The following is a 56468-nucleotide window of genomic DNA, read 5'->3' on the forward strand; positions in this document are numbered from 1 at the left end:
GCTGCGAGGTGACCTACCACGGCAGCCCGCCCGAGGCCGGCGAGACACTGCGGTACGAGATCCACATCGACCGGCACGCCGAACACGACGGTGTGCGCCTGTTCTTCTTCCACTACGACTGCTACGTCGGCGAAGAGCTCCGGCTGAGCGTCCGCGACGGTCAGGCAGGCTTCTTCACCAAGGCCGAACTCGACGACACGGACGGCGTCCGCTGGAGCCCCGCCGTCAGCCCACCGGCCCCGGACCTCCCGTACGACGCCCCGGCAGCATCCTGCGCACGGTCGTCCTTCACCGCCGAACAGGTACGGGCCTTCGCGACCGGCCGGCCGGCGGACTGCTTCGGCCCTGACTGGGACGTCACCAGATCACACGTGCGCTCACCCCGTCCGGACGAGGGCCGTCTGATGCTCCTGCGCGAGGTCACCGCCTTTGACCCGGCCGGAGGGCCGTGGGGTCGCGGGTACCTCCGTGCGGAAACACCCGTCTCACCGGACGACTGGTTCTTCGAGGGGCACTTCACGAACGACCCCTGCATGCCGGGCACCCTCATGCTCCAAGCCGGTCTGCAGGCAATGGCGTTCCACCTGGCGGCGCTGGGCTTCACCGTCGCCAGGGACGGCTGGCGCTTCGAGCCGGTCACCGGGCGCGCCTGCACCGCCCGATGCCGTGGACAGGCCACCCCCGCGAGCCGCAGGATCGTGTACGAGGTGTTCGTGCGCGGTGTATCGGCCGGTCCCGAACCGACGCTCTACGCCGACATCCTGGGCACCGTCGACGGGGTCAAGGCCTTCCACGGCGAGGACATCGCCCTCCGGCTCGTTCCGGACTGGCCCCTCTCGTACTGGGGGCAGCTCGGCGGACACAGGGAGCAGACCAGCGGAACCCCGGTGCCACTGGCGTCACTCGGAGGGCTCGTCGGCCATCGCGAACGCGGCGCTGAAGCGACCACAGGGGTGGAAGGGACCACCGGCGTTGAAGGGACCACCGGCGCGGAGGTGACGTCGGACGGGCGGCCCGTCTTCGACTACGCGTCCCTGTTGGCATGCGCGTGGGGCAGGCCGAGCGCGGCGTTCGGCCCCGGGGCGCAGATCTTCGACGGCACACGCAGGATCGCACGGCTGCCCGGCCCGCCCTATCACTTCATGACCCGCATCGCCTCCGTGGACGGTCCGCCGAACGGTATGCGGCAGGGCAGCCGGGTGGCCGCCGAGTACGACGTACCCGACGAGGTCTGGTACTTCGAGCAGAACGCCGAACACGTCATGCCGTTTGCCGTACTCATGGAGACCGCCCTGCAGCCCTGCGGGTGGCTGGCGGCCTACGTGGGATGTCCGCTGACCGCCGACACCGATCTGCTCTTCCGTAACCTCGACGGGAAGGGCACGGTCACCGGGGAGATCACACCGGCGACCCGGACCGTCAGGACCGAGGCGGAGCTGACCTCGATCTCGCGGACCGGCGGGATGATCATCCTGTCCTTCGCGATCCGGTGTCTCGCGGACGGCGAGGAGGTCTTCACCCTGTCCACGGTGTTCGGATTCTTCCCTCCGTCGGCCTTCGACCACCAGGCCGGGCTGCCCGTCCCGGAGAGCGCCCGCGCCGCACTGGACGCGCCGTGTGCGCGTACGGTCGATCTCACGGCGAGGCCCGCCCGTTACTTCGCAGGCCCGGCCGCACTGCCCGGTCCGATGCTGCTGATGATCGACCGGGTCACGGGCTACTGGCCCGAAGGGGGAAGCGCGGGGCTGGGCCGGCTGCGGTCGGAGAAGGACGTCGACGCGGGGGAGTGGTTCTTCAGGGCCCACTTCTTCCAGGACCCGGTCCAGCCGGGCTCACTCGGCATCGAGGCCATGTGCCAACTGCTCCGGTTCTACCTGATCGAGCGGGGACTCACCGGCAGCATCCCCCAGCCCCGCTTCGAGCCCGTCCTGTCCGGCCAGGAGGTGGCATGGAAGTACCGGGGGCAGATCACCCCCGCCAACCGGCTCATCAGGATCGACCTGGAGATCCTGGAGGTCGGCCAGGACGCCCGCGGGCCTTACGCGCTGGCCGAGGCGAGGCTCTGGGGAGATGACATCTGTCTGTACCACGCCCGCGGAATCGGTGTCCGCGCAGTGCCCCGGGACGACGGCCCGTCGGATGTGACGGACAGGACGCTCGATCCGGCCGTCGAGCGCTGGACGAGCGACCACCGGCCGACCTGGACGGTGCCCGCGCTGCCGATGATGTCGGTGGTCGACCAACTCGCCCAGGCGGCAGTCGACCGGACGGGCCGTCAAGTGGTGTCCGTACGCGACGTTCAGCTCCGGCGCTGGATCCCCGTCGCCACACCGGTCCGGTTCCGGACAGAGGTGGTGACCACGGAAGCGGGCCTGGACGTTGCGCTGCTGATGTGGCGTGAGGCGGCGAGGGCGGAGCTGTCCCGCTACGAGGAAGTGGCCCGTGGCACCGTGCTGGTGGGAGACCGGCCGGAGCGCCGCCCTGAGCGTTTCGCCCCGCTGCCGGACGCCGTGGCCCAGCCCGATCCGTACGCCGCGGCCGAGTTGTTCCACGGCCCTGCGTTCCAGTATCTGACGTCGCTGGCCATCGGGGCGGCCGGGTCCTCCGCGGTCGCCGACATCGCCCGTGGCTCGGTGCCCAGGGGATGTCTCCACCAGGGAGTCATGGACGCCCTCATCCAGGCGATCCCGTCGGCCGGCCTGTGGCGGTGGTCCCCGCGGATCGGTGAGGGCATGGTCGGCTATCCGCTCCGGGTGGACCGGCTGGAGCTGTTCGAAGCGCTGCCGGACAGCGGTGAGGTGGAGATCGAGGCCCGGTTCGGCGGGCTCCTCCCCGACGAGACGGGCCTGCGCCCCAGGTCCGTGATCGACATCCAGCTGTGTCTGGAGGGACGGGTCGCCGTCGAACTACGTCTGACCAACATCCTGTTGTCCGTCGGCCCACTGACGGGTGCCACGCTCGTCGAACGCCGTGATTTCCTGACCCTCCGCCAACCCACACCAGGGGTGGGGCTGTGCCGTTACGCCGACGGCACGACCGAGCTCCATGCCGACGAGATCGACCAGATGGACTGGCTCAGAGGCACGGTCGCACACGCCATGGGCCTCCCGCCCGGCTCCAGAGGCAGGGACCACCTGGAGGCGATCGCCGTCAAGGACCACGTCGGGCGACAGGCCGGCGTACATCCGCACACCGTGCGGCCGAGCGAGGATCTGCGGTCCGCCCGCACCGCCTCAGGACAGGTCCACCGCGTCCTGGTCGTCCGGAGCGGGGACCGGGTCACCGTCCGCTCGGCGGAGGAGTGGTGACCGGGAGCGAGGGGGAGAGGCTGGCGTCGATCCCGGCCGGTGAACTACGTTGTGGGGCGATGACGACCGGGACGGCATCGCGCCACGCACAGATTGATGACCCGGCACTCCTTTGAGTGCCGTACGGGCCGACGGCGGCCCGCTGCCGGTCGCGCGGCCTGGTGCCGCCGCGCGGGCTCCGCCTCCACTCGTGTTGATCACAGCTCGTCATATCGACCACGACTGGAGACCCATGCCCACCACGACGCTGCAGATTCCCACCACGGACGGCACGTCCGACGCGTTCGCCGCATTCCCCGACCAGGGCGGGCAGCACCCAGGGGTGCTGATGTACCCGGACGGCTTCGGTATCCGGCCGGTGCTGCGGGAGATGGCCGTCGAACTGGCCGCGCACGGGTACTACGTGCTCGTCCCCAACCCCTTCTACCGGAACGGCCCGACACCGGTGATCGAAGTCCCCGAGTACATCGGGGAAGAGGCCCGGCCCGCGGTCATGTCCCAGCTGATGCCCCTGATCCATGCGCACACCACCGAACGCATCCTGAGTGACGCCGATGCCTACCTCGGCTTCCTCGCCGACCGGCCCGAGGTCGCCGCAGGACCCGTCGGGGTGACCGGATACTGCATCGGCGGTCTCCTGGCGATGCGCACGGCCGTGGCCCACCCGGGCCAGGTGGCCGCCGTCGCCACATTCCACGGTCCCGTGGGCGCCGAAGGGCCCGAGGACCTGCGCCGCCTCTTCTCCGGGCTCACCGCCCAGGTCCACCTGGGCCACGCCGCGAGCGACATCACCCCCGAGGCACTCGGCGAGATCAACGAGGCCCTGGACGCGGCGGGCGTCGACCACACGTCCGAGATCTATCCGGGCAGCGTCCACGGCTTCACGATGTCCGACACCGATGTCTTCGACCCCGCCGCACTCCAGCACCACTGGGACCGCCTGCTGCCCCTGCTGGACCGCGCCCTTGGGCCTGTCTGACCATTCCCGTCCATGACCGCAGCTTCGCCGGATTGCGGACCACCCAGAGACGGGTGACACGGCCGTCGGCGATCTCGAACGAGGCCACGCTCATGACGGTGCCGGCGTGCCGGGCCACCAGGCCCGGTGCGCCGTTCACCGAGCGCTCCAGCAGTTCGAGCGTCGCAGCCCGCTCGGCGATGGCGACCATGTAGTGGGCGATCCCCGCACCCCCCTCGACCGGGTGCAGGGCGGTGCCGACGACCCCGCCACCGTCGGCGGTCATCACGGCGGCCGGGTCGAGGAGGCCGACGAGCGCCACGATGTCCTTCGCCTCCCAGGCCTCCTTGACCCGGCGCACCGTGTCGGCCTGACGGGCCTGCCCGGACTCATTCACCAGGGGCCGGGCGTCGCGTACCCGCCGGCGGGCGGATGCCGCGAGCTGTTTGGAGGCGGCGGCGGTCCGGCCGAGGACGCCGGCGATCTCGGCGAAGGGATAGCGGAAGACGTCGTGCAGGACGAATGCCACCCGCTCGGCAGGCGTCATCGACTCCAGGACGACGAGGAAGGCCATGGTCACCGACTCGTCCAGGACCATCTGGTCGGCGGGGTCGATCCCCGGGCCGTGCGGCCACTCGGCGTGGTCGGGCAGCGGGTCAGGCAGCCAGGCGCCGACGTAGCGTTCGCGCCGGGCCCGCGCCGAGCCGAGCACATCGAGGCAGATGCGGCCGATCACCGTCGTCAGCCAGGCACCCGGGGACACGATCTCGGCCCGCCGATCAGGCGGCAGCGCGTACCAGCGCGCGTAGGCCTCCTGCACGGCGTCCTCGGACTCCGCCAGCGATCCGAGCAACCGGTAGGCCACATTGATCAGTTGGCGCCGCTCACCGGCGGGCTCATCGGTGTTCGTCCCAGCAGCCCCCATGCTCCCGGCCCGTCCCCTCGCCTTACCTTTCGCAGGCCCGCGTCGTCGGACCGGTGAGACCTTACCGATCCACTGTCCTCCGGCTGATGCCCAGGGCGGAAAAGGGGACCGTGGCATGGCGACGACCCAGGTGACGACAGAGCGCCGCATCTCGTTTCTGCGGACCGCGATCGCGCTGCAGACGCTGACCATCTTCCTGCAGGCGATCTCCGCGGGACTGCTGCTGACCGCGTCCTACGGAGAGACGCTGCACAGCGTCGGAGCCCGCGTGATGTACGGCGCGTCGATGCTCTACGTGCTCGCCGCGGTGCTGGCGTGGAAACCGGGCGGCGGCCCGGCCGGCCCGATCCGGCACGCCTCCGGCTTCCTGGCCCTGGCCTCGGTACAGGTCGTGCTCGGTATCGCGCACATACCGTCGGTCCATCTCCCGCTGGGCGTCCTGATGTTCGGACTGAGTCTGCTGGCGCTCGCACGGCGCTGAAGGCCGTTTCGGGTGTCGGACACCAAGGCGTCCGTCACCAGGGAAAGAGGCCCACCGGAGCGTCGTCGTCCTCCGCGTCTTCGAGCAGCGAGACCTGTACGCGTACCCGCTTGCCGACCGGCTCGCGGCGTACCTCGAAGCTCTGGCAGAGCGCGAGCACGATCTCCAGGCCGTGCTGCCCCTCGCGTACCGGGTCGCCCTGCAGCGCGCTGGGGAGCACGGCGCCCGAGTCCCACATGGTGACGAGCAGCCGGTCGCCGTCGACTTCGAGATCCAGCAGACACGGGCCGGGCGCGTACTTGCAGACATTCGTGGCCAGCTCACTCACGACCAGCTGTGCGATCTCCAGCGCCCGTGTCGGGACATCCACACCCCGCAGTGTGCGCGCGTCGGACAGAAAGTCCCGGACGAAGGCGCGGGCACGGGAGATCTCTCCCGAGTCCATGGCGTACGCGGCACTCCCCGCCATGACGCCCCTGCCGTCCCGCGGACCATCCTGCTCGGGTCCGTACCTCGCCGTCAGCTGTTCCATGTCGCATCCCCGTCGCTCGGTCGCACCACCCGCCTCATACAACCGCCCGCCTACCCCTCGTCCCACATTTCAGGCATAGGTACCCAGGGCGAGGCCGTGGCCGCGAGTGGCACGCGACCGGGAGGTGACCGGAGGAGGACCGGAGGCGGACGGACAGCGGTCAGGGGTCCGTGATGTCGAGGGTGACCTTCGACAGGGGGCAGCCCACACACGTCAGTACGTAGCCATCGGCCTTCTGCTGCGGGGTGAGGCAGTTCGGCTCGTTCTGTGTGATCTCTCCGCCGCGCAGCCGCACCATGCAGTCGCCGCAGTTCCCCACCGTGCAGGAGTGCGGCATCGGCAGCCCGGCGGCGAGTCCCGCGTCGAGCAGCGTCTGGCCCGGTTCGACCACCACCGTGGCGACGGGGCGACCCTCCTGCTCGACGGTCATCTTCTGCGGGGCCGTCGCCGTGGGTCCCCTGTCCGCTCCGCTGGTGTAGTGCTCCTGATGCACCAGCTCGTCCAGGACTCCGAGCCCGGTCAGGACGCTCCGGACGGTGTCCATCAAGGGGCCGGGACCACAGGTGTAGTAGTGGGCGTCAGGGGACGGCGAGAGGCGGGTGATCCACCGGCGCACGCCGTCCGCGTCGAGCCGACCGTCCTGGCTGGTCAGTACGTGGGTGACCGACAGCCGGTCCGGGTTGTCCTTCGCCAGCCGGGCCAGTTCCTCGGCGAAGATGACCTCGTCCGCGCGGCGGCTGCTGCAGAGCAGCGCGATCCTGTCGGTGTCCTGCCGGGCGGCGAGCCGCGCGCGGATCATGCTCATCATCGGTGTCACACCGCTGCCCGCCGCGATGAGGACGACCTCCTCAGGAGGCTCAGCCTCGGCGTGGAAGGACCCCGACGGACCGCGCACCGCGAGACGGTCCCCCACGCGGAGACCGCGGTGCACATGGGTGGAGAACCGGCCGCCGTCGATGTGCTTGACGGTGACCTCCAGCCGCGTGGAACCGGGAGCCGACGAGGCCGAATAGGCCCGTCGTACCGGGCGGGCATCGATGTCGGCGACCAGGGTGAAGAACTGGCCGGGCCGGAAGTCGAACGGCCCCGGGTCCCCTTCGGCATCCTCCAGCACGACGGTGACCGCGCCCGGTGTCTCCTTGCGCACCTCGACGACGCGCACGTCCCGCAGGGCGTGCTCCGGCGCTTCCGGCGCTTCACCGGCGAGGGGGTGCCCACCGTCCGCACGGCGCCGGCGCAGGAAGCCGCGACCCGGCCGGCTCCCGGCCGGGTCGGCGTCCTCGTAACCCTCCTTGCGCAGCCCCGAGCGGTAGAGGCGGTCGGCCGCGAACCGCATGAGCCGGGACATCCCAGGGAGCGCCCCGATCGCCTTCAACAGGAACGCGGGCGGCACACCGGAGGCACCGGAGGAACCAGCCGCGAGGTGCTCGCCCGCCAGCGCCACCAGGTCCGGCATGTCGCCACGGCCGGGGCGCACACCAGGAGCCCACATCCGGGACCGCTCCACGGCCTCGTTGCCCCGCACCTCGGCGTGCTCGACGTCGATGAGCAGCGCCAGGTGCGGAGACACCCCACGCAGGGCCATCGTCTCCAGGAGCTCCGGATCGTCGGTGATCGCCCCACGACCCCGGATGTGCAGCACACCGCTGCGTCCAGGCACGAGCGCGGCGAGGGAGAGCCGGTCGTCCCGCAGCAGATTGTGGAGCGTGTCGGCGCGCTTGTTGCCCCTGCGGTCGGGGATCACGAGCGTCCGGCCGTCCAGGACGCGTGCGACCGCCTCCCTGTCACCGCGCGGACTGGTGTCGCTCCCGCCGGACGCGTCGGCCGTGGACAGCGCGAGAAAGGGTGCCGCGGCCAGAAAGTCGGCGACACCGGGGCCGCACAGCGGGCCGTCACCCGTGATCCCAGCGGCAGGCACGGCAGTGGGCGCGGGCGGTTGCCACAGACGGGACCTGAGGACGGCCTGTGCGCAGTGCACGTACGCCTCCTGGACGTCGACGGTCAGCACCGCCTCCTTGCGCGTGGCCGTCGAACCGTTGACGCGCAGGATCTCTCCGACACCCGGCAGCAGGAAGAAGAACGAGACCGGACCGTGCGGATCGCCGGGCGGGGGCAGGGAGAACGAGATCCGCGTGGGCGAGTGGACACGTACGAACCCGGGCCTGCCGCCGATGAACGTCGTCCTGCCGGTGCCGTCGCTGTCCCGGTAGCCGAAGGCCGCGATCGGACACCTGGCCAGGACGGCCCGACAGCCCTCGTCGAGGGCGCTGATCTGCTTGAGCATGACCGCGGGCGCCGGGCGCCCGACGGTCGCCCCGAGCTCGTCCACCGTCGTCAGCCGGTTCAGGCCGCTCCACCGCTCGGACTGTCGCATGAGAGTTCCTTTCAGCCGGGCGATGACCGGCCCAGGCGCCAGTAACCGACGAATGAGATGTCCCGCTTGGGCACGCCGCGGTCGTTGACGAGATGCCGCCGTACGCTCGTCGCCAGCCGGGACTCGCCCGCGACCCAGGTGTAGAAGGGGCCGGCCGGAAGCGATGCCTGGCGTACGGCTTCCAGCGCCCGGGCGCCTGGCCGTAGTCGGCTGTCGTCGCGACCGAGCCAGTGGATACGGACGCCGGCGGGTGCCTCGAAGGGCCGGATGTCGGCCGAGGACGCCACCTCCACGTACGCCTCCGTGACCTGCGAGGGCGGTGCTCCCTCGATGATCGACAGAATGGCCGGCAACGCGCTCTCGTCACCGACCAGCAGTCGCGCCGTCGCGTGCTCCGGCAGCCGGTACGTGGTGCCCATGTCGAAGATCCCGGCCGGGCTGCCCGGCTCGGCCCGGCGCACCCAGGACGACATGGGCGAGTCGCCGTGCAGGGCGAACTCGATGTCGATCTCCTCGTCCGCGGGCCGTACGCGCCGGACGGTCAGGTTGCGCACCCACGGGCGGGCAGGCTTCGGCATCAGCAGGAGCTGGGCCATCCATGCCTCGTTCGAGACGGTCGGCATCCGCAGGGTGGTCTGTCCCTCGCGGGGGAAGAACAGGCGGACCGCCTGGTCGTTACCGGCGACGGTGAGGTCCCGCACGGCAGGACCGCCGAGGGTGACACGCGCGAAGCCCGGGGTGAGGAACGCGCGCCGACGTACCTCCAGCGTGATCATCGTACGGGACTCGGGTAGGTGCACCTTGGGGATCACGGCGTATCACCCGCTCCAGGTGTGGCCTTGTTTCCGCAGCTCATGGCATTATTCTGAACAATCACTCACTTCTTTGGCTACTCGCTTTTCCTGCCGTGAAGGGACCATCGGATGCCGTCGGCCGACCGCCGTCTACAGCCACGTCGCAAGCCCCGCCAGGTGCGCGCCGAGCTCACCCGTGAGCGCATCCTCACGGCGGCTGCTCACGTTTTCGCCGAGTACGGCTATGCCGCCGGCACCACCAACCGCATCGCGGAACGCGCCCGGATCTCCATCGGTTCGCTGTACCAGTACTTCCCGAACAAGGACGCCGTTCTCGCCGAACTGCTGGTGCGGCACATCGACCGTGGCACATGGATGCAGGCGGACCGGCTCGATCTGTCCGCCGGGAGCCTGGAGGCGATGGTGCGGGCACTGGTCCGCGATGCGATCGACAACCACCGTGACGATCCGCAGCTGCTGCGGATCATGTTCGAGGAGGCGCCGCTCTCGCAGGAACTGCTCGACACGATCGACCGGCACCAGAAGAACCGTGTCGGCCAGGTGCGTGACCTCCTCGCCCGGCACCCGGACGTCGGCGTACGGGACCTCGACACCGCGGCCGAGCTCATCGTCTTCACCGTCGAGGTGAACACGCACAAGCTGATGGCCGACCCGCGCACCATTCCCGTCGAGACCTTCGAGAACGAACTGGTCGGCATGGTCACGCGGTACCTGCGCGGCGATCAGTGACCCCTTCTCTCCTCGGTCAGGCGTCCTCCTCCCGACGGGCGGTGAAGGCGCCGGCGCCGGCCGCCAGCACCGCCGCCTCGGCTGCCTGTTCCGGGAGCCGCGGGTCGGGATCGGCACGCAGGAGCATCAGCTGGTGGTAGAGCGGCGCCGTGGCGGCGATCAGCAGGCTCCGGGCATCCGTGCCTCGCGTCGGGAGTTCACCGCGCTCGACGGCGCGGTCCACCAGGACCTCGCACTGGGCGTACCGGTCCGCCCACAGCTGTGTCTGCGCCCGCGCGGCCTGTTCGGAGTGGAACGAGGCGGCCATCAGGGCGACGGCGAATGACGGCCGTACGACCAGGGACTGCTGGATCTCCTCGTTGAGGGCCGTCAGGTCGCCGCGCAGGGAGCCGGTGTCCGGCGGTCGCCAGTCGGTCTCGCCGGCCGCGTCGATGACGTCGACGAGCAGGCCGCCCACATCGCGCCAACGCCGGTAGACCGTGGCGCGGTGCACTCCGGCGCGGGTCGCGACAGCCTCCACCGTGAGTCCTTCGTGGCCGCCTTCGGTGAGTTCGGCGCGCACCGCGTCGAGGACCTGGGCGCGGACGCGGGCGGTCCGGCCGCCGGGGCGGCGGTCGGGCTTCGGGGCCGTCGGCTGTGTCATCGGCAATCCCATATCCGGTTGATCGACATGCTTCCGCTGTGCAAGCATCTTAAAGATACAACTGTCGCACTAGTGCTCCGTCCGAGAGGAACCGTCTTCACGATGCAGCCCGTTCCCGCCGACCCCACCGTGCTCCACCCGATGTCCGAGCACCCGCGCGTCGTCCTGCTCAAGCCGCTGGTGCGCTCGCCCCTGATCGAGGTCGGTGACTACTCGTACTACGACGATCCGGACGACCCGACGGCCTTCGAGACGCGCAACGTCCTGTACCACTACGGGCCCGAGCGGCTCGTCATCGGCAAGTACTGTGCGCTGGGCACCGGCACGCGGTTCATCATGAACGGCGCCAACCACCGCATGGACGGACCGTCCACCTTCCCCTTCCCCACCATGGGCGGCTCCTGGGCCGAGCACTTCGACCTGATCACCGGACTGCCCGACCGGGGCGACACCGTCGTCGGCAACGACGTCTGGTTCGGGCACGGCGCCACGGTCATGCCCGGCGTACGGATCGGTCACGGCGCGATCATCGCCGCAGGCGCCGTGGTCACCGGCGACGTCCCCGACTACGGCATCGTCGGCGGCAACCCCGCCCAGCTCATCCGCACCCGCTACGACGCGGCGGACGTCGCCAGGCTCCTCGCCGTCGCGTGGTGGGACTGGCCCGTGCGGCACATCACCGCGAACGTACGGACGATCATGTCGGGGAGCGTCACCGACCTGGAGGAGGCCGCCGTGCGCACCGGACGACCCTGACGCCGTGTCCCGCCCCCATGAGCCCTGCACCCCCGCCCGCCGCGCCGGAAACGAGTGATCGCCCATGTCTCCTCGCCGCTCCCACATCGCGATGGTCGGCGTCCCGATCGTCAGCCATGTCCTGCCCAGCCTCGCGGTCATCCGTGAGCTGGTGGCCCGCGGGCACCGGGTCACCTACGCCAACGACCCCTTCGTGGCCGACCGGATCGAGTCCTCCGGCGCGGAACTCCTGCCCGTCAGCTCCTCGTTGCCCGTCGTCGACAACGACTGGCCCTCCGATCCCATCGCCGCGGCGAGCCTCTTCCTCGACGACGCCGTCCGGACGCTCCCGCTGCTGCGCGCGGCCTACGACGACGATCCGGCCGACCTGTACCTCTACGACATCGGCGCCTACGCCGCACGCGCACTCGCCGAGGCACAGGGACGTCCCCTCCTTCAGTTGTCCCCGACGTTCGTCGGCTGGGACGGCTACGAGCAGGAGGTCGCGGCGCAGCTGCGGAAGCTGCCGGGCGCCGATGCCTACCAGGAGAGGTTCGCGCGTTGGCTCGCGGAGTGCGGGGCGACGACCACGGACGTGGACGCCTTCTCCGGACCGCCGGCCCGTGCCCTCGCCCTGATCCCACGGGCGATGCAGCCGAACGCCGATCGGGTCGACACCGGCACGGTGACCTTCGTCGGCCCCTGCTACGACACCCGAGCGGTCACCGGCGACTGGACCCGCCCGGCGGGTGCGGACCGCGTGCTGCTGATCTCGCTCGGTTCGGCGTACACCCACCGGCCCGACTTCTACCGCCGGTGCATCGCCGCCTTCGGTGACCTGCCCGGCTGGCACGTCGTGCTCCAGATCGGCAGGTACACCGACCCCGGAGAGCTCGGCGACGTCCCGTCCGGCGTCGAGGTGCGCTCCTGGGTCCCGCAGCGGGCGATCCTGGAACAGGCCGACGCCTTCGTCACCCATGCCGGGATGGGCGGCTGCGGAGAAGGGCTCCTGGCGGGCGTTCCGATGATCGCGGTGCCGCAGGGAGCCGAGCAGTTCATGAACGCCGACCGGCTCGTCGAACTCGGCGTCGCCCGCCGTGTGGACACCGCCGACGCCACACCCGAGACCCTGCGCACGGCACTGCTCGACCTGGTGACGGACACGGACCGCGCCGCCCGCTCCGAGCGGTTGCGGGCCGCTGCCCGGGCCGAGGGCGGCACCGCGCGCGCCGTCGGCCTCATCGAGGACATGCTGGCAGCGGCCGAGCCGCCCACGGGCTGAACGACCGCTGCCCCGCCGCCGGCCCGGAGCCGTCCCCGCTCACGGCTTCCGGGCGAGTACGTACGCCTGCTGACCTTGCCGGGGCCTGTCCTGTTCCTTCGGCTCGGTGATCAGCCGGGCGTCCACCGCCAGGCCGGCCCGGCCCAGCAGCTCGGCGATGCGGTCGGGAGACATCCAGTAGACGTCGAGGGAGAGCTCGTGCCCGTACGCGTTCTCCAGGTGCTTGAGCCTGTCACCCGCCTTGAACGCCATCAGCAGATGGCCGCCAGGGGCCAGCACCCGGTGGAACTCCGCGAACACGACCGGCAGCAGCTCCCAGGGCGTGTGCACGATCGAGTACCAGGCGACGACGCCGCCGAGACTGCCGTCCGCCAGGTCCAGATCGGTCATCGTCCCTTCGTCGAAGCGCAGCTCCGGATGCCGGCGCCGGGCGACCGCGACCGTCGCGGGGGACAGGTCGACGCCGAACGCGCCCACCCCGAGGGACTGCAGATGCGCCGTCACATGGCCGGGCCCGCAGCCGAGGTCGGCGACGGGTCCGGCGTCCAGGGACCGGGTGAGCCGGGCGAACGTGCTCATCATCGCGCGGCCGTGCAGGTCGTCCTCGAACGCCGGGGGTACGCGCTCGGCGTAGCTCACGGCCACGGTGTCGTACGCCTTCCGGGTCGCGCGCAGGGAGTCGGGCTCATGCTCGTGCGGTTCGTGCATGCCCGGGGACCCTAGCGCCCCCTGTACTCAGGATCCGCCCTGGGGTACGCCGTTGAAGAAGTCGATGAATCCGAACGGTGCGCGGTCGCCGAGGCAGAGGTCGAGGATCTCGTGCGCGTCCGCGTAGAAGGCCTTGCCGCGCGCGAACATCGCCTCCTCGTAGGCCGTGAGTGCCGCTTCGATGTCGTCGGGGCGGGCGGCGACGGCCTTGCCGAGCTCGGCGCCGTCGAACATCGCCAGGTTCGCACCGTCACCCGAGGGCGGCATCAGGTGCGCGGCGTCGCCGATGAGCGTGACCCCGGGCACGCGGTTCCACCGGTGCCCGTCCGGGAGTGTGTGGAGCCTGCGCGCCACCGGAGCGGTCTCGCCGTCCGTGATCAGCGCGGTGAGCTCCGGGGCCCAGCCATCGAACTCGGCCGCGATCCGGGCGCTCGCCGCGGCCCCGTCGGTGAAGTCGATGGCGTCGAACCACTCGGCCGGGCGGTTCAGCTCCACATAGGTGTGGAGGATGCCGCCCGCCTCGCGGTGCGCGACGATCCCCTTCCCCGGGGTCAGGGCGTACATGGCGCCCTTGTCGACGGCCGCCGCGGTCGCGGGGTGCCGGTTGTCCACGTCGTAGAGGTATGTCTCGACGAACGTCGTGCCGACATAGGCGGGTACGGCGTCCGAGAGCAGGGGCCTGACCTTTGACCAGGCCCCGTCGGCGCCGACGAGGAGGCCGGTGGTCACGGTCGAGCCGTCGGAGAAGGCCAGTTCGTGCCGGCCGTCACCGAGTGGCCGGACGCCGCTGACCTTGCGCCCCCACTGGACCGTGCCCTCGGGCAGGGAGTCGAGCAGGATCCGGCGCAGGTCTCCTCGCAGCACCTCGGGGCGCGCCATCGAGTCGTCGCCGGGGATGTCGAGGAGCAGCGCGCCGTGCTCGTCGAGCACGCGTGCCGCGTCGGCGCCCTCATGGATGATCGCGTGGAACGCGTCGGTGAGGCCGGCGTCCGCGAGCGCGCGCTGTCCGTCGTCCTCGTGGATGTCGAGCTGGCCGCCCTGGGTGCGGGACTCGGGCGAGGGGTCGGACTCGTAGACCGTGGCGGAGATGCCGTGGACATGGAGGACGCGCGCGAGGGTGAGGCCGCCCAGGCCGGCGCCGACGATCGTGATCGGTGCAGTCATCGTGGATTCCTTTCCGAACCTGATGGAGACGTTGATCGGAACGTGATCGGTGCGTGATCGGTACGTTGATTGGAACACTGTTCCACGGCTCCATGTTGGAACGACGTTCCAGGCGTGTCAAACTGGTGGACATGGCGACCAGGACACAGCGGACCGATCGGCGGACGGACGCGCTCTCGAAGGAGCGCATCGTCGAGGCCGCGATCGAGATCCTCGACACCGGCGGTGAGGGCGCTCTGACCTTCCGCGCGCTCGCCGCGAGCCTGGCCACGGGCAGCGGGGCGATCTACTGGCACGTGGCCAACAAGGACGAACTGCTCGTGGCGGCCACCAACGACGTCATCGCCCGTGTCGTGACGGAGGTCCCCGATGGCTCGGATCCCCGGGAGACGATCCGGGCCCTCGCCCTGGGGGTCTTCGACGCGATCGACGTGCACCCGTGGGTGGGGGCCCAGCTCTCCCGGGCCACGTGGACGGTCGCGATGCCGCAGATCTTCGAGGGCATGGGCAGCCGGCTCCAGGCGCTCGGGGTCCCCGCGCAGGCGCAGTTCCACGCCACATCGGCGCTCGTGAGCTACACCCTCGGCGTCGCCGGGCAGAACGCCGCGAACGCCCGCCTGTACCCGCCGGGCACCGACCGGGAGGCCGTTCTCGGCTCCGCCGCCGCGCAGTGGGCGCGGCTCGACCCCGAGCGGTACCCGTTCGTGCACCAGATCGCGGCGCAGCTGCCCGAACATGACGACCGCGAGCAGTTCCTGGCCGGCATCGACCTCATCCTGGCCGGTGTCGAGTCCACCCTGCGGTAGGAGCTTGTACGGCTGTGCCACGCCGCACTAGCGTGCTGATGTGGATCTCTTCCCGCACACCTGGAACGCATTGCGCACGGCGGTCGCCGGGCTCTCCGACGAGGACTTCACGCGGCCGTCCGGCTGCGCCGGGTGGCTCGTACGGGACCTGGTGTGCCATCTGGTCATCGACGCCCAGGACGTCCTGATCACCCTGGCGACACCCGCCGATACGGAGCCGACCCGCGACGCGGCGACCTACTGGGAGGTCACCGGGACGCCGCCGAGCGGTGACGACCCGCTCGACGCGCTGACCGTCCGTCTCGCCGCCGCGTACGAGGAGCCCTGGCTGCTGAAGTTCCACCTGGACGACGTGGGGTCCGCCGCCGGCCGCGCGGCAGGACTCGCCCGTCCCGGCCTCAGGGTCGCCACGCGCGACCAGGTCCTGACGGTCGACGACTACCTGACCGCGTACGTCCTGGAGTGGACGCTGCACCACCTCGATCTGGTCGCGCGCCTCCCCGATGCCCCGCAAGCCCCCGAGGAAGGACTCCGCCGCTCCCGTCTGCTGCTGGAGGAGATCGCCGGGGCGCCCTTCCCCGCCTCACTCCCGGACAAGGACGCACTGCTGGTCGGCACCGGACGGCGCCGCCCGGACGACACGGAGAGGGCGGAACTGGGCGAACTGGCCGCGCGACTCCCGTTCGTCCTCGGGTGACCGTCCGACCGTCCCCCTCGGCCGGCCGTCAAGGTGATGGCGGAATCCGTGAACCCGCTGTCCCGGCCGCCCGCAGCCGCATGTCGTGGCCGACCGGACGGGCCTCCCGCGCCTGGGGTACGTACAGGAACTCCGCGTGCGGAGCATGGGACGTCCCCGCCACGACGAGCGTGTGGCTTCCCGGCCGGAGCCCGTCGACGCGATACCGGCCCGACCGTACGGGTCCTGCCGCGACCCTCTTCCCTCGTGCGTCGATCACGGTGAGCCATCCCGCGCATCCGGCGGGGTGTGCGGCGCACCGGACGACACCGGTGACCGTCACCCCTCCGTGCGAGGCGGCCGGAGCGACAGGGGTGCCGCTGTGCACGGTGAGCCCGCACCGTTCCGCGTACCCGGCGAGCGTCTCGTCGAGTGCGGCCAGCTCCCGCAGCGCCGTACGGATCCGCGATGCCCGGGGCCCCGGCGGCGCCTGATCGAGGTCCGCCCTCAGCTCCCGTACCAGCGGGCTCACCCGGTGCCAGGCACCCTCGGGCTCACCCGTGGTCAGCGAGCGGTCCAGGGTGTGCAGGGAACGGCTGAGCGTCGTGGTGATACGGGCGAACCGTTCGGCGGACCTCGGGGCCAGGTCGATGTCGATGTCGGCGGCCGCGGCGAGGGCGCGTGCATGGCCCGTCGCCGTGGTGAGCAGCGCGGTGCGGTTCTCCGCGTCGCGCCCCCGCAGACCGCGCGGCATCCGGACCAGCGGTCGCGCCAGGCTCACGACCTCGAACAGGGCGGAGTCCACCGCGCGGGCGGCCCCGCGCAGCCGGACGGGTGCCTCGGGGTCCTCCCAGCGCAGGGCGAGCTGCGAGACCAGGTTGTCCACGGTGGACACATAGCCGCGCTCCGCCTCCCGCGTGATCCTGCGGCCGGACAGCGGGAAGATCAGTGCGGCACACACCGTCGCGACGAGTATCCCGAGGCCGTTGTCCAGCAGCCGCTCGCCGAGCAGATGGTCCATGCCTCCGTAGGCCGTCGTCAGCCCGTACAACTGCACCAGGGCGACGACGAGCCCGACGACCCAGAGCGCGTACGCACGCTGCATCCCCCAGGCCCCGAGGGTGAGGCCCGCCACGATGACCGTGAGCGTCCCGTAGACATGGCCGTGGCCCACGAGACGGAGCAGGACGATGCCGATCACCGCGCCGACGACGGTACCCGCCATGCGGTGGCCGAACTTGCGCAGGCGCTCGTGCGTCGTGTTCGTGCCGAAGAGGGTGATCATCACGCCGACCAGACCCCAGTAGAAGCGCTGCGGGTCGATCGCGTCGGTGATGGGGCAGACGATCGCCGCGGCGATCCCCGCGTGCAGCGGTGCGCGTACGAACGGGACGGCGCGCCGCCAGCTCTTCTCCGTCCGCGAGGCGAGCAGGCGCTTCGTCGCGGCGGCCGACCCGGCGGGACGGTCGCGCTCCAGGGCAACCGTCGGCTGGAAGGGGACCCGGGCGGGGGACCCGGGGGAGTCCCAGCCCAGTGCGAGCCAGTGGGAGAGCGAGCCGGCCAGGGAGTCGAGGAGCTGGGCCACGCGGCAGGCCGGCTCGACGGTCTCCGCCTGTCCGTCGCCCGCCACGGATGCGCCGAGCACGAGGTGGGCCTGACGGCGGATGCGTTCGGCGGCCGGGCGCAGGCCCTGGGCACTGCCGAGCGGGGTGTCCCGCGCGATGACGAGGGCGACGGCCACCGCCTCGCGCAGCTGCGGTGACGCGTCGAGGCGGGCCAGGTCCTGCACGGCCCGGCCGATGCCGCGCAGGGCCAGCTCGGCGTCGAAGAGGTGGCGGTGCAGCAGCTCGGCCATGCCGGGGTCGGCGGCGACCTCGGGCCGGGCGAGCCGGCCGTCGATGGTGACGGTGGTGACGTTGAGGTGGTGCAGGGCGCGCGTCATACGGCGCACGGCCCGCTCCCGGTCGGCGTCGGGGTCCAGGGTCTCGACGGCCGCGTCGGCCACCCGGCGCGCTTCCACGACGAAGGCGCGCTGGGTGCGCAGCAGGTCCTCACGCGGCATCGGGTAGCAGAACACCAGCCGTGTCGCGAGCACCGCGGCGGCGGACACCAGGGCCACGACGAAGGCCTTGCCCGACATGGACACGGGGATGTCCGCCATCATGCCGACCATCAGGCCGTTGAACAGCATCATGCCTGTGAGCAGGGACAGTTGCCCGAACCTGGCGAGGAGGAAGGTCAGCGCGAGCGCCGCGACCATCAGGCTGATCTCCAGCCCGCGGTCATCGTGCAGCTCGGCCGCCAGCCACAGGACGGCGGCGTAGGGGAACGGCATCCACAGGATGGCTCGGCCGAGCCGCTGCCAGGTGTTCTCGGCGACGGCGAAGGCGCTCATCAGGCCCATCATCCCGCCGACCATCATGCCGATCATGGCCGGGACGTCCAGGGCGCGCGCCATTCCGTAGCCGACCGCGAGCGAGGTCACCATCGCGACGAGCGTGCGCCATCCCGCCTGGAGCTGGCCGAGGCCGGGGTCCGCCGCGAGTATCCAGTCCCAGCGGCGCCGTGGCCCGCCCACCCGGTGCGGTGCGACGGCACGCGCGGGACCTGTCGCGGGTGCGGGGCTCGTGGGGGGAGGTGCGGAGGGCGCGCGTTCCGGCGCCGTGTCCGACGGCGCGGTACCTGGGCTGATCAACTGGGCTCCGAATCCATCGCGTCGAGCAAGGTGGTGAGGGCGTTACGGGCGGCGCTCACGGCGCGCTCGGAGTCGTCGACGCCTGCGTCGAGACCGCGCAGCAGGGCCGCGGCCATGCGTCGGCGCCCACGCTCGAACAGCTCCCGGCCGGCCGGGGTGAGGGAGGCCTCCACGACGCGCCGGTCGGCGGCGCGGCGCTCCCGCGTGGCCAGGCCGCGGTCTTCGAGGCTTTGCAGGACCACGGTCACGCGGGGCTGCGCCATGCCTGTGTACGCGGCGAGCGCGGTCACCCGCCGGGGGCCGTCCTCCAGGGCGTCGAGCACGGCCACCTGGCTGCGGCTGAGCCCGAAATCACCGGTGCGGAAGAGCGTCTGCGAGAGCCGCCCGATGCCTCTGAGGAGACCCCGGGCGGCGGCTTCGATGCGCTGCTCGTCGGTGGGGCCCGCCGGGGACGGCGATTGATGCATATGGCAATTATATAGATGTCAAGAGTCGGCGCGGAACCATGCACGGGCAAAATGCCCGGACGGTGCCGGACCGGCCCCTACTGCCGGTGCAGCGCGCGCACCAGCGCCTCGACACCCTGGACCGCCTTGGACCGCGGGCAACCCACGTTGAGCCGGACCAGCCCGGGGGAGCCGTACGCCGCTCCCGGCATGATGGCCACCTTCTCCACCTCGACGAGCTCGCGCTGCAGCCGGTCGTCGTCCACGCCGAGCGGCCGCAGGTCGATCCAGGCGAGGTACCCCGCCTGCGGGGGCTCCCAGCCGAGCTGCGGGAACTCCGTGCGGAGCCGGTCCGCGACCATCGCGAGGTTGCCCGCGAGATACGCACGCAGTGCGTCCAGCCAGGGCGCGCCCTCCCTGTACGCGGCGATGTGGCCGACCAGCGACAGCACGGCGGGGGAGGAGAGACCGTCGGCCTCCTTGAGCTGTCTCAGATAGGCGTCGCGCGAGGCAGGATCACCGATGATCCCGTAACTGCCGGTCAGGGCCGGGATGTTGAACGACTTGGACGCCGAGGTGATCATGGCCCACCGGCCCTCGCCGCCGTGCCGGGACCAGGGGCGGTGGACGTGCGGCGCATAGGCCAGGTCGGAATGGATCTCATCGCTGATGACGGCCACGCCGTGCCGGGCACACAGCCGCGTCATCGAGTCCAGCTCGTCCGCGGACCAGACCCGGCCCGTCGGGTTGTGCGGAGAGCACAGCAGCAGCACGGACGTGTCCGGCAGCGCCAGGAGCCGCTCCAGCTCCGCCGGGTCGTCGATCGGGCACTCCAGGAGCCGGCGCCCGTTGGCCGCCACGGTCTTGGGGAACGCGTCGTACATGGGGGTGTGGGTGACCACACCGTCACCGGGGCGCGACCACAGCCGGAGCAGCTGCGACAACTGGTAGACGACGGAGGGTGCGTAGACGACCGACCCGGGGTCGACGGCCGTCCCGTGCCGTGTCGCGTACCAGTGGACGATCGCGGAGAGGAAGTCGTCCTGCCGCCACCGCGAATAGCCGAGCACACCGTGGTCAAGACGGCCGCGCAGCGCGGCCAGGATCTCCGGCGCCGTCTCGAAGTCCATGTCGGAGATCGTGAACGGCAGCAGATCCGGCACACCGAAGCGGTCCTCGACGTAGTCCCACTGAGTGCACCATGTGCCGTGCCGGTCCACCACGGTGTCGAAGCCGTACGGATCCGGGCCTGACGGATCCTGGCCGTGCCGGTCCCGGCCGGACGGATCCCGGCCGGACGGTGAGGTGAAAGGGGCGGTCATGGTCAGCCCACCGGGATCATGGTGGCGATGGCGTCCTTCACCGACTGGACCTGCGGCCCGATGATGACCTGCACGGTGTGACCGTCGAGCTTGATCACACCGATGGCGCCCAGCTTCTTCAGCCGCGCCTCGTCCACCTGCTCGGCGTCCTCCACGGTCATACGCAGGCGGGTGATGCAGTTGTCCAGCGACCGGATGTTGTCGCCGCCGCCGATCGCGTCGAGGATGGCGACGGCGTCGTACTTCCCCGCGACCAGCTCACGGGCGGGCTCCGCCGCCGAGGCGGGCCCGGCGCCCTCTTCCTCCTTCTCCTCGGGTTCCGCCTCGCGGCCAGGGGTCTTGAGGTCGAAACGGTTGATCGCCCAGCGGAACAGGAAGTAGTACACGGCGAACCACACCGCCGCGATCACCGGCACCAGATACCACTTGGTCGTCGACCCCTGAAGGACACCGAAGACCAGCCAGTCGATGACGTTGCCGTCCGTGTTCCCGATGAAGACCCCGAGCAGGGCCGCCGTGAGGAAGCCGAGCCCGACCAGGACCGCGTGGATGGCGTACAGCCACGGTGCGACGAACAGGAACAGGAACTCCAGCGGCTCCGTGATCCCGCCGACCACGCAGGCCACCACGCCCGACACCAGCAGGGCCTTGATCTCCGGGCGCATCTTCCTGTTCGCGCAGTGGTACATCGCGAGAGCCGCGCCCGGCAGGCCGCCCAGATAGGCCGCCATCTTGCCCTGGGAGAGGAAGTGCGTCGCGTCGGTGACGGCGCTGCTCGGGGCGCCCGCGCAGTCCAGGTGCGCGTAGAACATGTTCAGGGCCCCGGAGACGTTGTCCCCGCAGACGGCACCCGAGCCGCCGACGTCGGTGAACCGGAACATCGCCACCAGGATGTGGTGCAGCCCGATCGGCCGCAGCAGCACCTCACCCATGCCGAAGAAGAACGGCCCGAACACACCGGTGTGCCCGATGCCGCGACCGACGGCGGTGATCCAGCCGTTGAAGGTCGGCCACACCAGCGGGATGAGCAGACCGAGCACGCTCAGGACGAGAGCGGAGATGATCGGGACGAAGCGCAGCCCGCCGAAGAAGGCCAGCGCGTCAGGCATCCGCTGCGTACGAAAGCGCTGGTGGAGGAGGCTGACAACGATGCCAACGGCTACCGCTCCGAGCAGTCCCGTATCGATGGACTGCACCCCGAGCACATCGGCGATGCCGTAGTGCTCGATCGCGCCCTGGTCCTCGAAGTCGACACCCTTGGCGGTCAGATAGAAGTTCACCGCGAGATTCATGGCGGCGAAGCCGACGAAACCCGAGAACGCGGCCACGCCCTTGTCCTCGCGGGCGAGGCCCAGCGGGATCGCCATCGCGAAGAGGACGGGCAGGAAGGTGAAGGCGACCAGACCCGTGTTGGCCATCCAGGTGAAGACGAGGTGGAAGCCCTCGGCCTTCAGGAAGGGGAGGTTGTCGGTGACGGCCTCGCTGGAGAGCGAGGAGCCGATGCCCAGCATGATGCCGCAGAACGCGAGCAGGGCCACGGGGAGCATGAACGTCTTGCCGAGCCCCTGGAGGAATTCCCAGAGTGCGGCCTTGGTCTTCTGCATATGTACGGAACTTTCGAGCCTGGGGGACGGACCCGGGCGCTCGCCGTGGCGATGCGGGGACCCACGGGTGATCGCGCGGCGGAAGGTGGGGCCGTTCCGCCGCACCGGATCACATCACAGCCGGTCGACGGCTGTCCATGGAGGCAGGGACGCCGGCCCGCCGGGCGCGGACCGCCCCGCTGCCGCACGCCGTGGGCACGCCGTGACGTACGCCACCTGTCCGGATCCGCCTCGGGTGTTTGCCGACACGTTGCCGGGTAAGGGGCCCATTGATCACCGGTGCTGACCATCCGGTGGATAGGGTGCACAAACTACCGACTCAGGAGGTTCGATGTCCTCGAAGCGACGTCGCAAGAAGAAGGCCCGCCGCAAGAACGGCGCGAACCACGGCAGCCGTCCCCAGACCTGAGGACGCGCCGACAGGACCGGGAGGTGGCAGATGCCGCCTCCCGGACGCGTTTCCGGCCCAGGCCGGCGCGTCGAGCTCATGGGCGCATGCGTCCGTCATGTCGCGGCAGTACGGCGTTCACCCGGCCGCCCCATGATGCGGAGGCACTCGACCGACGACATGTCTCGACCTGAACCGGTGACTGACCTCATGCAGAAACGAACCACTGCCACTGCTCTGGCGCTTGCCGCATCCGTGCTGCTGACGGCGGCCCTGCCCGCACAGGCAAAGGCCGGCTCACCCGGCTTCTACGGTACGAAGACCACGTACGCCCCGCAGCAGGACCTCCGGACGTACGAGCAGGCACCCGAGGGGTTCGCCCCCGTGTTCACCGAGACGGTCTCCCGCCACGGCTCCCGCGCGGCCTCCGACAGCGAGGACGGCGACCTGATCCTGGCCCTGTGGGAGAAGGCCAGGAGCGAGGGTCAACTCACCCGCACCGGTGAGGGGTTCGGCAGCGAGGTCAGGTCGCTGCTCGCCGCCATGGACAGGATCGGGTACGGACAGCTCGGCGGCCGGGGCGAGCGCGAGATGCGGGACACCGCCGCCCGGCTGCGGCAGCGGCTCCCCGGCCTCTTCTCGAAGATCGTGGACGATTCCGAACGGATCGACGTCGTCGACTCGGGCAAGGACCGCGCGGTCGACAGCGGCACGCTCTTCGCCGAGGCCCTGGCCGAGGGCGACCCGGCCGTCGGGCCGCTCATCTCTCCGGCCAGGACCGACCCCGACCTGCTTTACTTCCACAAGTCGGCCGGCGGCGAGGAGTACCGGGACTACGTCGAGAACGACGAACGACTCGCGGCCACTCTCGACGCGATCATCGAGCAGCCCGCCACGCACACCGCCGCCCGTGGCGTCCTGAAGAAGATCTTCAAGCCTGCCTTCGTCAAGCGGGTCTCGGCGGGCGAGTTCGCCTCCATCGGTACCGAGGTGGAGGCCGCGCAGGCCGTCCACGCCCTCTACGCCATCGCGCCCGCCATGGCGGACGAGGGCGCGTGGAACATGAAGCGCTACATCGCACCCCGTGACGCGCGGTGGTTCGCCTACCTCGGCGACGCGGAGGACTTCTACGAGAAGGGGCCGGGCTTCACCGGCAGCGACATCACGTACAAGATGGCGGGCGTGCTCCTGGACGACTTCTTCGAGAAGATCGAGGCGAAGCGCGCCGGAACCAGCGATGTGGGCGCGGAGCTGCGCTTCACGCATGCCGAGGAGATCATCCCGCTGGCGGCGCTGATGGGGTTGCCCGGCAGCACGAAGCAGGTCTCACCGGCCAGGCCGTTCACCTACGCCGGCAACCCATGGCGCGGGTCATCGGTCGCGCCCATGGCCGCGAACATCCAGTGGGACCTGTTCCGCAAGGGGAACCGGTACCTGGTGCGGATGCTTTACAACGAGAAGCAGACCGCTTTCAAGCAGGGCTGCGAGCCGGTGGCGAAGGGCAGTTACTTCTACGATGTCGACGAGCTGGAGCGGTGCTTCGACCGCACCACGCCCTGACTTCGTGTCGGACGCCGTCGGCCGCGTACTCCGGGTGCGTCCCACCGCGGTGGGACGCACCCCCGAGGTCAGGTGAGCAGCTGATTGCGGTGGGACGCACGCCGGGCCGCGGCGAGCAGGGCGTGGATCTGGGGGCCTGCCTGGTCGAGCCGGGCGACGGGCTTGGCGAACGGCAGGCGCACGTCGCGGTGGGTGCCCGGGTACTCGAGGCGCAGCGTCACGCCGTAGCGGTCCATCCCCAGCGGGAGGACGCGCGTCACGCCCTTCTCCGGCTGCGGCTGCACGAGACGCAGGAGCAGGGGGACGAGCTCACCGTGGTCGTCCACGAGGTGCGTCAGCATCGCCGCCTCGCTGGTGGCGATGGGATCGGGGTCGGTCTCCTGGAGCGTGTCCAGCGTGACGAACGAGCGGCCGCCGTGGTCCTCGAAGACCGCCTGGCCGAACTCCATGCAGGTGCTCTCCTCGGCGTCCGTGCTGTACGGGGCCGCCAGCAGCCCGGTCACCGTGACGCGGGCGCGCGTGCGGTCGCGCACGGGGGTCGGCGCGATGTCGGTGAACTCCAGCCGGACGGGGATGCGGGGGCCCGGTTGGGGAGTGCCGGACTCGGACGGTTCGTGCAGGTGGATGTGGCCCATCGCGGCCGTGCCGTCGAGGCGGTGCACCTCGACGGGGTCGAGCCCGTCGCACACCACCGTCATCGAGTGGGCCGCGGTCAGGATGGACAGCACGCGTTCGGCGGGGGTGGGCTGTGTGACGCGGGAGTTGAAAGGACGCATCCAAGTTCTCCAGAGGAGCGGGCGGGGAGACCTCATTACAGCTACTTAGGTATGCCTAACCTAACCCATCATGCGGAGATCGGGTAGCACCGCGTCGCACCCGACGGGTGCGGGAATGGACGGACGGGCCGTCATCGGCGCGTCCTTCGCGCCCCGTTCCCTGCCGGGGGCCCGTGCTGTGACGCGTTGCCGGGACTTGATGGACTGGGCGGATGAAGATTCTCTCGCCCCGTGTCCTGCGGACTCTGGAACGATTCAACGCCGCATATCCCTGGGACCACAACGCCCACTACCACCCGTGGATCCTTCGGCAGCTGCCAAGACGCTTCGGCAGCGCCCTGGACGCCGGCGCGGGGAGCGGTGATCTGGCGAGGCACCTGGCGGGACGTGGGACGGCCGTGACGGCGATCGACTCCGATCCGGTGATCACCGTCCGGGCTCGGGAGCTGACCCCCGCCACGCTGCCTGTGACCTTCACCGTCGCGGAGCTGCCGAACGGGTTCCCGGCCGGCTCCTACGACGTCATCACCTGCGTCGCCACGATCCACCATCTGCCCTTCACCGCGGCGCTCACCGCGTTCCGGCGCGGTCTGGCTCCCGGGGGGACCTTGGTCGTCCTCGGGCTGTACCGCGCACGGACCCCCGTCGATCACCTTCTCGGCGCGGTCGCCGTTCCTGCCAACGCCGCGACGGGCTGGCTGAAGAACAGGGGCCGCCCCTCCGCCCGGCCCGTCTCCATGACGGCCCGTACCCGCACCGAGGAGATGACCTTCGACGAGATCGTGAGGGCGGCCGGTGACGTACTCCCCGGCGCGAGACTGCGGCGACGGCTGTTCTGGCGCTACTCGCTGGTCTGGCGGTCACCGGCCGGCCGTTGATCTCACGACCGGGTCCGCTGCCCGCCGGAGAGGGCGGGGGAGTCGGCGAGGCCGGCGGAGGTGACGACGTCGGCGTCGGTGGCCGCGCGGACCCGGGCGAGGGTCACGCCGGGCGCGAGTTCGACGACCGTCAGGCTGGGCGGGGTGACGTCGAACACCCCGAGGTCGGTGATGACGCGGTTGACGCACGCCCTGCCCGTGAGCGGAAGCGTGCAGTCGCGCACGATCTTCGGGCCGCCGTCCTTGGCGGTGTGGTCCATCAGCACGATCACCTGCCGGGCACCGTGCACCAGATCCATCGCCCCGCCCATGCCCTTGATCATCTTGCCGGGCACGGTCCAGTTGGCGAGGTCGCCGCCGGTCGAGACCTGGAGGCCGCCGAGGATCGCGGTGTCCAGGTGTCCGCCCCGGATCATGCCGAAGGACAGTGCCGAGTCGAAGAACGAGGCGCCCGGCCTCAGCGTGACCGTCTCCTTGCCCGCGTTGATGAGATCCGGATCGATCGCACCGGCGTGGGGGTAGGGGCCGACACCGAGTATCCCGTTCTCGGAGTGCAGGACGACGTCGACGCCGTCCGGGATGTGGTTGGGCACCAGCGTGGGCAGGCCGATACCGAGGTTGACGTAGGAGCCGTCGGTCAGTTCGGCCGCGGCACGGGCTGCCATGTCGTCACGGTTCCAGGGCATCAGCGCACCGTCACTTTCTCGACCGACTTGTCCGCTGCCTGCTCGGGGGTGAGCGGCAGCACCCGCTGGACGAAGACACCGGGCAGGTGCACCTCGTCCGGATGCAGCGTGCCGTCGACCAGTTCTTCGACCTCCGCGACGGTGACGCCGCCGGCCATCGCGGCCAGAGGGTTGAAGTTGCGCGCGGAGCGGTGGAAGACGAGGTTGCCGTACCGGTCACCCCGTACGGCGCGCACCAGTGCGAAGTCCGTGGTGACCGACTCCTCCAGCACATAGGTGCGGTCCCCGAAGGCGCGCTGCTCCTTGGGCGGAGAGGCCACCGCCACCGTGCCCTCGGCGGTGTACCTCCACGGCAGGCCACCGTCCGCGACCTGCGTGCCGACGCCTGCGGGTGTGTAGAACGCAGGGATGCCGCAGCCGCCGGCACGGAGCCGTTCCGACAGCGTGCCCTGAGGGATCAGCTCCACCTCCAGTTCACCGCCCAGGTACTGGCGGGCGAACTCCTTGTTCTCACCGACGTACGAGGCCGTCACCCGGCTGATCCGGCCGTCGGCGAGCAGGACACCCAGGCCGTGGCCGTCGGTGCCACAGTTGTTGGACACCACCCGCAGCCCGTCCGCACCGCTCTCGTGCAGGGCGCCCAGCAGCGCCGTGGGAATGCCGCACAGGCCGAAGCCGCCGACCGCGAGCGAGGCGCCGCCGCCGATGTCGGCCACCGCCTCCCGCGCACTGGCGATCACCTTGTCCATGTCCTCAGCCCTCCAGCCCGGCGTCGGGGCCGGCGACGATCCGGCCCCGGACCTCGCCGAAACCGATGCGGGTACCGTCCGGTCCCGGCGCCGTCGCCGTGATGGTGACCTCGTCACCGTCCTCAAGGAACGTACGGCTGGAACCATCGGGCAGTTCCACGGGCTCCCGGCCGTTCGAGGTGAGCTCCATCAGACAGCCGCGCTCCTGTTCGCCCGGTCCGCTGACCGTTCCCGACGCGTAGAAGTCACCCGTGCGCAGGGAGGCACCATTGACCGTCATGTGCGCCAGCATCTGCGCCGGCGTCCAGTACATCGAGGTGAACGAAGGGCGGGAGACGACCTGGCCGTTGAGCCGGACCTCCAGTGCGAGATCGAGACCCCAGTTCTCGCCGTCACGCAGATACGGCCGTAGTTCCTCGGTGCGATCCGGCGGAGCGGTACGGGCCGCCTCCAGCGCGTCCAGCGGCACGATCCACGGTGACACCGACGTGGCGAACGACTTGGCGAGGAACGGGCCGAGCGGCACGTACTCCCAGGCCTGGAGGTCACGGGCGCTCCAGTCGTTGACCAGACACACGCCGAACACATGGTCGGCGAAGTCGTCGACGCCGACCCGGGTGCCCTGCCGGGACGGGGTGCCGACGACGAAGCCGACCTCGGCCTCGATGTCGAGCCGCAGGGACGGACCGAACGGCGGGTCGCCACCGTCCGCGGGCCTGGTCTGCCCCCACGGCCTGACCACGTCCGTGCCGGAGACCACGAGCGTCCCGGCCCTGCCGTGGTAGCCGATCGGCAGGTGCTTCCACTGCGGGGTCAGCGGTTCCTGACCAGGGCGCAGGATCCGGCCGATGTTCGCCGCGTGGTGCTCGGAGGCGTAGAAGTCGACATAGTCGGCCGGTTCGAACGGCAGGAGCATCCGCACCCGGTCGGCACGGTGCAGCGCGGGTTCCACCGAGTCCCGTCGGCCGGCGTCGGTGAGCAGGTCGATGACGAGCGCGCGGACCTCGCGCCAGCGGGCGCGGCCCTGAGCCAGGAACGCGTTCAGGCTGGGACGTGCGAACGTGCTGTCGTCCAGCGCCCTGGCCAGGTCCAGGACATGGTCGCCGATGGCGACACCGACCCGGGGCGCGCCGCCCTCCGGGGCGAACACACCGTAGGGAAGGGTGTGCGAGGTGAACGGCGAGCCGTCGGGCACCGGGACCCAGCTGGGGGAAGTCATCGCGGAGCAGTCCTTTCAGGGGGCGTCGAGGAGAGTGCGGGCCTCGGACACCGGTGTACTGGTGGAGCAGGAGCCGTAGGAGAGGAACAGGGCGCGGGCGGCGGTTCGCGCCGGTCCGGGCAACGCGCCCAGGGCTTCGGCCAGGACGTCGCCCGAGGTCGTCTCCAGCGCACGCAGCACCGCCGCCGGGTTCACGGGCCCGGTCGCGGCCAGCGCGGCGGCCAGCAGGAGATTCAGATAACCGTGGTGCGTCAACCCGGTCGATCGGTCCCGGTGCCGTACCGCGTGGTGCAGTCCGGCGGTCGCCTTGAACGGGACGCAGGACCGCGCGCACACCGTGACGAAGTGCGCGACCTCGGCGGGGGAGGGGAACAGCTCGGCCCGTACGCCGCCGCAGCGCAGCTTGGCGCCCACGCCGGGTGCGCCGACGTCGGTCACCGCATCGAGCAGGGCGTCGATGTCCGACGGGGAGGCCGGCTCGAGGAACAGCGGCACCCCGGTATCGGCGGTGGCGGCCAGTACGGCGGGTAGCGCCGACGCCGGATCCTCGCCGAACACGGCGAGCGGTGCCTCCACCAGCGCGGTCTCCAGACGGGTGTCGGCGGCCACGGTGGCCAGCGCATCGCCCAGCCTGCCGCCGGGATCGCCCGGCCCGGCGGCGTCCGCGATCAGGCCGAGCCGCAGCCGGTCGTCCGGCCGTAGTTCGGACCGGACCTCCTCCAGCCGTCCGACCGGGACGAGGAACCGCAGGGCGTGCATCGGATGACCGGCGGCCAGGTCCCGGCGGTGCCGGGCCACCGCATCGGCCGGCGGCAGGGCGGTCGGCGGGAACAGACCCGCGTCGTCGACGAGCCCGGCGAGCAGTGTGTTCACGAGGCCGGCCCCCGGCCCGCCCAGGTCCAGGCGTAGCCCGGGTCCTCGGCGGCGAGCGCGCCCTCACCCAGCTCCAGCGGGCGGAAGGTGTCGACCATGACGGCCAGTTCGTCGAAGAACTCGGCGCCGATGGACCGCTCGTAGGCGCCGGGCTGAGGTCCGTGCGCGTGCCCGCCCGGGTGCAGGGAGACGGAACCCTGCCCGATGCCGGAGCCCTTACGGGCCTCGTAGTCGCCCCCGCAGTAGAACATCACCTCGTCGCTGTCCACGTTGGAGTGGTAGTACGGCACCGGGACGGCCAGCGGGTGGTAATCCACCTTGCGGGGGACGAAGTTGCAGATCACGAAGTTGTCGCCCTCGAAGACCTGGTGCGCGGGCGGCGGCTGGTGCACGCGCCCGGTCAGCGGCTCGAAGTCGTGGACGCTGAAGGTGTACGGGTACAGGCAGCCGTCCCAGCCGACCACGTCGAAGGGATGCGTGGCCTGGGTGAAGACGGTGCCCAGCACCTCGCCCCGCGGCCCGCGGTGCTTGACGTACACGTCCACGTCCGTGCCGGTGGCCGACAGCGGTTCGGCGGGGCCGTGCAGGTCGCGCTCGCAGAACGGGGCGTGTTCCAGCAACTGCCCGTTACGGGAGAGGTAGCGGCGGGCCGGCGAGATGTGTGAGTTGGCCTCCATGCAGTACAGCCTCAGAGGCTCGTCGCCTTCGGGCAGCCACCGGTGGGTGGTGGCCCGGGGCAGCAGTACGTAGTCCCCGGCGCGGGCGGTCAGCTTTCCGAACACGGTCTCCACCACGGCCGTACCGGCCTCGACGTATACGCATTCGTCGCCGATGCCGTTGCGGTAGAGCGGCGAGACGGCGCCGGCGACGACGTAGGAGATGCGTACGTCGCCGTTGCCGAGCAGCATCCGTCGCCCGGTCACCGCGTCGGTGTCGCGCCCGTCGTCACCCGGCCACAGCTCGTGCGGCTTCAGATGCCTCGGCTTCAAGGGATGGTTGGCGACCGTCTCCTGGCCGGACAGCCGCCACGGACGGGAGTCCGTGATGGCGGACGGGATCTCGCGGTGGTAGAGCAGCGAGGAGTCGGAGGAGAACCCCTCCTCGCCCATGAGCTCCTCGAAGCGCAGACGGCCCCCCGCGTCACGGTGCTGGGTGTGCCGCTTGGGAGGGATGTCTCCGACACTGCGGTAGTACGGCATGGCTGTTCCTTGCGTCGTGGTGGCGTGACGTCGTCCGGGCGGGTCAGACGCCCGCGGTGGTGCGAGGCCCGAGGGCATCGTCGGGCTGACGTTCCCGGGGGACCTTCAGGAAGGCGAGCATCACGGCGCACACCACGAGACAGGCGATGGGGAAGTACAGGCCGACGGTGACATCGTCCGCCGTGGCGTTCTTGCCGATGATGTACGGGCTGAAGAAACCGCCCAGCGCCGCGATCGAGTTGATGCCCGCCAGGCCGACGGCGGTCTGCTCGCGCGGCAGGATGCGCGCCGCGAGCGCCCAGTACGGCGCCATGTAACCGAGCACGCCGACGGCGACCAGCGACAGACAGACCATCGCGGGCACCGGTTCGTGCCGGAAGGCGATCGTGCCGGCCAGGCCGACCGCACCCAGCAGCATCAGGCCGATGATGTGGAAGCGACGCTCGCCCGTGCGGTCGGAGTTGCGCGCCACCAGCAGCATGGCGACCGCGCCCACCAGGTAGGGGATGGTGCCGAGCAGCCCGATGTTGGTGGCCGAGTACGACGGATCGAGCTGCTGGACGATCTTCGGCAGGAAGAAGGAGAAACCGTACAGACCGCACGCGGCGAAGAAGTTGGCGAACGCGAGGTAGAGCACCCTGCCGCTCTTCATCGCCCGCAGCTGGTCGCGGACGGTCTCCTTGCGGGCCGAGCCCGCCGTGTACTCCTTGTCGATCTCCTTCTGCAGCCAGCGGCTCTCGTCCGACGTCAGGAACCGGGCGTCGGACGGCCGGTCAGGCAGCCAGATCAGCGTGACCAGGCCGATCAGCACCGCGGGCGCGCCCTGGAGGATGAACACCCAGCGCCAGCCGCTCATCCCCAGCCAGTCGACGTGGTCGAGGATCCACCCGCCGGTCATGGAACCGAGGATCATCGCGACCGGCTGCGCCAGCGCCAGCAGTGCGATGGCACGGCCCCGCTCCCGGCCGCGGTACCAGAACGTCAGGTACAGCAGGAGACCGGGGAAGAGCCCGGCCTCCGCGATACCCAGGGCGATGCGCGCGACGTACAGATGGGTGACGGTGTGGACGAAGCCGGTGACCGCCGTGACCAGACCCCAGCTGATGGCGATCCTGGCCAGCCACAGACGGGCCCCGACCTTCTTCAGCATCATGTTGCTGGGAATCTCCAGCAACACGTAGGCCAGGAAGAAGATCGCGGCGACCGCGCCGAACGTGGCCGTGGTGATGCCCAGTTCGTGCTCTATGCCCAGCTGGGCATAGCTGATGTTGGACCGGTCCATGTAGTTGAACACGTACAACAGGCCCACGATGGGGAAGATCCGGTACGAGACCTTCCGGGTGACTCTGCTGCCCAGGGCGGTGTCCTCGGCGTTGAGGTGCGCTCCCATGACTGCTCCTGAGGGGATTGAGGGGAGGGGGAGAGGGTCAGCGTCCGCGGGCCGCGTTACGGCCTGCGAGGCGCCCCATGGTGAGGGCGTTGGCGATGGCGTTGCCGCCCCCGACGTAGCGCATGCCGAGAACTCCGCCCCCGGCCTCACCCGCGGCGAACAGCCCGGGCACGGTCGTACCGGTGCGGTCCAGGACGGCGGCGTCCCGGTCGATCTCCAGACCGGTATGGGTGCACACCAGCTCGGTGGGCAGCACCCGGGCGGCGTGGAACGGTGCGGCGGCCAGGGGCTCGGGTGCCTGCGGGGAACCCTTCGCGGCGAGCGACTCCTCGCGCAGGAAGTCCGGGTCCTGCCCGGTCGTGGCGAGGCCGGCGTTCCACCGCGCGACCGTGGCGGTCAGCGCGTCGGCCGGTACGTCCATGGCGGCGGCCAGTTCACCCAGGGAGCCGGCGCTCAGCAGCCGCCCGGCGCGCACCTCGTCGGCGATGCGCTCGGGCGTCCAGTCCGCGTACCCGGCCGGCAGCCCCAGCCTGGCCTTCTCGTCGAACACCGCCCACACGGGACCGTCCTGGGCGAGGATGATGCCGCTGGAGACGGCGTACGAGGCGTCCTCGTCCATGAAGCGCCGCCCGGCACCGTTGACGTACACCCGGGACTTCGGCGGGAACCCGGCCTGCCAGTGGTGGTACCGCTGGAAGTAGGCGGTCGGCAGCATCAAGCCCCAGCCCTGCCCGGTGAGCGCGCTGCCGGTCTGCTCCGCGAAACCCAGGTGGTCGCCGCGGCTGCCCGGGGCGGCCACCACGAACAGCGCCTCGCCCGCGGCGCGCGCCTGCGGGTAGTGACGGTCGAGCAGCTCCGGACTGCGGGCGAAGCCACCGCTGGCCACGACCACCGCACCGGCCCGGACCTCGATGCCGTCGGCGACCACACCGGTGACCCGGCCCTCCTCGAACAGCAGTCGCTCCACCCGGGTGTCGAGGACGGCCTCGACACCGCGCTCGCGCCGTGCCCGGTCGAGCACCTGCACCAGGCCGTAGCCCTGGTCGCGTGGCACATGTCCGCGCCAGACGTCCTCCACTCCGGCCCGGCACAGGCCCGGGGTGTGCGCGTCGGGCGACACGGCGGCCGGGACGTCCAGGCCCAGGCCCAGCATCCACTCCAGGGTGGGACCCGCGGCGGCACAGAACGCCCGGATCAGACCCGGCTTGAGCTGCCACTGGTTGAGGTCCATGTAGTGCTGGAAGTGACGCTCGGCGGTGTCCTCCACGTCCAGGCCGCGCTGCACACTGGTCCCGGCCGCGGTGAACATGCCCGCGGACAGCTGGGTGGAGCCGCCCAGCTCGCGTTCGGACTCGAAGAGCGCGACCTGTGCGCCGTCCTCGGCGGCGGCCACCGCCGCGGCCAGGCCCGCCCCGCCGCCGCCCACCACGATCACGTCGAGCGCGTCGAAGTCGGTCATCACAGTGCTCCTTCGGCGTCGTCGAGGATGCGGTGGTACAGCCCGTTGGAGACCAGGCCGCCGTCGAGGGTCAGCTCGCCGCCGGTCATGTAGGAGCTGCGGTCGGACAGCAGGAACAGCACCGCGTCGGTGACCTCGTCCACCTCGCCGAGCCGTCCGGCGGGGACGCTGCGCAGCGCCGACTCCACGAAGGTGTCCGACCCGGCGAGCAGTCCGGTGCCGACCAGCCCCGGATGCAGGGAGTTGACCCGGATCCGCCAGGCGGCCAGCTCACCGGCCGCGGACTTGGACAGCCCGGTCAGACCCCACTTGCTCGCCGAGTACGAGGGCGAGAAGTAGCCGATCTGTCCGGAGATCGAGGAGATGTTGACGATGGAACCGCCGCCGCTGTCGCGCATGAGGGGCGCGACGGCCTGCATGCCGTGGAACGGGCCGTGGAGATTGATCCGCAGGACCCGGTCCCACACCTCTTCCGTGGTGTCCATGAACCGCAGCCTGCGGGAGACACCCGCGTTGTTGACCAGCCCGTCCAGACGGCCGTCGGCGCTCCGTACGGCGTCCACGACCGCGCGCCAGCCGGCCGGGTCCGTGACGTCCAGGGTGTGCGCGGTGGCCCGGCCGCCCGCCTCGGTGATCTCCCGCACCAGGGGTGCGCAGTCGGCGATGTCGGCGAGGTGCACATGGCTGCCGCGGCGGGCCAGGGCGCGGGCGTGCTCGGCGCCCATCCCGGCCGCGGCCCCCGTGATCAGCACGACCGACGGGTAGCGCACCGTCTCGCGGTGCCCGCCGGACAGGTCGGCCGCCGGCGCGGGAGTCAGCGGGTTCGCCTCCGGGCCTGCCGGAGTCGGCTCAGACATGGCGGGAGCCACCGTCCACCGCGATGCCGTGCCCGGTCACGTAGCGGGCGCTGTCGGAGAGCAGGAACAGCAGCACGCCCAGCACCTCCTGCGGCGAACCGAGGCGGTGCAGCGGCACACTGTCCAGCGCGTGCTTCAGCGCGGCCGGGTCCTCCCGCACCCACCGGGTCATCTCGGTGTCGATGTAACCGGGCGCGATCGAGTTGACCCGCAGCCCCTGGTCACCGAGTTCCACGGCCAGCGACTCGGTCAGATGGGCCACCGACGCCTTGGACGCGCAGTACGCGGCCCGCCCCTTGCGCACCCGGACCGCGGACACCGACGACATGTTGACGATCGCGCCGCCGGGCAGCATGTGCCGTGCGGCGGCCTGCGAACCGAACAGCACGCCCTGCACGTTGACCTTCAGTACGGCGTCGATCTGCTCGGGCGGGATGTCCCCCACGAAGGCGTGCGGAAAGATGCCGGCGTTGTTGATCCAGTGGTCCAGGCGGCCGAACTCGCTGTGCGCGAGCCGGGCCAGCTCCTCGTGCGCCGCCGCATCGACGACGTCCACGGAGGCCGGGACGACCCGTCCACGGGTCGAGTCCAGGGGCAGCACGTCCTGCTGTGCGTTGATCTCCCCCGCGGTCGCCTTCATCGCGTCGAGGTCGATGTCAGCGGCGATGACGTTCACCCCGCGCAGTGCCAGGCCCTCGCTGAAGACGGCGCCCATGCCCCGGGCGGCGCCGGTGACGACAGCGGTGGTGCCGGCCAGTTCGGGATACACGGCGGTGGGCTGCCTGCCGACCACACGTCCAGGCCCTTCGGCGCCGGTGACCTGCGGGTATGCGGTGTTGTCGCTCATCGGTGGTTCCGTTTTCCTTCGTCGTTGAAGAGTGCTCGTCGAGATGCGGTGGGGGATGCGGGAACGCGGTCCCGGCATCGGCGACGGTCAGGAGGAGGTGGTCCGCAGGGTCGTGAAGGGGATCAGGACGGTGTGTCGCCGCCCGTGTCGTCCCGGCGCACCACGCGGGAGGCGACTCGCCAGCGATCCCCGTCACGGACGACCTGATCGGTGAGGGTGGTGAACCGCTCGATGCGGGGCGTGCCACCCCGGGGTGTCGCGACGATCTGCAGGTACGCCGCCACCCGTAGCCCTGCGTCCCCGTCGTCGCCGGTCACGGCCACGTTCCCGACCACGTGCCGTCGCACCGTGCCCTCGGCGGCACAGCCCGCGGCGAACCGCTCGGCGAACGAGGTCAGCGCGGCCGTGCCGGTCACCGGCTCCGGGTAGGTGGGGGAGTCGAAGGTGCCGTCCGCGGTGAAGGTGTCGGCCCATTCCGAGGCGAGGCCTCCGTCGATGAGATGGCTCTGGAGGTGATAGAGCTGCTGGATTCCGGCCAGTTGGACACTGACGGGAAGCGCGGGCGTGCTGGGGTCCATGCGGGCGTCCCTTCGGCTCGTGCCCCGCTCCGGCGGTTGTCCCGAGATCCGGAGGGGAGCTTGCCGCACGGCGAGTGAGCGTGCGATAATCGCACTCACTGTGCGAATAATGCGAGCATAGGCAACGTGGCTGAAACCCGTCAAGGGATGGATTCATGAACACACCACCGACCCGGTCGGTCCCCGCGCTCGACACCGGCATGTCGAAGACGCTCCACCATGGACTGCTGATCCTCAGGGTGCTGGCGGAGCGCCCGCAGGGCCTCACCGTCAGCGAGCTGGCGGATGCCGTGGAAGTGCACCGCACGGTCGCGCACCGCCTGGTGCGGACCCTGGAGGCGCATCAGCTCTGCCGCCGTGACCACCGGCGTCGCATCGTGCTGGACACGGGCCTGGTCGCTCTGGCCGAACCCGTCCAGCAGGATCTGCGCACGCTGGCGGGCCCGGTGCTGGACGAGCTGGCGGAGGCCACCCGCGCCACCGCGCACCTGCTGGTCAGGGAGGGCCCGTCCGAGATGCGGGCGCTCGTGGTGGTGGAACCGCGCGAAGCCCTGGTGCATGTGTCGTTCCGGCCGGGTCAGACCCATCCCATCGAGCAGGGGTCGGGCGGCCTGGCCCTGCTCGGCCACGGCCCGTACCGCGAGGGCGAGCGCGCGGAGGTCACCGAGGCCCGCGCCAAGGGGTACGCCGTCACCAGGGGCGAGGTCATTCCGGCCGTGACCGGGATCTCCGCCGCGGTGCCCTCCCGGGGCGGCGAGGCGACCGTCAGTATCGGCGTCTCGGTCTTCGACATGACCGGCCTCGACGCGCTGGGCGAGACCGTCGTCCGCTCCGCCGCGCGGCTGGGGGAACTCCTCGACTGATCTGGGGTCGTACGGGGTGGGGCGGGTGGGCGCGAGCAGGGCCGTCGCGGGATTGATACGTTTCAACTCCTAGTCAGGGCGCCCCGGCGCTGTCTAGTCTCACGGGCGTGGAACCTTCAGGAAGGTGCGCTTGATGACGGACGACGTTGCCCCCGACGTGCCCGACGTGCCCGACGGGGCGCAGGCCCGGGTGCGGCGGCGGCCCACCCGGGTCGGGCTGGTGTCCGGCGGGCTCGGTGCGTACTGGCCGCAGTTCCCCGGCCTCCTCGACCAGTTGCGGGATTCGGCGCGGTTCGTCACCGGGCGGTTCGAGGAGATGGGCTGCGAGGTGGTCGACGCCGGCTTCATCTCCGATCCGCAGGAGGCCGCCAGGGCCGCGGAGGAGCTGCGCAGGGCCGACTGCGACATCGTCGTCACGTTCCTGACGACCTATCTGACCGCCTCGATGGTGCTGCCGGTCGCCCAGCGCACCCACACGCCCGTCCTGGTCATCGACCTCCAGCCGACCGAGGCGATGGACCACCCGAACACCGACACGGGCCGGTGGCTGGCCTACTGCGGGCAGTGCCCGCTCCCCGAGGTCGCCAACGTGTTCCGGCGCAGTGGCATCCCCTTCCGTTCGGTCTCGGGCCATCTGCGCGACGAGAACGCCTGGACACGGATCGGCCGGTGGATCTCTGCGGCGGGCGTGCGCGGTGCGACGCGCCACGGGCGGCACGGTCTGATGGGGCACCTGTATCCCGGCATGCTGGACGTCTCCACCGACATGACCCTGGTGTCCGGGCAGCTCGGTGGGCATGTGGAGGTGCTGGAGTTCGACGACCTGCGCGTCAGGGTCGCCGCCGTGACCGACGAGCAGGCCGCCGAACGTGTCGCCCTGGCCCGGAAGGTCTTCACTCTCGACGGCTCCGTGAACGAGGCGGACCTCGACTGGGCCGCCAGGGTCTCCGTGGGACTCGACCGCCTGGTGGAGGACTTCGGCCTCGACAGCCTCGCGTACTACCACCGTGGGCTCGACGGCGAGATCCATGAGCGGCTCGGCGCGGGCATGATCCTCGGCGCCTCCCTGCTGACCGCCCGGGGCATCCCGGTCGCGGGTGAGTACGAACTCCGCACCAGCCTGGCCATGCTGATCGCCGACACGCTCGGCGCCGGCGGTTCGTTCACCGAGCTCCAGGCGCTCAACTTCCGTGACGGGGTGGTCGAGATGGGACACGACGGGCCGGCCCACCTCGCCATCTCGTCCGACGGCCCGCTCCTTCGGGGACTCGGCGTCTACCACGGCAAGCGCGGCTGGGGAGTCAGCGTGGAGTCCGATGTGCGGCACGGGCCGGTCACCACCTTCGGCATCGGCCAGGAGGCGGACGGCACCTTCTGCTTCATCGTCTCCGAGGGTGAGGTCGTACCCGGACCCCTGCTGGAGATCGGCAACACCACCTCGCGCGTCGACTTCGGCTTCGACCCGGGGGAGTGGACGGACGCCTGGTCCGCGACCGGAATCGGCCACCACTGGGCCCTCTGCACGGGCCACCGCGCCAAGGACTTCAAGGCCGCGGCCGACCTGCTCGGCCTACCCTTCCGCAGGGTCGACGGCCCCGGCGAGCTGTGAGGCCGGCCCGGTCACGGAGGCCGTGGCACACCGCCGGTGCTACGGCTGGTGCGCGGCTTCCGGTCGCGCAGCCGACCCCGGCTGCGCAGGGGTGACGGTGTAGCGCCAGAACGGTCGTACGAGCAGTGCGCCGGCGATGACGACGACCATGCAGAGCAGCGCACTGCCTGTCCACGCGACACCCAGGCCGGTGGCCGACGCCATGGCCCCGGCACGCAGGTCCCCGAGGCGTGGGCCGCCGGCGACGACGACGGTGAAGACACCTTGCAGACGGCCCCGCATGGCGTCGGGTGCGTAGGTCTGCAGAATCGTCTGGCGGTAGACCGAGCTGACGAGGTCCGCCGCTCCGGCGGCGGCCAGCAGGACCGCGGCGGCGAGCAGTTGATGGACGGTGCCCGCGAGTGCGATGGCCGCTGCCCAGGCGGTGACGGCGACGGCCAGCGCCCTGCCCTGGCGGCGCACACGTCCGATCCAGCCGCTGAACAGTCCCGCCGCGACCGACCCGATGGCGATGGCCGAGTACAGCAGGCCCACTCCTCCGCCGTAGCGCAGCTGTGCCGCCGCGGGGAACAGGGCGGTCGGCATGGCCAACGTCATCGCCGCGATGTCGACCGCGAAGGACATCCAGAGCACGGGGGCGGCGGCGATGAACCGCAGCCCGTCGAAGACCGAGCGAAGGCCCCCGACCACGGCCCCCGAGCCGGTCGGCATGACCGAAGGCAGGCGGAACGCCGAGTACAGGAGGAGGGAGAAGAGCACGGCATCGGCGCCGTACGCCCAGCAGTAGCCGTTCGGCAGCGAGATCAGTACGCCCGCGACGAGGGGCCCGGCGACCTGCCCGACATTGCCGACGGTGAAGTACAGGGTGTTCGCGGCGGGTATCAGGGGGGCGGGAACGATACGGGGAATGATCGCGCCCCGGGCGGCGGACGACACGGCGAAGGCACCGGCCTGTACGGCGACGAGGGCGAGGATGAGAGGCACCGACCGCAGATCGGCCAGCGCCTGGAACAGCAGGGCGAGTGTGACCGCCCAGGTGACGGAAGCCGACGCCAGGTAGAGCGTCCGGCGGTCGAACCGGTCGGCGATCGCGCCGCCGTACAGCCCGAAGACCACGAGCGGTACGAGGCCCGCGAGCCCGGTCAGCCCCACGGCGAGCGACGACCGCGTCAGCGCGTACACCTGCACCGGGATGGTGACGCCCGTGACCATGGTTCCGACGAACGCCGCGCCCTGTCCGATCACCAGGCGGCGGAAGACAGGGACCGCCAGCGGGCGGGTGTCGAGGGCGCCGCCGCGCAGACCTGAGGTCAGCCGGGTCCGCAGTGTCGGCGGAACGGCGGGAGGAAGATCACGTGGGGTGCGTGGGGTGTGGGACGTCTCGGGCATGGTCATCACGCTGTCAGGACGGCACGGTGCGCCGCTTCCGTTATTCTGACGAGATATGTCGGAAAACAGTCAGCCGGGGAAGGGGGTGGAGGAGCCCAGAAGCTCCACCCACGCCCACCTCGCCGGTGACGTCATCGGCCGTCACCAGCACGGCTACCACCAGCTCCTCTACGTCAGCTCCGGTGTGCTGGCGGTGCATACAGGGGAAGCCTCCCGGGTGGCGTCCAGCGCGCGCGCCCTGTGGATTCCGGCGGGCACCTGGCATCACCACCGTGTGCACGGGCACAGCTCCGTGCACACGCTCGGCTTCGCCGTCCATGACGACCTTCTGGAGTCCCGGACGCCGGTGGTCGTCGCTGTGGACGCCCTGGTGCGCGAGCTGATCATCGCGTGCAGCGAACCGTCCCTCCCGCAGCAGGAGGCACGCCATCTGCGCGCCGTCCTGCGGGACCGACTGCGGCGGGCCCTGGTGGAGCCGCTGACGGTGCCCACCCCCGACAGTCCCCTGCTGCGTCGGGCGTGCACGCTGGTGACCGACGATCTGCGGCAGCCGCGGACCGCCGCCTGGCTCGCCCGGAGCGTCGGAGTGAGTGAACGCACCTTGGCCCGGCTGTTCAGGAGCGAGTTCGGCATGACCTATCCGCAGTGGAGGACCCACGTCAGGGTGTTCCATGCCATGGTGCTGCTGGCGGAAGGGGCCACCGTCAGTGAAACGGGACGACGGTGCGGATGGGCCACGACCAGTGCGTTCATCGACGCGTTCGGCAGCACCATGGGCCGGACGCCGGGGACCTGTCGCACCGCACCCTGAAGGCTGTCCCGTCAGGGATTACGGGAGAGCCCTCAGTGTCGCGGCAGGGTGAGGATGTCGGCTCCGTCCTCGGTGATGGCGATCGTGTGCTCGCTGTGTGCCGTCCGGCAGCCCGTCGCGCTGCGCAGTGTCCATCCGTCGGGGTCCGTGACGAGCTCGGCGGTGTCCGCCATGATCCACGGCTCCAGTGCGAGCAGCAGCCCGGGGCGCAGTGTGTATCCACGGCCGGGCCGACCGGTGTTCGGGACGTGCGGGTCCTGATGCATGGTCGAACCGATGCCATGGCCTCCGAACTGGGTGTTGACCGGGTACCCCGCCTCACCGAGGACCGTGCCGATGGCGTGGGAGATGTCGCCGATGCGGGCCCCGGGCCCTGCGGCGGCGATCCCCGCGGCCAGCGCACGCTCCGTCGTGCTGATCATCGCGGCGCTCTCCGGGGTCTTCGCCTCGCCCACGACGAAGCTGATGGCGGAGTCCGCGGCGACTCCGGCCTTGGAGACGGCGAGGTCGAGAGTCAGCAGATCGCCGTCCGCGAGCTTGTAGTCGTGGGGCAGCCCGTGGAGTACGGCGTCGTTGACGGCCGTGCAGATGTAGTGGCCGAAGGGCCCGCGTCCGAAGGACGGCGCGTAGTCGACGTAGCAGGACTCCGCTCCCGCCTCGACGATCATGGCCTTGGTCCACCGGTCGATGTCCAGAAGGTTCGTGCCGACCGTGCTGCGGCTCTTCAATGTCTGCAGGATGTCGGCCACCAGCGTGCCCGTCTCCTTCGCTCGGGCGAGCAGGGTGGAATTCAGGATCTCGATCATGCGGCGTCCTTCTCGTGCAACCAATAACTATACCGGCCATACTATACCGGTACTTGAATTGGGGGTGGGTCACCCCCTTGAGTCTCCACCGACTGGAGACCCCAGAGTGGGGGACATGGACGACGTCACGACCCTCTACCCGATCGGGGAGCTCTCCCGGCGGACCGGCCTGTCCGTCAGGACCATCCGGTTCTACTCCGACTCGGGAGTGGTGGCGCCGACCAGCCGAAGTCCCGCCGGTTATCGGCTCTACGACCTCGACGCACTGCTTCGCCTGGAACTCCTGCGCACCCTGCGCGAACTGGGCATGGACCTGGCCACGATCAAACGGGTGCTGGACCGTGAGCTCTCGGTGGCAGACGTCGCCGCGGCGCACGCCGACGCCCTGGACGTCCAGATCCGGGTGCTTCGACTGCGCCGGAGCGTGCTGCGTGTCGTGGCCGGACGCGGATCCGATCTCGAGGAGACCAAACTCATGCACAGAATCACCCAGCTGTCCGGTGAGGAACGCCGGCGTCTGATCGACGACTTCGTGGTCGCCACCTTCGGCTCGGTGGATGCCGACCCCGCCGCGGTGGCCATGGTGCGCGCCGCCACTCCCGATCTCCCCGACGACCCCTCGGCAGAACAGGTCGCCGCGTGGGTGGAGCTCGCCGAGCTGGTCGGCGACGAGGACTTCCGGATCCGGATGAGGCGGACGGCCGTGCGCCAGGCCGCCGGACACGCACTCGGCATCGAGAGCGAGGCCGGCGAGGAACTGATGGACCACACCCGCCGGCAGGTGTCCGAGGCCATGGAGGCGGGTGTCGACCCGCTCGGCAGCGGGGCCGCACCCGTCGTCGACGGCCTCGTGCACCGCTTCGCCGAGGCGTTCGCTCGCACCCCGGACACAGAGTTCCGGCACTGGATGGCCGAGCGGTTCGAAGAGGCGCACGATCCCGTGGTCGACCGGTACTGGCGGCTGGTGTGGATCGTCAACGGCTGGCAGGTGCTGCCGCACCTGGTCCCGGTGTACCCCTGGCTCGTCCAGGCGCTGCGCGGTGATCGCGGCGCCGCGTCAGCTCGGTGAGGAACGGTCCTCGTCCCGGCCGGCCCCGTAGACCCCCGGTCGAGGAAGGTCCGTGGCTTCGAAGGTGTGGACCGACAGCCCCGGTGCTGTCCTGCGGTGACCGGCGAGCCGCGGGCCGGCCGGGGCACCCCCGTCCGGGAAGAGCTTGCGGCCGTGGCCCAGCACGACCGGGGCGATCACGAGCCGCAGTTCGTCGACCAGGCCCGCGGCGAGCAGGGACTGGGACAGCCGGGCACTTCCATGGATCTGCAGGTCGCGGCCGGGCTGTTGTTTCAGTGCGGCGACCTGGGCAGGCACATCCCCGCTCAGGACCGTCGTCGGGTTCCAGCCGCCCGCGTCGAGGCTGCGGGAGGCGACGTACTTGGGGAGGCCGTTCATGACGGGCGCGAAGGGGTGCTCGGTCATCGTCGGCCAGTCCCGTGCGAAGTTCTCGTAGGTACGGCGGCCGAACAGCAGGGCGTCCGCCGTGCCGAGCCAGGTGGCCGCCACCTCCTCGAACTCCTCGTCCAGGTACGGCACGAACCAGCCGCCCTGTTCGAAGCCGTCGCTGCGGTCCTCGTCCGGAGCCCCGGGGCCCTGGGAGACACCGTCAAGGGTCAGGAACTCCTGTACGACAAGTCTCATCGCGCATCACTCTCTTCCGTCGGCTGCTGCCGTCTCTTCGGCACGGGACATGACTGTGCCACTCCTCGGACTCCGGGAGGGGTGGAACGTCATCGGTCCCGCGTGTCACGGACGCGGGCCGGCACCCGGGAAGCCGACGCGGTCTCCCGGGCGAGGTTCACCCGCGGTCCTCGGCGCACAGTGCGGCGTCCACCGCACCCTGGAGATGGCCGAGGCTCTCGCCCTCGGCCGCCCAGGTCGTGGTGTAGACGGTCACGGTGCCCCGGCCACCGGTGGCCCGGCCGCCGCCCACCGAGTCCCCGGGCAGGTCGCCGCCGTGGCCCCAGTAGACGCCGCCGCAGCTGAGCGGGATCGACGCGACGCCGTAGCCGTAGCGGCTGCCCTCGGGGTAGACGTCCTGGCCGCCGATGTCGGTGGTGTCCCCGGTCATCAGGCGCAGCGCCCACCCCGGCAGGAGCCGGCCGCCGAACAGGCCGTCCCAGAAGGCGTTGAGGTCCTCGGGGGTGGAGACGAGTCCGCCTGACGCGCCGAACTCGTACCCGGGGAGTTCGGTCACATCCACGATGCCCGCTTCCGGGAGCGCGGGGTGTACGCCGTAGTTGCGGGCGTGCGGTCCGCGCAGCGTCAGCTCGCCCGGGGCCGGCCAGTAGGTGTTCTTCAGATGCAGAGGACGCAGGACCGTGCGCTCGACGTAGGTGCGGAAGCCGACCCCCGAGGCCTTGTCGATCACCATGCCGAGCACCAGGTAGTTGGTGTTGGAGTAGCCCCAGCCCTGCCCGGGCTCGAAGACGGGCTCCGCGTCGAGCGCCAGCGCCAGATACTCCTCCGACGTGCCGGCCTCCGACCAGTCGACCAGCGCGCTGTACTCCGGCAGCCCACTGGTCTGCTTCAGCAGCTGCCGTACGGTGATGGAGCTTTCGGCGAGCTGCGGCACATAGGTCCCGGCGCGGTCCCCGAGGTGTATCCGACCGTCCGCCACCAGACGCATCACGGCCGTGGCGGTGAACGCCTTGGTGTCGCTGGCCAGTCTGAACCGGCCCTGCGCGTCCGGCATCCGGCGGCCGGACTCCAGGTCCCCGACCCCCGCCGTGCGGGTCTTCCCGCCGTCGTACGCAAGGGCCCCGGGAACACCGTCCTGGTCCACGAGCAGATCCAGTTGCCTCTGCACCGGGTCCGACGGGCGGGCCGCCGCCACGGGTGCGAGTGTTCCGGTCAGTGTGGCGGCGAGCAGAGCCGCGGCGGCGATGCGCTTACGGTGCATGGGTCTTCCCCCTGAGTCATGGCCCGGATCCCGCGGGCCGTTCGGTCGCTCACCGACGACCCTGCCAAGCTTCTGACGTGAGATCAGTACGCCCCGGACCCGAATCGAAGGTGGCGCCAGCCCCCCTTGCCGGAACGACCTGGGTATGCGTCAGGACGGCTCCGAGGTGTCCCTGACGGGGCTGTCCTCGATCCTGGAGCCGGGTGCCGCACGGTTCGGGGCGGCCGGGCTGTGCGCGTGCTGCGCCGGTGCCTCGCCGATGACGGCGCCCGCCGCCGGGGTGCGCAGGACCAGCAGGGCGACATCGTCGCCGCTGGGCTGGATACGGACGAGGAGCTCGTCGAGGAAGTCCTCGACATCGCGGCGGGCCAGGGCAGCCGCATGCCGGCGCAGTGTGTCGAGCCCCTCTCCGATGTCACGGGTGCGGCTCTCGACGAGCCCGTCCGTGTACAGCAGGAGTGTCGAGCGGGGCGGGATCTCCGCGTGGGCGTCCGGCCACCCGAGACCCATGTGCAGGGCCGAGCTGAGACCGAGGAGCGGGCCGTGGCCGGCATCGAGGAAGCGGGTGTGCCCGTCCTCGGTGATCAGGAGGGGCGGTGGATGGCCGGCGTTGACCCAGTGGAACTCCCAGGGCCCGCCCTCGTCGCCCTCGATACGGGCGAAGACACAGGTGGCCATGGGGGCATCACTCGTGTGGGTCATGGCCTCGTCCAGACGACGCATGATCACGCTGGGAGGTTCGGTCCGGTCCCAGGCCAGGGCACGCAGCATGTTGCGTACCTCGGCCATGTGGGCGGCGGCCTTCAGATCGTGGCCCACCACGTCCCCGATGATCATCGTCAGGACGCCGTCGCCGAGGAGGAAGGAGTCGTACCAGTCCCCGCCGATCTCGGCGGCGCTCTCGGCGGGAAGATAGCGGGCTGCCAGCTTCAGGTGGTCGACCTGGGGCAGCGGGGTGAGGAGCTGGCGCTGCATGGTCTCGGCGACGTGGCGCTGTTGCTCGAACAGCTCGGCGGCCTCCATGACCAGGCCTGCGCGACGTGCGATGTCTCCGAGCACGAAGAGCTCGGCCTCGGAGTAGGAGGAGCCGGGGGCGGTCCTGGCCATGGTCAGCACGCCGAACACCTGCCGCCGGCTGTGCAGGGGAACCACGACTCCGCAGTGTCCTCCCAGCCGGTCGAACAGCTCCCGGTGGGCGAGCGCGAGCGGGCTGTCCGGCTGCCTGGCGATGGCGTCCGCGTCCAGGACGACGGGCTCCGCGCCTCGCAGCGCCTGGACCACGGCCGAGCGGGTGGCGTCGGGAAGGGGCGGCAGCGGACCCGTGAGCGATTGCGCCGCCAGGTGGCCGCGAGGGGCGTGGACGGCGACGCGGCGCATCTCGCCCGCCGTGTGTACGTCGATCGCCGCCCAGTCGCCCATGTCGGGCACGAGCAGCCCGGCCAGTCTGTGCAGCATCTCCGGGGTGTCCAGGGAGGAGATCAGGACCGTCGACACCTCGGCCACCATCGTCAGCCGGGCGGTGAGCCCCTCCAGGGCGGCCAGGTGGGCGGCGGTCTGCTCGGCGGCGTCACGGTGGAGGCTGAAATCGTGGAAGACCACGACCGAGCCCTCCATGCGTCCCTCGTGGTGCAGCGGGGTGACCGCCCAGATGATCGGCACCAGACCGCCGTCACCGCGCAGGAAGATCTCCTCGCTGCCCTCCGTGGGCCGGCCGCTCTCCAGGGCGGTCAGCATGTAGCACTCGCTCCGCGGGATGGTGTCGCCGTCCGGTGCGCGGTGCAGCAGGTCGTGGATGTCGTGACCGAGCATCTCCTCCCGGTGGCGGTCCAGGAGCCGGCACGCGCGTGGATTGGCGGCGGTGAGCCGGCCCGTGGTGTCGGTGACGAGCACGCCGGACCCGAGGCTGTCGAAGACCGCGCGCATGAACCCGGTCCCCAGCGGCCCCTCGGGAGACCTCATCGAGCAGCCCCCGCCGGCCCCGGGCGGAGCTCCACACCCGTCGTCGCGGTCATCACATCGTCCGGTCCGCCCGGCCAGGAGGCCGGAGGGCACCCGCGGCACCACAGCATCCGTTCATCATTCATCCGGCGGGCCCGTTCCGCCGCTCGGGAGGGGCCCGCCGGACGGGAGCGCGGCCGTCCTAGCGCTCCAGCACCAGTGCCGAGCCCTGGCCCACGCCGATACACAGCGTCGCCACACCGACCCCGGACCCGGCGGCCCTGAGCTGATGGGCGACGGCCCCGGCGAGGCGGGCTCCGGAGGCGCCGAGGGGGTGGCCGATCGCGATGGCTCCGCCGCGCGGGTTGAGTACGGACGGGTCGAGGTCGGGCCACTCGGCGACGCAGCCCAGCACCTGGGCGGCGAAGGCCTCGTTGAGTTCGAGGGTGGTGAGGTCCGCGAAGCTCCTGCCCGACCTGTCCAGCGCCCTGTTCACGGCCTCGACGGGGGCGAGCCCGAAGTAGTGCGGCTCGTTGGCCGAGACGGCGGAGGCCGTGATCCGGGCCAGCGGCTCGCGGCCGGTGGCCCGCAGCCCTTCCTCGTCGGCCAGCAGCAGGGCCGAGGCGCCGTCGTTCAGCGGGGACGAGTTGCCCGCGGTGACGGTCCCGTCCTCCGGACGGAAGGACGGGCGCAGCTTCGCCATCGCCTCCAGCGACGCGTCGTCCCGGACGCACTCGTCCCGGTCGACGACGACCGGGTCGCCCTTGCGGCGCGGAATCGTCAGAGGAGCGATCTCCCCGTCGAACAGCCCCGCCGCCCGCGCGGCCGACGCCTTCCGGTGGGAGGCGAGGGCGAACTCGTCCTGCTGTTCACGGCTGATGGAGTGCTTCTCGGCGATCAGCTCGGCGCTCTCGCCGAGCGACACCGTCCACCGGGGATCCATCCGGGGGTTGACCATGCGCCAGCCCAGGGTGGTCGAATACATCTCGGTGTGCCCGGCGGGGAAGGCGCGGTCGCTCTTGGGCAGGACGTACGGGGCGCGGGTCATCGACTCGACACCGCCGGCCACGACGAGCGAGTGGTCCCCGAGCGCCACGGCACGGGCCGCGTGCACGACGGCTTCGAGGCCGGAGGCGCAGAGCCGGTTGACGGTCACACCGGGCACGGAGACCGGTAGACCCGCGAGGAGCGCGGCCATCCTGCCGACGTTGCGGTTCTCCTCGCCCGCGCCGTTGGCGTTGCCGAGGACGACGTCACCGATGCGCGCGGGGTCGAGCTCAGGGGTGCGGTCGAGCAGCGCGCGGATCGCGTGGGCGGCGAGGTCGTCGGGGCGTACCTGCGCCAGGGCTCCGTCGTACCTGCCGATCGGGGTGCGGACGGCGTCGACGATGTACACGTCGCGGGGGCGGAAGCTCATGACGTGATCCTTTCGGCTGTACGGACCGGAGCGGCCGTCCGCTCCAGGACCTCGGTGGCGCTGACCCCGGGGGCGGTCTCCACCAGGACCAGGCCGTCGGCGGTCACATCGAGCACGGCGAGGTCCGTGATCACACGGTCGACGCACGCCTTGCCGGTCAGCGGCAGAGTGCACTCCTCGACGATCTTCGGGCTGCCGTCCTTGGCGGTGTGCGTCATGGTCGCGATGACGCGGCGGGCGCCGTGCACCAGGTCCATGGCTCCGCCGATGCCGGTCACCATCTTCCCCGGCACCGCCCAGTTGGCGAGGTCGCCCCCGGCCGACACCTGCATGGCCCCGAGGACGGCGGCGTCGATGTGTCCGCCGCGGATCATGCCGAAGGAGAGCGACGAGTCGAAGAACGACGCGCCGGGCCTGACGGTCACCGTCTCCTTGCCCGCGTTGATCAGATCGGGGTCCACGTCCTCCTCGTACGGGAAGGCGCCGGTGCCCAGGATGCCGTTCTCGGACTCCAGGACGACGTGCACGCCGTCGGGCAGGTGGTTGGGAATCAGTGTCGGCAGCCCGATGCCGAGGTTGACGTATTCGCCGTCGCGCAGCTCCGCCGCCGCCCTGGCGGCCATCTCGTGCCTGTTCCAGGCCATCAGCCCTGTGCCCCCCGCTCCGTGATGGTCCGCTTCTCGACCTGCTTGTCCCTGGCCTGCTCGGGGGTCAGTGCGACCACCCGCTGCACGAAGATGCCCGGCAGGTGCACATGGTCCGGGTCGATCCCGCCCGGCTCGACCAGCTCCTCCACCTCCGCGACGGTGACGCGGCCGGCCATGGCGGCGAGCGGGTTGAAGTTGCGTGCGGACCTGTTGAAGACGAGGTTGCCGTGCCGGTCGCCCTTCGCCGCCCTGACGAGGGCGAAGTCGGTGCGGATGCTCCGCTCCAGTACGTACTCGGTGCCGTCGAAGTCGCGCACTTCCTTGGCGGGGGAGGCCAGGGCCACCCCGCCATCGCCGTCGTAGCGCCAGGGGAGGCCGCCGTCGGCGACCTGAGTGCCCACGCCGGCCGGGGTGTAGAACGCGGGTATGCCCGCCCCGCCGGCCCGGAGGCGCTCGGCCAGGGTGCCCTGCGGGATCAGTTCGAGCTCCAGCTCACCGCCGAGGTACTGCCGGGCGAACTCCTTGTTCGCGCCGATGTACGAGCCGGTCACCCGGCCTATCCGGCCGGCGGAGAGCAGCACCGAGAGACCGGAGTCCATCGCTCCGCAGTTGTTCGACACGACACCGAGCCCGTTGACACCGCTCGCGTACAGGGCATCGATCAACACGTTCGGCACACCGCTGAGGCCGAAGCCCCCCACTGCCACCGACGCGCCGTCCGGCACGTCGGCGACGGCCAGCGCCGCTGACGCGACCACCTTGTCCATGGGACCGCCCATCCAGTAGTGTTCGCATAGTGAAGTTTCCTTCACTATGATGTCCATGAGTTTGCCGCCCGGGCCGGAGCTGTGTCAACGGTCCGGGCCCCTGCCGGTCCCGTTTCCGGCAGGGACACACCCGAGGGAGGCGCGGATGCCACCGACCAGGACCGCCGGGACCAGCGAGGCCGGCGGGACCGGCGCCCAGGTGCCCGCTGAGGCCGTCGCGCCGCTGATACGCGGCATCGCCGTGCTGCGCCGGCTGACCGACGCGGACGGCTCCCTCAGCCTCAGCGACCTGGAGCGCGCCACCGGGCTGGCCCGCTCGACCGTCGACCGGGTCACGTTCACGCTCGCCCGCACGGGATACGTCCGTATCGACGGCAGGACCGTCACCCTCGCGCCACGCCTGATGGAGCTGGGCAACGCCTACCTCTCGTCGGTCCGCCTCCCCGGGCTCCTGGGGGACCAGGTGGACGCCCTCGCGGACGAGCTCGACGAGTCCGTGTCCCTCGCCGTGCCCGACGGCGGGGGAATCCGCTTCGTCCATCAGGCCACCCGTCGGCGCCCGATGTCCCTGCGTATGCGCATCGGCGACCTGCTGCCCGCCGAACGCACCGCACCCGGCACCCTGTTCGCCACCGACTGGGGTGCCCAGGAGTGGGCGGCCTGGCGGGAGCGGCGGACATCGGACCCCGAGGGGGAGGGCTTCCCGTCCCTGTCGCTGCGGCCGTGCCCGGCGGACGATCTGTTCGAGGAGCGGGTGGAGGCGGCCAGGTCGGACGGTTGGGCGGTGGACGACCAGTTGATCGAGCCCGGCCTCCTCGCACTCGCCGTGCCCGTGAGGGACCCCGGCGGCGCTGTCGGATGCGTGCTGAGCGTGGTCAGCCACACCAGCAGGCACACCGCGCACGGGCTCCGCGACGACGTGCTGTCCCGGCTGCGCGACGCGGCCTCGTCGATGGAGCGGCGGCTGCGCGACGCACCCCCCGAGGACCCCTCGCCCCCCTCGGGGCCCCTCGCCTCGTGGACCGCCTCCTCCAAGCAGGAGCTCGGCCGTGGCTTCGTCGAATCCCTCGCACGGGGCCTGACCGTCATCACCGCCTTCGGGGACGGCGGCGCGGCTCCGACGCTCAGTGACGTCGCGCGCGCGACGGGCCTCTCACGCGCCTCCGCGCGCCGCGCCCTGATCACGCTCGAACACCTCGGCTATGTCACGGCCGACGGCCGTGAGCACCGGCTGACACCTCGCGTCCTGGCCCTCGGGTACCCACCGCTCTCCCGCGTCACCCTGGCGCGGATCGCCGATCCGCACCTCTCCGCGCTGGCAGGGCGGATCCATGATTCCGCGTCCCTCGCGGTCCTCGTCGACGACTCCGTGCAGTACGTGGCGCGTGCGGCCACCCACCGCATCATGAACGTGGACATCACCGTCGGCACCCGCTTCCCCGCCTACGCCACCTCGCTGGGCCGCGTCCTGCTGGCCGGCCTGCCCCTCGGCGAGCGCGGGTCCCTCCTCGACCATGCGGAGCTGCGTCCCCTCGCCCCGCACACCGTCGTCGAACGCACCGAACTCGAAGCGGTGCTGGAGCGTGTCGTCCTGGAGGGCTATGCCCTGGCGGACGAGGAGCTGGAAGCGGGCCTGCGCTCCATCGCCGTACCGGTGCGCGACCGTGCAGGCGCCGCTGTGGCATCCGTCAACGTCGCCATGCACAGCAGCAGCCGGACGATCGAGGCGTGTCTGGAGCAGGTGCTGCCCGAGCTGCGCCTGACCGCGGGGCGCATCGAGTCCGAGCTGCACACGGCGGCCCGCTTCACCCATGTGGCGGTGATGTGAGCCGGCGCAGTCCATGGCCGGCGCGATCCCGGACGTGCCGGCGCTCGCCGTGACGGAGACCGGGGAGCTCCCGGCCCGGCCCTCACCGCCACTGCCACCGCCGTCGGCGAGGGCGACACCCGCACCGGTGGCCAGCGCGACCAGGGCGGCGAACGTGGGTACGAGGGCGGCCGGACTCCACCGGCGCCCCATCGACCGCAGGAGCATGTTCGGTCTCCGCCTCGCTCGGGGCATGGGGGTGTTGCCACCGTGGCCCGTCGGGGGAGCGGCGTCACGAGCAAGGAACGTAGCCCGGTGTCCCGTCCGGAGCAAGAGGAGTTGACGATATTATTGACAATAAAGTCGTCAGTTGCGGCGTTTCCGGGCCGCGGGCCGGTAGACTCGACGCCCGTGGCGGACACCCAGTACGAAGACCTTTTGCGGATGACACTCACCTCGGGGACGGCCAAGGCCGACCGGACGGGCACCGGCACCCGAAGCATCTTCGGGCACCAGCTGCGCTACGACCTCTCGCAGGGGTTCCCGCTGGTCACCACCAAGAAGGTGCACCTGAGATCCATCGTGTACGAACTGCTGTGGTTCCTGCGCGGCGACTCGAACGTCGGCTGGCTGCGGGAGCACGGCGTCACCATCTGGGACGAGTGGGCCGACGCGAAAGGCGAGCTCGGTCCGGTCTACGGGAGGCAGTGGCGCTCCTGGCCCACCCCCGACGGCAGGCACATCGACCAGATCAGCGAGGTACTCGCCACGCTGCGGACCGACCCCGACTCCCGCCGGATGATCGTCTCCGCCTGGAACGTCGGCGAACTGGCCGAGATGGCGCTCGCACCGTGTCACGCCCTCTTCCAGTTCCATGTCGCCGACGGCAAGCTCTCCTGCCAGCTCTACCAGCGCAGCGCCGACCTGTTCCTCGGCGTCCCGTTCAACATCGCCGGCTACGCCCTGCTCACGCATCTAGTGGCGCAGCAGACCGGCCTCGAACCTGGCAGCTTCATCTGGACCGGCGGCGACTGCCACATCTACGACAACCATGTCGAGCAGGTCACCGAGCAGCTCTCACGCACCCCGTTCGAGTTCCCCGAGCTGCGTCTGCGCCGGGCCGACTCGCTCTTCGACTACGCCTACTCCGATGTGGAAGTGCTCGGCTACCGGCACCACCCGGCGATCAAGGCCCCGGTAGCGGTGTGAACATCGGGCTGATCTGGGCGCAGACCCCTGCCGGAGTGATCGGCGCGGACAACGCGATCCCGTGGCGCGTCCCCGAGGACATGGCGCATTTCAAGGCGACCACCCTCGGTCATCCGGTGGTGATGGGGCGCAGGACATGGGATTCGCTGCCCGCGCGCTTCCGTCCGCTGGACGGCCGACGCAACATCGTGGTGACACGCGACCCGGACTGGGCGGCGGAAGGCGCGGAACGTGCCGGTTCGGTCGCCGGGGCGCTGGAACTCGCGGGCGAGCCGCAGGAGTCGGCCTTCCCCACCGAGGTCTGGGTGATCGGCGGCGGCGAGATCTACCGTGCCGCGATCGAGTACGCCACGACGCTCTCGGTGACCGAGGTCGAATCGACGGCGCGCGGCGACGTCCACGCCCCGGTGCCGGGCCCGGAGTGGAAGGTCACCGATGACCGGGGCTGGGGGACCTCCACGTCCGGGCTGCGCTACCGCATCCGTCGATACACCCGTTCGGCCTGAGGGCGGCCGCCGGGACCGCCCCCGGGGCGCGAAATCCGTCCCTCAGGTGCGGCCTGCCAGGACGTGGCGCTCACGGCTCGCGAGCACGCCGGCCCACATCTGCAGGACGAGCAACCCGATGAGCGCCATCAGCGGGACGGTCCAGCCGCGCGTCGCGGTGTGGAGTGCGCCGAGGCCGACGGGGCCGAGGCCGGCCAGGAGATAGCCAAGCCCCTGGGCCATCATCGAGACATGGCCGGTGTGCGCGGCGTCGGGTGAGCGCCGGACGATGTAGGTGAGCGACAGGCTGAGGGAAGCACCCTGGCCGAGCCCCAGCAGGGTCATCCAGACGTACGGTGCCTGTACGGGAGCCGCGGCCAGCCCGGCGAAGGCGGAACCGGTCAGCGCGACGGCGACCGCGACGGGCAGCCACGCCGGGTTCGTCCGCCTGGCGATCGAGGGCGTCACGAGCGAGGCGGCAATGCCGAGGAAGGCCGAGTACGACAGCATCCAGCCGGCCGGGTCCGCGTTCATGCCCGCGTCCTGGAACAGGGTGGGGACCCACGTCAGGGCCGCGTAGTAGCTCATGCTCTGCAGACTCATGAGCGCGGTCACGGCGATGGCCACCGGGTCGCGCGTGAGGGCGCGCAAGGAGGGCTCGCCGACACCGGAAGGCGCGTCGGCGACCTCGTGCGTCCGGGGGTCGCGGACAGGGCGGCCCTCCTGTGGCCCGGTCGCCGCTGTCGGTCGCGTGTCGGCGCTGTCGGCCCGGCGTCGGAGGCCTGTCGGACGAGGTCAGGACCCTTGTCACAGATCCTGCCGGTGACCGTCCGGCAGGCGTGCGACAAGCGAGGAATCAGCATGACCACTGACGTCACGATCATCGGCGCCGGACTCGGCGGCCTCACGCTCGCCCGTGTCCTGCACGTTCACGGCATCCCGGTCACCGTTCACGAGGCGGAGGCCTCACCGACCGCTCGTACCCAGGGCGGGATGCTCGACATCCACGACTACAACGGCCAACTGGCCGTGCGGGCGGCCGGGCTGATGGACGGGTTCCGCGACATCATCCTGGAGGGCCGTCAGGCGATGCGGGTCCTGGACCGGGACGGCAACGTCCTGCTCGACCAGGGCGACGACGGCACGGGCGGACGCCCCGAGGTGCAGCGAGGCGAGCTGCGGCAGCTGCTGCTCGACTCGCTCCCGGCCGGCACCGTCCGGTGGGGACGGAAGGTGAGCGGTGTACGCGGCCTGGGCGGCGGCCGCCACGAGGTGGTGTTCACCGACGGCGGCAGTGTCACCACGAGCGTGCTGGTCGGCGCTGACGGCGCCTGGTCGAAGGTGCGGCCGCTGCTCTCGGGCGCCGAGCCCGAGTACACCGGCACGTCGTTCGTCGAGACCTGGCTGTTCGACGCCGACACACGGCATCCCGCCGCCGCGAAGGCGGTCGGTGGCGGGTCGATGTTCGCACTCGAACCGGGGGAGAGGCAGATCGGGGCCCACCGGGAGAAGGGCGGGATCCTCCACACCTATGTGATGCTGACCAAGCCCCAGGACTGGTTCGACGGCATCGACCTGACCGATACCGCCGGTGCCGTGGCCCGGATCGCGCGGGAGTTCGACGGCTGGGCTCCGGAGCTCACCGCCCTGATCACCGAGAGCGACACCGTGCCGGTCGTGCGCCCGCACCACACGCTGCCTGCGGGGCACCGTTGGGACCGGGTGCCGGGGGTGACCCTGGTCGGCGACGCCGCCCACCTCATACCCCCGAACGGCGAAGGCGCCAATCTGGCCATGCTGGACGGAGCGGAGCTCGGTGAGGCACTCGCCGCCCACCCCGGTGACACCGAGGCCGCCCTCACCGCGTACGAGGAATCGATGTTCCCTCGCAGCGCCGCGGTCGCCGAGGCCGAGGCCGAAACCCCCGACAACCCCACGCTCGACGACGTCATCGGCTTCTTCGCCCGGGACGAGCAGACCACCTGAGGCCGTCGGCCGTGCCGCGACGCCGCGGGGCAGGTCACGCTCCGAATGAGGCGAACATGTCGAGGAGCGGCTGCGGGGCACGGTCGTGGAACAGCGTCTCCTGGCTCTCCGCCGAGTCCCGGGCGGTCCGCTCGCTCCGGGGGAACAGGACCGACTCGTAGGCCGACAGGGCGGTCTCGACGTCCCCCGGGTGCGCGGCCAGGGCCTGGCCGAGCTCCGCTCCGTCGATCATGGCGAGGTTGGCGCCCTCACCGGCGAAGGGGGACATCAGGTGGGCGGCGTCGCCGAGCAGGGTGACACCGGGGACGCGCTGCCAGCGGTGCTCGACCGGGAGCGCGTGGATGAGCCGCGGGGTCAGCGGGCCGTCCGCCTCGGAGATCAGGTCGCGCAGGCCCGGGGACCAGGTGGCGAAGTGCTCCAGCAGGGCGGCCTTCGCGGCCCCGGTGTCGGTGAAGTCGATCGTGGACAGCCAGTCCTCGGCCGAGCGCCTGGCCGTGTAGACATGCAGGCTGCCGTCCGTCTCGCGGTGGGCGAGGAACCCCTGGTGGTCACCGAGCGCGAAGAACATCCCGCCCCCGATCAGCTCGGCGCACGCGGGGTGGCGGACGTCGGCGTCGAAGAGGTCCAGCTCGACGAAGGAGATGCCGGTGTAGGAGGGCCGGGCGTCGGAGAGCAGCGGCCGGATCCTCGACCAGGCGCCGTCCGCGCCGATGAGCAGACCGGTGGTGAACGCGGTGCCGTCGGCGAGTGTCACCAGGTGGCGCCCGCCGTCGAGCGGCGTGGCCTCCGTGACCTTGCTGCCCCAGCGGACGGTGCCCTCGGGAAGCCCGTCGAGCAGGAGATCGCGCAGATCGCCCCGGTCGATCTCGGGGCGCCCGCCGTCGCCGTCGTCCTTCTCCTCCAGGAGGACGGCCGCCTGCTTGTCGAGCACGCGGAGAGCCTCGCCGCCGGGGTGCACCCTGGCCCGGAACTCCTCGTACAGCCCCGCGGCGCGCAACGCCGCCTGCCCGGTGTCCTCGTGGATGTCGAGCATGCCGCCCTGGGTACGCGCCTCCCGGCCGGCGTCCAGGTCGAAGACGGCGCACTCGATCCCGTGCACATGGAGGACCCGGGCGAGGACCAGGCCGCCGAGGCCTGCCCCGACGACGGCGACGGGGTGGTGTGCGTGTGCGGTGGTGTTCATGGTGGTGCCTCCGCTTTCTGCTGGGATTCGGGGTGGGGCGGGGGTGACGTTCAGCGGGGGGTCGTCGCCGTGCCGTTGACGACCGCCCGGAAGATCCAGGCCAGACGCTGGTGCGGGGCTCCGGACGCCAGGTCGGAGCCGAGCGCGGCGATGCGCGGGTGGGTCAGGGCGGATGCCTGCCCCAGCGCCTCGACGAACGCGTCGTGCTCGTCATCGGCGCCCGGTGTTCCCTGGCGTGCGGACTGCTCGGCGGCGGTCGCGGTGGCCACCTGGAGCAGTACGTCCACCCCCCAGGCGGCCTGCCCGTCGGGCACTCCGCCCCGGTGCAGCAGAGCGAGGACATTCTCGACCAGCGCCAGATAGTTCGGCCCGACGGGGCGTGCGACCAGGGCGGACTGGGCGAGACCGGGGTGGTCGAACAGGACGCGGGTGTACGACAGCAGCACCTGCGCCAGCCGGTCGCGCCAGTCGCCCTCGTCCGCCACCGGCGCGAGGTCGACCGCGCCGAGGAGTTCCTCCAGGATCGCGGCATGCAGCTCGGCGGTGCCGGCGACGTACACGTACAGCGACGCCGGGCCGGTGTCGAGCTCCTGGGCCAGGCGGCGCATGGTGACGCGCTGGAGTCCCTCGGCGGCCATGAGGCGGACCGCCGCGGTGACGATGCCCTCGTGGGTGAGGGCGGGCTTGGCCGGGCGTTCGCGGCGGCTTCGGGGGGATGAGGGTCGCGGAGTCACACCTCGACCATAACGAACATGTTCGTGACGAACAAGTTCGTCGCCTCCGCCTCGGCGTTCCGGGTGCGCCGGAACGCCGGGGAACGGAGGATGCGAGGGGTGGCGAGCCGCACCGACCGGCCCCGTCGTACCGAGAAGCGACGTCCGAGGGAGACAACACCATGGCGCCCGAGCGATCCTCTTCCGGCAGCACAGCACCGC

At 71.1% G+C, this 56468-nt stretch carries 52 protein-coding genes and 1 pseudogene (2 of these 53 only partly in view); 20 read left to right on the top strand and 33 right to left on the bottom strand.

Annotated elements, in window-relative coordinates; genetic code table 11:
• Together OG623_RS31860 and OG623_RS31865 are read left to right on the top strand one after the other, a co-directional pair.
• Positions 1-3308, top strand: partial view of a beta-ketoacyl synthase N-terminal-like domain-containing protein gene (locus OG623_RS31860; protein ID WP_406151059.1) — the 3' end only. Its footprint begins 4465 nt before the window's first position; the window shows 3308 of its 7773 coding nt (coding positions 4466-7773); its start codon lies beyond the left edge, outside the window; the stop codon is at positions 3306-3308.
• A 232-nt stretch (positions 3309-3540) separates the two neighbouring features.
• Positions 3541-4287, top strand: a complete 747-nt coding sequence (locus OG623_RS31865) for a dienelactone hydrolase family protein (RefSeq protein ID WP_406151060.1) — start codon at positions 3541-3543, stop codon at positions 4285-4287.
• Here OG623_RS31865 and sigJ read toward each other — a convergent pair.
• Positions 4190-5191 (bottom strand): RNA polymerase sigma factor SigJ, encoded by a 1002-nt coding sequence (sigJ, locus tag OG623_RS31870; protein WP_406151061.1) that lies wholly within the window; start codon positions 5189-5191, stop codon positions 4190-4192. The genes OG623_RS31865 and sigJ overlap by 98 nt on opposite strands.
• 115 nt (positions 5192-5306) lie before the next feature.
• Between sigJ and OG623_RS31875 the strand changes: the two genes are divergently transcribed.
• Positions 5307-5672: a hypothetical protein gene (locus tag OG623_RS31875; protein WP_406151062.1), complete on the top strand. Its 366-nt coding sequence runs from the start codon at positions 5307-5309 to the stop codon at positions 5670-5672.
• 34 nt (positions 5673-5706) lie between these two features.
• On the opposite strand, the gene OG623_RS31880 is transcribed toward OG623_RS31875, so the two are convergent.
• The 3 genes from OG623_RS31880 to OG623_RS31890 form a co-directional block, all read right to left on the bottom strand.
• Positions 5707-6204: an ATP-binding protein gene (locus OG623_RS31880; protein WP_406151063.1), complete on the bottom strand. Its 498-nt coding sequence runs from the start codon at positions 6202-6204 to the stop codon at positions 5707-5709.
• A gap of 160 nt (positions 6205-6364) precedes the next feature.
• A complete protein-coding gene (locus tag OG623_RS31885; protein ID WP_406151064.1) occupies positions 6365-8578 on the bottom strand; it encodes a 2Fe-2S iron-sulfur cluster-binding protein in 2214 nt (737 codons plus the stop codon).
• A gap of 11 nt (positions 8579-8589) precedes the next feature.
• A complete protein-coding gene (locus OG623_RS31890; protein ID WP_406152093.1) occupies positions 8590-9354 on the bottom strand; it encodes a siderophore-interacting protein in 765 nt (254 codons plus the stop codon).
• A gap of 147 nt (positions 9355-9501) precedes the next feature.
• On the opposite strand from OG623_RS31890, the gene OG623_RS31895 reads away from it, so the two are divergent.
• The gene (locus tag OG623_RS31895; RefSeq protein ID WP_406151065.1) at positions 9502-10122 is read left to right on the top strand and encodes a TetR/AcrR family transcriptional regulator; all 621 of its coding nucleotides are present in this window, start codon (positions 9502-9504) and stop codon (positions 10120-10122) included.
• A gap of 16 nt (positions 10123-10138) precedes the next feature.
• Here the strand turns inward: OG623_RS31895 and OG623_RS31900 are convergent, their stop codons facing one another.
• The gene (locus tag OG623_RS31900; RefSeq protein ID WP_406151066.1) at positions 10139-10765 is read right to left on the bottom strand and encodes a TetR/AcrR family transcriptional regulator; all 627 of its coding nucleotides are present in this window, start codon (positions 10763-10765) and stop codon (positions 10139-10141) included.
• Between the two features lie 102 nt (positions 10766-10867).
• On the opposite strand from OG623_RS31900, the gene OG623_RS31905 reads away from it, so the two are divergent.
• On the top strand, positions 10868-11521 hold the full coding sequence (locus OG623_RS31905; RefSeq protein WP_406151067.1) for a CatB-related O-acetyltransferase: 654 nt from the start codon (positions 10868-10870) through the stop codon (positions 11519-11521).
• Positions 11522-11585: 64 nt separating this feature from the next.
• Positions 11586-12782 (top strand): macrolide family glycosyltransferase, encoded by a 1197-nt coding sequence (locus OG623_RS31910; protein WP_406151068.1) that lies wholly within the window; start codon positions 11586-11588, stop codon positions 12780-12782.
• 39 nt (positions 12783-12821) lie between these two features.
• On the opposite strand, the gene OG623_RS31915 is transcribed toward OG623_RS31910, so the two are convergent.
• Positions 12822-13490: a class I SAM-dependent methyltransferase gene (locus tag OG623_RS31915; RefSeq protein WP_406151069.1), complete on the bottom strand. Its 669-nt coding sequence runs from the start codon at positions 13488-13490 to the stop codon at positions 12822-12824.
• Positions 13491-13517: 27 nt separating this feature from the next.
• Positions 13518-14654: an FAD-dependent oxidoreductase gene (locus OG623_RS31920; protein WP_406151070.1), complete on the bottom strand. Its 1137-nt coding sequence runs from the start codon at positions 14652-14654 to the stop codon at positions 13518-13520.
• Between the two features lie 131 nt (positions 14655-14785).
• On the opposite strand from OG623_RS31920, the gene OG623_RS31925 reads away from it, so the two are divergent.
• Positions 14786-15460, top strand: coding sequence for a TetR/AcrR family transcriptional regulator (locus OG623_RS31925; RefSeq protein ID WP_406151071.1), 675 nt, complete (start codon positions 14786-14788; stop codon positions 15458-15460).
• A 40-nt stretch (positions 15461-15500) separates the two neighbouring features.
• Positions 15501-16157: a maleylpyruvate isomerase N-terminal domain-containing protein gene (locus OG623_RS31930; RefSeq protein ID WP_406151072.1), complete on the top strand. Its 657-nt coding sequence runs from the start codon at positions 15501-15503 to the stop codon at positions 16155-16157.
• A gap of 28 nt (positions 16158-16185) precedes the next feature.
• Here the strand turns inward: OG623_RS31930 and OG623_RS31935 are convergent, their stop codons facing one another.
• From OG623_RS31935 to malX, 4 genes are all read right to left on the bottom strand, one after another.
• A complete protein-coding gene (locus OG623_RS31935) occupies positions 16186-18831 on the bottom strand; it encodes an FUSC family protein (protein WP_406151073.1) in 2646 nt (881 codons plus the stop codon).
• Positions 18828-19298, bottom strand: a complete 471-nt coding sequence (locus OG623_RS31940; protein WP_406151074.1) for a MarR family winged helix-turn-helix transcriptional regulator — start codon at positions 19296-19298, stop codon at positions 18828-18830. The genes OG623_RS31935 and OG623_RS31940 overlap by 4 nt, the downstream gene beginning before the upstream one ends.
• A gap of 77 nt (positions 19299-19375) precedes the next feature.
• Entirely contained in the window at positions 19376-20599 is a 1224-nt protein-coding gene (locus OG623_RS31945; protein WP_406151075.1) for a MalY/PatB family protein, read from the bottom strand.
• Positions 20600-20601: 2 nt separating this feature from the next.
• The gene (gene malX, locus OG623_RS31950) at positions 20602-22203 is read right to left on the bottom strand and encodes a maltose/glucose-specific PTS transporter subunit IIBC (protein WP_406151076.1); all 1602 of its coding nucleotides are present in this window, start codon (positions 22201-22203) and stop codon (positions 20602-20604) included.
• A gap of 331 nt (positions 22204-22534) precedes the next feature.
• Between malX and OG623_RS31955 the strand changes: the two genes are divergently transcribed.
• Together OG623_RS31955 and OG623_RS31960 are read left to right on the top strand one after the other, a co-directional pair.
• On the top strand, positions 22535-22612 hold the full coding sequence (locus OG623_RS31955) for a 50S ribosomal protein bL37 (protein ID WP_371604899.1): 78 nt from the start codon (positions 22535-22537) through the stop codon (positions 22610-22612).
• Positions 22613-22801: 189 nt separating this feature from the next.
• The gene (locus OG623_RS31960; RefSeq protein WP_406151077.1) at positions 22802-24151 is read left to right on the top strand and encodes a histidine-type phosphatase; all 1350 of its coding nucleotides are present in this window, start codon (positions 22802-22804) and stop codon (positions 24149-24151) included.
• A gap of 68 nt (positions 24152-24219) precedes the next feature.
• Here the strand turns inward: OG623_RS31960 and OG623_RS31965 are convergent, their stop codons facing one another.
• The gene (locus OG623_RS31965; RefSeq protein ID WP_406151078.1) at positions 24220-24927 is read right to left on the bottom strand and encodes a DUF2470 domain-containing protein; all 708 of its coding nucleotides are present in this window, start codon (positions 24925-24927) and stop codon (positions 24220-24222) included.
• 212 nt (positions 24928-25139) lie between these two features.
• Between OG623_RS31965 and OG623_RS31970 the strand changes: the two genes are divergently transcribed.
• On the top strand, positions 25140-25805 hold the full coding sequence (locus OG623_RS31970) for a class I SAM-dependent methyltransferase (RefSeq protein ID WP_406151079.1): 666 nt from the start codon (positions 25140-25142) through the stop codon (positions 25803-25805).
• A gap of 2 nt (positions 25806-25807) precedes the next feature.
• Here OG623_RS31970 and OG623_RS31975 read toward each other — a convergent pair whose 3' ends face one another.
• The 10 genes from OG623_RS31975 to OG623_RS32020 all read right to left on the bottom strand — a co-directional run bounded on the left by OG623_RS31975 (position 25808) and on the right by OG623_RS32020 (position 35662).
• Entirely contained in the window at positions 25808-26491 is a 684-nt protein-coding gene (locus OG623_RS31975; protein WP_406151080.1) for a 3-oxoacid CoA-transferase subunit B, read from the bottom strand.
• Positions 26491-27240: a CoA transferase subunit A gene (locus tag OG623_RS31980; protein WP_406151081.1), complete on the bottom strand. Its 750-nt coding sequence runs from the start codon at positions 27238-27240 to the stop codon at positions 26491-26493. Before OG623_RS31980 ends, OG623_RS31975 begins: the two co-directional genes overlap by 1 nt.
• A 4-nt stretch (positions 27241-27244) precedes the next feature.
• Positions 27245-28459, bottom strand: coding sequence for a fumarylacetoacetase (gene fahA, locus OG623_RS31985; RefSeq protein ID WP_406151082.1), 1215 nt, complete (start codon positions 28457-28459; stop codon positions 27245-27247).
• Between the two features lie 15 nt (positions 28460-28474).
• The gene (locus OG623_RS31990; protein WP_406151083.1) at positions 28475-29332 is read right to left on the bottom strand and encodes a hypothetical protein; all 858 of its coding nucleotides are present in this window, start codon (positions 29330-29332) and stop codon (positions 28475-28477) included.
• Positions 29329-30531, bottom strand: a complete 1203-nt coding sequence (locus tag OG623_RS31995; RefSeq protein ID WP_406151084.1) for a homogentisate 1,2-dioxygenase — start codon at positions 30529-30531, stop codon at positions 29329-29331. Before OG623_RS31995 ends, OG623_RS31990 begins: the two co-directional genes overlap by 4 nt.
• 43 nt (positions 30532-30574) lie before the next feature.
• On the bottom strand, positions 30575-31921 hold the full coding sequence (locus tag OG623_RS32000; protein ID WP_406151085.1) for an MFS transporter: 1347 nt from the start codon (positions 31919-31921) through the stop codon (positions 30575-30577).
• Between the two features lie 37 nt (positions 31922-31958).
• On the bottom strand, positions 31959-33380 hold the full coding sequence (locus OG623_RS32005; protein ID WP_406151086.1) for an FAD-dependent oxidoreductase: 1422 nt from the start codon (positions 33378-33380) through the stop codon (positions 31959-31961).
• Complete coding sequence (locus tag OG623_RS32010; RefSeq protein ID WP_406152094.1) at positions 33380-34150, bottom strand: SDR family NAD(P)-dependent oxidoreductase; 771 nt, start codon at positions 34148-34150, stop codon at positions 33380-33382. Before OG623_RS32010 ends, OG623_RS32005 begins: the two co-directional genes overlap by 1 nt.
• A gap of 79 nt (positions 34151-34229) precedes the next feature.
• Positions 34230-35084 (bottom strand): SDR family NAD(P)-dependent oxidoreductase, encoded by an 855-nt coding sequence (locus OG623_RS32015; protein WP_406151087.1) that lies wholly within the window; start codon positions 35082-35084, stop codon positions 34230-34232.
• 122 nt (positions 35085-35206) lie between these two features.
• Complete coding sequence (locus OG623_RS32020; RefSeq protein WP_406151088.1) at positions 35207-35662, bottom strand: nuclear transport factor 2 family protein; 456 nt, start codon at positions 35660-35662, stop codon at positions 35207-35209.
• Positions 35663-35862: 200 nt separating this feature from the next.
• Here OG623_RS32020 and OG623_RS32025 point away from each other — a divergent pair, with 200 nt between their 5' ends.
• Both OG623_RS32025 and OG623_RS32030 read left to right on the top strand, forming a co-directional pair.
• Complete coding sequence (locus tag OG623_RS32025) at positions 35863-36525, top strand: IclR family transcriptional regulator (protein ID WP_406152096.1); 663 nt, start codon at positions 35863-35865, stop codon at positions 36523-36525.
• A gap of 133 nt (positions 36526-36658) precedes the next feature.
• Complete coding sequence (locus OG623_RS32030; RefSeq protein WP_406151089.1) at positions 36659-38134, top strand: arabinose isomerase; 1476 nt, start codon at positions 36659-36661, stop codon at positions 38132-38134.
• Positions 38135-38173: 39 nt separating this feature from the next.
• On the opposite strand, the gene OG623_RS32035 is transcribed toward OG623_RS32030, so the two are convergent.
• Positions 38174-39523 carry an MFS transporter gene (locus tag OG623_RS32035; protein WP_406151090.1) on the bottom strand — a complete coding sequence of 450 codons (1350 nt, stop codon included), beginning with the start codon at positions 39521-39523 and terminating at the stop codon, positions 38174-38176.
• 55 nt (positions 39524-39578) lie between these two features.
• Between OG623_RS32035 and OG623_RS32040 the strand changes: the two genes are divergently transcribed.
• The gene (locus tag OG623_RS32040) at positions 39579-40334 is read left to right on the top strand and encodes an AraC family transcriptional regulator (RefSeq protein WP_406151091.1); all 756 of its coding nucleotides are present in this window, start codon (positions 39579-39581) and stop codon (positions 40332-40334) included.
• A gap of 32 nt (positions 40335-40366) precedes the next feature.
• On the opposite strand, the gene map is transcribed toward OG623_RS32040, so the two are convergent.
• On the bottom strand, positions 40367-41140 hold the full coding sequence (map, locus tag OG623_RS32045) for a type I methionyl aminopeptidase (RefSeq protein WP_406151092.1): 774 nt from the start codon (positions 41138-41140) through the stop codon (positions 40367-40369).
• 115 nt (positions 41141-41255) lie between these two features.
• Between map and OG623_RS32050 the strand changes: the two genes are divergently transcribed.
• Positions 41256-42209, top strand: a complete 954-nt coding sequence (locus OG623_RS32050; RefSeq protein WP_406151093.1) for a MerR family transcriptional regulator — start codon at positions 41256-41258, stop codon at positions 42207-42209.
• On the opposite strand, the gene OG623_RS32055 is transcribed toward OG623_RS32050, so the two are convergent.
• The 6 genes from OG623_RS32055 to OG623_RS32080 form a co-directional block, all read right to left on the bottom strand.
• Positions 42198-42833, bottom strand: coding sequence for a dihydrofolate reductase family protein (locus OG623_RS32055; protein WP_406151094.1), 636 nt, complete (start codon positions 42831-42833; stop codon positions 42198-42200). The genes OG623_RS32050 and OG623_RS32055 overlap by 12 nt on opposite strands.
• 157 nt (positions 42834-42990) lie before the next feature.
• Positions 42991-44094 carry a serine hydrolase domain-containing protein gene (locus OG623_RS32060; protein ID WP_406151095.1) on the bottom strand — a complete coding sequence of 368 codons (1104 nt, stop codon included), beginning with the start codon at positions 44092-44094 and terminating at the stop codon, positions 42991-42993.
• 150 nt (positions 44095-44244) lie between these two features.
• Positions 44245-46053: a SpoIIE family protein phosphatase gene (locus OG623_RS32065; protein ID WP_406151096.1), complete on the bottom strand. Its 1809-nt coding sequence runs from the start codon at positions 46051-46053 to the stop codon at positions 44245-44247.
• A gap of 181 nt (positions 46054-46234) precedes the next feature.
• Positions 46235-47449, bottom strand: coding sequence for a thiolase family protein (locus OG623_RS32070; protein WP_406151097.1), 1215 nt, complete (start codon positions 47447-47449; stop codon positions 46235-46237).
• Positions 47446-48093, bottom strand: coding sequence for a CoA transferase subunit B (locus OG623_RS32075; protein WP_406151098.1), 648 nt, complete (start codon positions 48091-48093; stop codon positions 47446-47448). The genes OG623_RS32070 and OG623_RS32075 overlap by 4 nt, the downstream gene beginning before the upstream one ends.
• Positions 48093-48863 carry a CoA transferase subunit A gene (locus OG623_RS32080; protein ID WP_406151099.1) on the bottom strand — a complete coding sequence of 257 codons (771 nt, stop codon included), beginning with the start codon at positions 48861-48863 and terminating at the stop codon, positions 48093-48095. The genes OG623_RS32075 and OG623_RS32080 overlap by 1 nt, the downstream gene beginning before the upstream one ends.
• A gap of 145 nt (positions 48864-49008) precedes the next feature.
• On the opposite strand from OG623_RS32080, the gene OG623_RS32085 reads away from it, so the two are divergent.
• The 3 genes from OG623_RS32085 (at position 49009) to OG623_RS32095 (ending at position 52385) form a co-directional block, all read left to right on the top strand.
• Positions 49009-50691 carry an IclR family transcriptional regulator C-terminal domain-containing protein gene (locus OG623_RS32085; protein ID WP_406151100.1) on the top strand — a complete coding sequence of 561 codons (1683 nt, stop codon included), beginning with the start codon at positions 49009-49011 and terminating at the stop codon, positions 50689-50691.
• Between the two features lie 390 nt (positions 50692-51081).
• The gene (locus OG623_RS32090) at positions 51082-51879 is read left to right on the top strand and encodes a thymidylate synthase (protein WP_406151101.1); all 798 of its coding nucleotides are present in this window, start codon (positions 51082-51084) and stop codon (positions 51877-51879) included.
• Complete coding sequence (locus OG623_RS32095; RefSeq protein ID WP_406151102.1) at positions 51876-52385, top strand: dihydrofolate reductase; 510 nt, start codon at positions 51876-51878, stop codon at positions 52383-52385. Before OG623_RS32090 ends, OG623_RS32095 begins: the two co-directional genes overlap by 4 nt.
• A 42-nt stretch (positions 52386-52427) precedes the next feature.
• Here OG623_RS32095 and OG623_RS32100 read toward each other — a convergent pair.
• Positions 52428-53030 (bottom strand): annotated as a pseudogene (locus tag OG623_RS32100) (MFS transporter); the annotation flags it as partial.
• Between the two features lie 195 nt (positions 53031-53225).
• On the opposite strand from OG623_RS32100, the gene OG623_RS32105 reads away from it, so the two are divergent.
• Positions 53226-54350, top strand: coding sequence for an FAD-dependent oxidoreductase (locus OG623_RS32105; RefSeq protein WP_406151103.1), 1125 nt, complete (start codon positions 53226-53228; stop codon positions 54348-54350).
• A 34-nt stretch (positions 54351-54384) separates the two neighbouring features.
• Here the strand turns inward: OG623_RS32105 and OG623_RS32110 are convergent, their stop codons facing one another.
• Positions 54385-55533, bottom strand: a complete 1149-nt coding sequence (locus OG623_RS32110) for an FAD-dependent oxidoreductase (protein WP_406151104.1) — start codon at positions 55531-55533, stop codon at positions 54385-54387.
• Positions 55534-55583: 50 nt separating this feature from the next.
• The gene (locus OG623_RS32115; RefSeq protein WP_406151105.1) at positions 55584-56267 is read right to left on the bottom strand and encodes a TetR/AcrR family transcriptional regulator; all 684 of its coding nucleotides are present in this window, start codon (positions 56265-56267) and stop codon (positions 55584-55586) included.
• A 161-nt stretch (positions 56268-56428) separates the two neighbouring features.
• Between OG623_RS32115 and tkt the strand changes: the two genes are divergently transcribed.
• Positions 56429-56468, top strand: partial view of a transketolase gene (gene tkt / locus OG623_RS32120; RefSeq protein ID WP_406151106.1) — the start only. It continues 2141 nt past the right edge of the window; only the first 40 of its 2181 coding nucleotides appear in the window; the start codon lies at positions 56429-56431; its stop codon lies off the right edge, out of view.

Origin of the sequence: Streptomyces sp. NBC_01012, from assembly GCF_045162755.1 — a bacterium.
Lineage (GTDB): Bacteria > Actinomycetota > Actinomycetes > Streptomycetales > Streptomycetaceae > Streptomyces.

Bases quoted from the DNA above. Each gene is read 5' to 3' on its own strand.
- OG623_RS31865 (WP_406151060.1), top strand. From the start codon at position 3,541: ATGCCCACCACGACGCTGCAGATTCCCACCACGGACGGCACGTCCGAC.
- sigJ (WP_406151061.1), bottom strand. From the start codon at position 5,191: ATGGGGGCTGCTGGGACGAACACCGATGAGCCCGCCGGTGAGCGGCGC.
- OG623_RS31875 (WP_406151062.1), top strand. From the start codon at position 5,307: ATGGCGACGACCCAGGTGACGACAGAGCGCCGCATCTCGTTTCTGCGG.
- OG623_RS31880 (WP_406151063.1), bottom strand. From the start codon at position 6,204: ATGGAACAGCTGACGGCGAGGTACGGACCCGAGCAGGATGGTCCGCGG.
- OG623_RS31885 (WP_406151064.1), bottom strand. From the start codon at position 8,578: ATGCGACAGTCCGAGCGGTGGAGCGGCCTGAACCGGCTGACGACGGTG.
- OG623_RS31890 (WP_406152093.1), bottom strand. From the start codon at position 9,354: ATGATCACGCTGGAGGTACGTCGGCGCGCGTTCCTCACCCCGGGCTTC.
- OG623_RS31895 (WP_406151065.1), top strand. From the start codon at position 9,502: ATGCCGTCGGCCGACCGCCGTCTACAGCCACGTCGCAAGCCCCGCCAG.
- OG623_RS31900 (WP_406151066.1), bottom strand. From the start codon at position 10,765: ATGACACAGCCGACGGCCCCGAAGCCCGACCGCCGCCCCGGCGGCCGG.
- OG623_RS31905 (WP_406151067.1), top strand. From the start codon at position 10,868: ATGCAGCCCGTTCCCGCCGACCCCACCGTGCTCCACCCGATGTCCGAG.
- OG623_RS31910 (WP_406151068.1), top strand. From the start codon at position 11,586: ATGTCTCCTCGCCGCTCCCACATCGCGATGGTCGGCGTCCCGATCGTC.
- OG623_RS31915 (WP_406151069.1), bottom strand. From the start codon at position 13,490: ATGCACGAACCGCACGAGCATGAGCCCGACTCCCTGCGCGCGACCCGG.
- OG623_RS31920 (WP_406151070.1), bottom strand. From the start codon at position 14,654: ATGACTGCACCGATCACGATCGTCGGCGCCGGCCTGGGCGGCCTCACC.
- OG623_RS31925 (WP_406151071.1), top strand. From the start codon at position 14,786: ATGGCGACCAGGACACAGCGGACCGATCGGCGGACGGACGCGCTCTCG.
- OG623_RS31940 (WP_406151074.1), bottom strand. From the start codon at position 19,298: ATGCATCAATCGCCGTCCCCGGCGGGCCCCACCGACGAGCAGCGCATC.
- OG623_RS31945 (WP_406151075.1), bottom strand. From the start codon at position 20,599: ATGACCGCCCCTTTCACCTCACCGTCCGGCCGGGATCCGTCCGGCCGG.
- malX (WP_406151076.1), bottom strand. From the start codon at position 22,203: ATGCAGAAGACCAAGGCCGCACTCTGGGAATTCCTCCAGGGGCTCGGC.
- OG623_RS31955 (WP_371604899.1), top strand. From the start codon at position 22,535: ATGTCCTCGAAGCGACGTCGCAAGAAGAAGGCCCGCCGCAAGAACGGC.
- OG623_RS31960 (WP_406151077.1), top strand. From the start codon at position 22,802: ATGCAGAAACGAACCACTGCCACTGCTCTGGCGCTTGCCGCATCCGTG.
- OG623_RS31965 (WP_406151078.1), bottom strand. From the start codon at position 24,927: ATGCGTCCTTTCAACTCCCGCGTCACACAGCCCACCCCCGCCGAACGC.
- OG623_RS31970 (WP_406151079.1), top strand. From the start codon at position 25,140: ATGAAGATTCTCTCGCCCCGTGTCCTGCGGACTCTGGAACGATTCAAC.
- OG623_RS31975 (WP_406151080.1), bottom strand. From the start codon at position 26,491: ATGCCCTGGAACCGTGACGACATGGCAGCCCGTGCCGCGGCCGAACTG.
- OG623_RS31980 (WP_406151081.1), bottom strand. From the start codon at position 27,240: ATGGACAAGGTGATCGCCAGTGCGCGGGAGGCGGTGGCCGACATCGGC.
- fahA (WP_406151082.1), bottom strand. From the start codon at position 28,459: ATGACTTCCCCCAGCTGGGTCCCGGTGCCCGACGGCTCGCCGTTCACC.
- OG623_RS31995 (WP_406151084.1), bottom strand. From the start codon at position 30,531: ATGCCGTACTACCGCAGTGTCGGAGACATCCCTCCCAAGCGGCACACC.
- OG623_RS32000 (WP_406151085.1), bottom strand. From the start codon at position 31,921: ATGGGAGCGCACCTCAACGCCGAGGACACCGCCCTGGGCAGCAGAGTC.
- OG623_RS32005 (WP_406151086.1), bottom strand. From the start codon at position 33,380: ATGACCGACTTCGACGCGCTCGACGTGATCGTGGTGGGCGGCGGCGGG.
- OG623_RS32015 (WP_406151087.1), bottom strand. From the start codon at position 35,084: ATGAGCGACAACACCGCATACCCGCAGGTCACCGGCGCCGAAGGGCCT.
- OG623_RS32020 (WP_406151088.1), bottom strand. From the start codon at position 35,662: ATGGACCCCAGCACGCCCGCGCTTCCCGTCAGTGTCCAACTGGCCGGA.
- OG623_RS32025 (WP_406152096.1), top strand. From the start codon at position 35,863: ATGTCGAAGACGCTCCACCATGGACTGCTGATCCTCAGGGTGCTGGCG.
- OG623_RS32030 (WP_406151089.1), top strand. From the start codon at position 36,659: ATGACGGACGACGTTGCCCCCGACGTGCCCGACGTGCCCGACGGGGCG.
- OG623_RS32035 (WP_406151090.1), bottom strand. From the start codon at position 39,523: ATGCCCGAGACGTCCCACACCCCACGCACCCCACGTGATCTTCCTCCC.
- OG623_RS32040 (WP_406151091.1), top strand. From the start codon at position 39,579: ATGTCGGAAAACAGTCAGCCGGGGAAGGGGGTGGAGGAGCCCAGAAGC.
- map (WP_406151092.1), bottom strand. From the start codon at position 41,140: ATGATCGAGATCCTGAATTCCACCCTGCTCGCCCGAGCGAAGGAGACG.
- OG623_RS32050 (WP_406151093.1), top strand. From the start codon at position 41,256: ATGGACGACGTCACGACCCTCTACCCGATCGGGGAGCTCTCCCGGCGG.
- OG623_RS32055 (WP_406151094.1), bottom strand. From the start codon at position 42,833: ATGAGACTTGTCGTACAGGAGTTCCTGACCCTTGACGGTGTCTCCCAG.
- OG623_RS32060 (WP_406151095.1), bottom strand. From the start codon at position 44,094: ATGCACCGTAAGCGCATCGCCGCCGCGGCTCTGCTCGCCGCCACACTG.
- OG623_RS32065 (WP_406151096.1), bottom strand. From the start codon at position 46,053: ATGAGGTCTCCCGAGGGGCCGCTGGGGACCGGGTTCATGCGCGCGGTC.
- OG623_RS32070 (WP_406151097.1), bottom strand. From the start codon at position 47,449: ATGAGCTTCCGCCCCCGCGACGTGTACATCGTCGACGCCGTCCGCACC.
- OG623_RS32075 (WP_406151098.1), bottom strand. From the start codon at position 48,093: ATGGCCTGGAACAGGCACGAGATGGCCGCCAGGGCGGCGGCGGAGCTG.
- OG623_RS32080 (WP_406151099.1), bottom strand. From the start codon at position 48,863: ATGGACAAGGTGGTCGCGTCAGCGGCGCTGGCCGTCGCCGACGTGCCG.
- OG623_RS32085 (WP_406151100.1), top strand. From the start codon at position 49,009: ATGCCACCGACCAGGACCGCCGGGACCAGCGAGGCCGGCGGGACCGGC.
- OG623_RS32105 (WP_406151103.1), top strand. From the start codon at position 53,226: ATGACCACTGACGTCACGATCATCGGCGCCGGACTCGGCGGCCTCACG.
- OG623_RS32110 (WP_406151104.1), bottom strand. From the start codon at position 55,533: ATGAACACCACCGCACACGCACACCACCCCGTCGCCGTCGTCGGGGCA.